The organism is Dysgonomonas sp. 37-18, assembly GCF_001899125.1.
Taxonomy (GTDB): Bacteria; Bacteroidota; Bacteroidia; order Bacteroidales; family Dysgonomonadaceae; genus Dysgonomonas.
Genome location: NZ_MKVC01000041.1, coordinates 230,686 through 288,356, shown reverse-complemented (window position 1 = coordinate 288,356; position 57,671 = coordinate 230,686). Strand labels below are relative to the sequence as shown.

Annotated in this window: 51 protein-coding genes (2 of these 51 only partly in view); 21 read left to right on the top strand and 30 right to left on the bottom strand. The window is 38.3% G+C overall.

Annotation, left to right across the window (positions count from 1 at the left end):
- From BGO84_RS16625 to BGO84_RS16610, 4 genes are all read right to left on the bottom strand, one after another.
- On the bottom strand, positions 1-742 hold the 5' portion of the coding sequence (locus BGO84_RS16625) for a bifunctional UDP-3-O-[3-hydroxymyristoyl] N-acetylglucosamine deacetylase/3-hydroxyacyl-ACP dehydratase (RefSeq protein WP_135106873.1). Its footprint begins 644 nt before the window's first position; 742 of the gene's 1,386 nt are visible here — the first part of the coding sequence; its start codon is at positions 740-742; its stop codon lies off the left edge, out of view.
- A gap of 14 nt (positions 743-756) precedes the next feature.
- Positions 757-1,797, bottom strand: a complete 1,041-nt coding sequence (gene lpxD / locus BGO84_RS16620) for a UDP-3-O-(3-hydroxymyristoyl)glucosamine N-acyltransferase (protein ID WP_185146751.1) — start codon at positions 1,795-1,797, stop codon at positions 757-759.
- Positions 1,798-1,920: 123 nt separating this feature from the next.
- Complete coding sequence (locus tag BGO84_RS16615; protein ID WP_291030878.1) at positions 1,921-2,391, bottom strand: DUF4251 domain-containing protein; 471 nt, start codon at positions 2,389-2,391, stop codon at positions 1,921-1,923.
- A gap of 95 nt (positions 2,392-2,486) precedes the next feature.
- Positions 2,487-4,310, bottom strand: coding sequence for an alkaline phosphatase family protein (locus BGO84_RS16610; RefSeq protein ID WP_291030876.1), 1,824 nt, complete (start codon positions 4,308-4,310; stop codon positions 2,487-2,489).
- 133 nt (positions 4,311-4,443) lie between these two features.
- Between BGO84_RS16610 and BGO84_RS16605 the strand changes: the two genes are divergently transcribed.
- Both BGO84_RS16605 and BGO84_RS16600 read left to right on the top strand, forming a co-directional pair.
- Positions 4,444-5,076 carry a biopolymer transporter ExbD gene (locus BGO84_RS16605; protein ID WP_291030874.1) on the top strand — a complete coding sequence of 211 codons (633 nt, stop codon included), beginning with the start codon at positions 4,444-4,446 and terminating at the stop codon, positions 5,074-5,076.
- A 220-nt stretch (positions 5,077-5,296) separates the two neighbouring features.
- Entirely contained in the window at positions 5,297-6,112 is an 816-nt protein-coding gene (locus BGO84_RS16600) for a hypothetical protein (RefSeq protein WP_291030872.1), read from the top strand.
- Between the two features lies 1 nt (position 6,113).
- Here BGO84_RS16600 and BGO84_RS16595 read toward each other — a convergent pair whose 3' ends face one another.
- The 21 genes from BGO84_RS16595 to mutY all read right to left on the bottom strand — a co-directional run bounded on the left by BGO84_RS16595 (position 6,114) and on the right by mutY (position 25,988).
- Positions 6,114-7,604 carry a glycosyltransferase family 39 protein gene (locus tag BGO84_RS16595; RefSeq protein WP_291030870.1) on the bottom strand — a complete coding sequence of 497 codons (1,491 nt, stop codon included), beginning with the start codon at positions 7,602-7,604 and terminating at the stop codon, positions 6,114-6,116.
- 7 nt (positions 7,605-7,611) lie between these two features.
- Positions 7,612-8,175 (bottom strand): hypothetical protein, encoded by a 564-nt coding sequence (locus BGO84_RS16590; protein ID WP_291030868.1) that lies wholly within the window; start codon positions 8,173-8,175, stop codon positions 7,612-7,614.
- Positions 8,176-8,299: 124 nt separating this feature from the next.
- Positions 8,300-8,764: a single-stranded DNA-binding protein gene (locus tag BGO84_RS16585; RefSeq protein WP_291030866.1), complete on the bottom strand. Its 465-nt coding sequence runs from the start codon at positions 8,762-8,764 to the stop codon at positions 8,300-8,302.
- Between the two features lie 64 nt (positions 8,765-8,828).
- On the bottom strand, positions 8,829-9,344 hold the full coding sequence (locus BGO84_RS16580) for a mechanosensitive ion channel domain-containing protein (protein WP_135106856.1): 516 nt from the start codon (positions 9,342-9,344) through the stop codon (positions 8,829-8,831).
- 102 nt (positions 9,345-9,446) lie between these two features.
- Positions 9,447-10,268 carry a hypothetical protein gene (locus BGO84_RS16575; protein WP_291030864.1) on the bottom strand — a complete coding sequence of 274 codons (822 nt, stop codon included), beginning with the start codon at positions 10,266-10,268 and terminating at the stop codon, positions 9,447-9,449.
- Positions 10,269-10,293: 25 nt separating this feature from the next.
- A complete protein-coding gene (locus BGO84_RS16570) occupies positions 10,294-11,556 on the bottom strand; it encodes a hypothetical protein (RefSeq protein ID WP_291030862.1) in 1,263 nt (420 codons plus the stop codon).
- Positions 11,557-11,558: 2 nt separating this feature from the next.
- Positions 11,559-12,107 (bottom strand): sigma-70 family RNA polymerase sigma factor, encoded by a 549-nt coding sequence (locus tag BGO84_RS16565; protein ID WP_006841397.1) that lies wholly within the window; start codon positions 12,105-12,107, stop codon positions 11,559-11,561.
- Positions 12,108-12,225: 118 nt separating this feature from the next.
- Positions 12,226-12,645 (bottom strand): biopolymer transporter ExbD, encoded by a 420-nt coding sequence (locus BGO84_RS16560; protein WP_291030860.1) that lies wholly within the window; start codon positions 12,643-12,645, stop codon positions 12,226-12,228.
- Positions 12,646-12,676: 31 nt separating this feature from the next.
- On the bottom strand, positions 12,677-13,384 hold the full coding sequence (locus BGO84_RS16555; RefSeq protein ID WP_135106848.1) for a MotA/TolQ/ExbB proton channel family protein: 708 nt from the start codon (positions 13,382-13,384) through the stop codon (positions 12,677-12,679).
- 89 nt (positions 13,385-13,473) lie between these two features.
- Positions 13,474-14,898, bottom strand: a complete 1,425-nt coding sequence (locus BGO84_RS16550) for an NADH-quinone oxidoreductase subunit N (RefSeq protein ID WP_135106847.1) — start codon at positions 14,896-14,898, stop codon at positions 13,474-13,476.
- Between the two features lie 41 nt (positions 14,899-14,939).
- Positions 14,940-16,418, bottom strand: coding sequence for an NADH-quinone oxidoreductase subunit M (locus BGO84_RS16545; protein ID WP_291030858.1), 1,479 nt, complete (start codon positions 16,416-16,418; stop codon positions 14,940-14,942).
- Positions 16,419-16,441: 23 nt separating this feature from the next.
- The gene (gene nuoL, locus BGO84_RS16540; RefSeq protein ID WP_291030856.1) at positions 16,442-18,379 is read right to left on the bottom strand and encodes an NADH-quinone oxidoreductase subunit L; all 1,938 of its coding nucleotides are present in this window, start codon (positions 18,377-18,379) and stop codon (positions 16,442-16,444) included.
- A 21-nt stretch (positions 18,380-18,400) separates the two neighbouring features.
- Entirely contained in the window at positions 18,401-18,745 is a 345-nt protein-coding gene (gene nuoK / locus BGO84_RS16535; RefSeq protein WP_006841403.1) for an NADH-quinone oxidoreductase subunit NuoK, read from the bottom strand.
- A gap of 20 nt (positions 18,746-18,765) precedes the next feature.
- Entirely contained in the window at positions 18,766-19,269 is a 504-nt protein-coding gene (locus tag BGO84_RS16530) for an NADH-quinone oxidoreductase subunit J (RefSeq protein ID WP_135106841.1), read from the bottom strand.
- A gap of 24 nt (positions 19,270-19,293) precedes the next feature.
- Positions 19,294-19,875: a 4Fe-4S binding protein gene (locus tag BGO84_RS16525; protein ID WP_291030854.1), complete on the bottom strand. Its 582-nt coding sequence runs from the start codon at positions 19,873-19,875 to the stop codon at positions 19,294-19,296.
- A gap of 19 nt (positions 19,876-19,894) precedes the next feature.
- The gene (nuoH, locus tag BGO84_RS16520) at positions 19,895-21,001 is read right to left on the bottom strand and encodes an NADH-quinone oxidoreductase subunit NuoH (RefSeq protein WP_252637258.1); all 1,107 of its coding nucleotides are present in this window, start codon (positions 20,999-21,001) and stop codon (positions 19,895-19,897) included.
- A 111-nt stretch (positions 21,002-21,112) separates the two neighbouring features.
- Complete coding sequence (locus BGO84_RS16515; protein WP_291030851.1) at positions 21,113-22,744, bottom strand: NADH-quinone oxidoreductase subunit D; 1,632 nt, start codon at positions 22,742-22,744, stop codon at positions 21,113-21,115.
- 59 nt (positions 22,745-22,803) lie between these two features.
- On the bottom strand, positions 22,804-23,388 hold the full coding sequence (locus BGO84_RS16510; protein ID WP_135106833.1) for an NADH-quinone oxidoreductase subunit B: 585 nt from the start codon (positions 23,386-23,388) through the stop codon (positions 22,804-22,806).
- A complete protein-coding gene (locus BGO84_RS16505) occupies positions 23,379-23,732 on the bottom strand; it encodes an NADH-quinone oxidoreductase subunit A (protein ID WP_291030849.1) in 354 nt (117 codons plus the stop codon). The genes BGO84_RS16510 and BGO84_RS16505 overlap by 10 nt, the downstream gene beginning before the upstream one ends.
- A 203-nt stretch (positions 23,733-23,935) precedes the next feature.
- Positions 23,936-24,862 (bottom strand): glycosyltransferase family 2 protein, encoded by a 927-nt coding sequence (locus BGO84_RS16500; protein ID WP_291030847.1) that lies wholly within the window; start codon positions 24,860-24,862, stop codon positions 23,936-23,938.
- A 67-nt stretch (positions 24,863-24,929) separates the two neighbouring features.
- Positions 24,930-25,988, bottom strand: a complete 1,059-nt coding sequence (gene mutY, locus BGO84_RS16495) for an A/G-specific adenine glycosylase (protein ID WP_291030845.1) — start codon at positions 25,986-25,988, stop codon at positions 24,930-24,932.
- A gap of 158 nt (positions 25,989-26,146) precedes the next feature.
- On the opposite strand from mutY, the gene BGO84_RS16490 reads away from it, so the two are divergent.
- The 7 genes from BGO84_RS16490 to BGO84_RS16460 all read left to right on the top strand — a co-directional run bounded on the left by BGO84_RS16490 (position 26,147) and on the right by BGO84_RS16460 (position 33,534).
- A complete protein-coding gene (locus tag BGO84_RS16490) occupies positions 26,147-26,422 on the top strand; it encodes an HU family DNA-binding protein (RefSeq protein WP_006841412.1) in 276 nt (91 codons plus the stop codon).
- Between the two features lie 307 nt (positions 26,423-26,729).
- On the top strand, positions 26,730-28,304 hold the full coding sequence (locus tag BGO84_RS16485; RefSeq protein ID WP_006841413.1) for an Rne/Rng family ribonuclease: 1,575 nt from the start codon (positions 26,730-26,732) through the stop codon (positions 28,302-28,304).
- 150 nt (positions 28,305-28,454) lie between these two features.
- On the top strand, positions 28,455-29,279 hold the full coding sequence (locus BGO84_RS16480) for a patatin-like phospholipase family protein (RefSeq protein WP_283685742.1): 825 nt from the start codon (positions 28,455-28,457) through the stop codon (positions 29,277-29,279).
- Between the two features lie 14 nt (positions 29,280-29,293).
- On the top strand, positions 29,294-30,985 hold the full coding sequence (locus tag BGO84_RS16475) for an alpha-amylase family glycosyl hydrolase (protein WP_291030842.1): 1,692 nt from the start codon (positions 29,294-29,296) through the stop codon (positions 30,983-30,985).
- A gap of 81 nt (positions 30,986-31,066) precedes the next feature.
- The gene (locus BGO84_RS16470) at positions 31,067-32,005 is read left to right on the top strand and encodes a ribose-phosphate pyrophosphokinase (RefSeq protein WP_135106823.1); all 939 of its coding nucleotides are present in this window, start codon (positions 31,067-31,069) and stop codon (positions 32,003-32,005) included.
- A 148-nt stretch (positions 32,006-32,153) separates the two neighbouring features.
- Complete coding sequence (locus tag BGO84_RS16465; protein ID WP_135106821.1) at positions 32,154-32,819, top strand: phosphatidylserine decarboxylase family protein; 666 nt, start codon at positions 32,154-32,156, stop codon at positions 32,817-32,819.
- 4 nt (positions 32,820-32,823) lie between these two features.
- Positions 32,824-33,534 (top strand): CDP-alcohol phosphatidyltransferase family protein, encoded by a 711-nt coding sequence (locus tag BGO84_RS16460; RefSeq protein ID WP_135106819.1) that lies wholly within the window; start codon positions 32,824-32,826, stop codon positions 33,532-33,534.
- 236 nt (positions 33,535-33,770) lie between these two features.
- Here the strand turns inward: BGO84_RS16460 and BGO84_RS16455 are convergent, their stop codons facing one another.
- The 4 genes from BGO84_RS16455 to BGO84_RS16440 are packed head-to-tail and all read right to left on the bottom strand — an operon-like array spanning position 33,771 to position 39,093.
- Positions 33,771-34,490 carry a hypothetical protein gene (locus BGO84_RS16455; RefSeq protein ID WP_291030840.1) on the bottom strand — a complete coding sequence of 240 codons (720 nt, stop codon included), beginning with the start codon at positions 34,488-34,490 and terminating at the stop codon, positions 33,771-33,773.
- A 53-nt stretch (positions 34,491-34,543) separates the two neighbouring features.
- Positions 34,544-35,194 carry a M15 family metallopeptidase gene (locus BGO84_RS16450; RefSeq protein ID WP_291030838.1) on the bottom strand — a complete coding sequence of 217 codons (651 nt, stop codon included), beginning with the start codon at positions 35,192-35,194 and terminating at the stop codon, positions 34,544-34,546.
- A gap of 34 nt (positions 35,195-35,228) precedes the next feature.
- Positions 35,229-36,074, bottom strand: coding sequence for a hypothetical protein (locus BGO84_RS16445; RefSeq protein WP_291030836.1), 846 nt, complete (start codon positions 36,072-36,074; stop codon positions 35,229-35,231).
- Positions 36,046-39,093, bottom strand: coding sequence for a glycoside hydrolase family 3 N-terminal domain-containing protein (locus tag BGO84_RS16440; RefSeq protein WP_291030834.1), 3,048 nt, complete (start codon positions 39,091-39,093; stop codon positions 36,046-36,048). Before BGO84_RS16440 ends, BGO84_RS16445 begins: the two co-directional genes overlap by 29 nt.
- Before the next feature lie 224 nt (positions 39,094-39,317).
- Here BGO84_RS16440 and BGO84_RS16435 point away from each other — a divergent pair, with 224 nt between their 5' ends.
- The 11 genes from BGO84_RS16435 to BGO84_RS16385 all read left to right on the top strand — a co-directional run bounded on the left by BGO84_RS16435 (position 39,318) and on the right by BGO84_RS16385 (position 55,621).
- Positions 39,318-40,226, top strand: coding sequence for a phosphatase PAP2 family protein (locus BGO84_RS16435; protein WP_291030832.1), 909 nt, complete (start codon positions 39,318-39,320; stop codon positions 40,224-40,226).
- Positions 40,227-40,369: 143 nt separating this feature from the next.
- Complete coding sequence (rplS, locus tag BGO84_RS16430; protein WP_135106807.1) at positions 40,370-40,732, top strand: 50S ribosomal protein L19; 363 nt, start codon at positions 40,370-40,372, stop codon at positions 40,730-40,732.
- A gap of 148 nt (positions 40,733-40,880) precedes the next feature.
- A complete protein-coding gene (locus tag BGO84_RS16425) occupies positions 40,881-42,920 on the top strand; it encodes a glycoside hydrolase domain-containing protein (RefSeq protein WP_291030830.1) in 2,040 nt (679 codons plus the stop codon).
- A gap of 31 nt (positions 42,921-42,951) precedes the next feature.
- Positions 42,952-44,172, top strand: a complete 1,221-nt coding sequence (gene hflX / locus BGO84_RS16420) for a GTPase HflX (RefSeq protein WP_291030828.1) — start codon at positions 42,952-42,954, stop codon at positions 44,170-44,172.
- A gap of 26 nt (positions 44,173-44,198) precedes the next feature.
- Positions 44,199-45,038, top strand: coding sequence for a peptide chain release factor N(5)-glutamine methyltransferase (gene prmC / locus BGO84_RS16415; protein WP_291030826.1), 840 nt, complete (start codon positions 44,199-44,201; stop codon positions 45,036-45,038).
- 89 nt (positions 45,039-45,127) lie between these two features.
- The gene (locus tag BGO84_RS16410; protein ID WP_291030824.1) at positions 45,128-45,613 is read left to right on the top strand and encodes a regulatory protein RecX; all 486 of its coding nucleotides are present in this window, start codon (positions 45,128-45,130) and stop codon (positions 45,611-45,613) included.
- Positions 45,594-46,283, top strand: a complete 690-nt coding sequence (locus BGO84_RS16405; protein WP_291030822.1) for a ComF family protein — start codon at positions 45,594-45,596, stop codon at positions 46,281-46,283. The genes BGO84_RS16410 and BGO84_RS16405 overlap by 20 nt, the downstream gene beginning before the upstream one ends.
- A gap of 143 nt (positions 46,284-46,426) precedes the next feature.
- Positions 46,427-48,814 (top strand): TonB-dependent receptor, encoded by a 2,388-nt coding sequence (locus tag BGO84_RS16400; protein WP_291030820.1) that lies wholly within the window; start codon positions 46,427-46,429, stop codon positions 48,812-48,814.
- 188 nt (positions 48,815-49,002) lie between these two features.
- Entirely contained in the window at positions 49,003-50,121 is a 1,119-nt protein-coding gene (locus BGO84_RS16395; RefSeq protein WP_291030818.1) for a PepSY-associated TM helix domain-containing protein, read from the top strand.
- Between the two features lie 264 nt (positions 50,122-50,385).
- The gene (locus BGO84_RS16390; protein WP_291030816.1) at positions 50,386-53,241 is read left to right on the top strand and encodes a sugar-binding domain-containing protein; all 2,856 of its coding nucleotides are present in this window, start codon (positions 50,386-50,388) and stop codon (positions 53,239-53,241) included.
- A gap of 127 nt (positions 53,242-53,368) precedes the next feature.
- Positions 53,369-55,621, top strand: coding sequence for a GH92 family glycosyl hydrolase (locus BGO84_RS16385; RefSeq protein WP_291030814.1), 2,253 nt, complete (start codon positions 53,369-53,371; stop codon positions 55,619-55,621).
- A gap of 64 nt (positions 55,622-55,685) precedes the next feature.
- Here BGO84_RS16385 and BGO84_RS16380 read toward each other — a convergent pair whose 3' ends face one another.
- Entirely contained in the window at positions 55,686-56,891 is a 1,206-nt protein-coding gene (locus tag BGO84_RS16380; RefSeq protein ID WP_291030812.1) for an FAD-dependent oxidoreductase, read from the bottom strand.
- A gap of 284 nt (positions 56,892-57,175) precedes the next feature.
- On the opposite strand from BGO84_RS16380, the gene BGO84_RS16375 reads away from it, so the two are divergent.
- Positions 57,176-57,671: the beginning of a CTP synthase gene (locus BGO84_RS16375; protein ID WP_283685725.1), read on the top strand. It continues 1,118 nt past the right edge of the window; 496 of the gene's 1,614 nt are visible here — the first part of the coding sequence; the start codon lies at positions 57,176-57,178; its stop codon lies beyond the right edge, outside the window.

The following is a 57,671-nucleotide window of genomic DNA, read 5'->3' as shown; positions in this document are numbered from 1 at the left end:
TATTCAGATATCCAAGCTCTGTAGCATCTTTATATGGTACACCAAGCAAATCAGCTAAACTGTCAAGGTCTTGCTGAGATATCTGACGCTCATAGATAACGATTGCATTATCGAGGTCTCCACCTTTTATCAATCCGGCTTCAAGCAACTTTTGTATTTCACGTACAAAAACAAAAGTTCTCGCGTTGGCTATTTCTTTAGGAAAATCAGCAAGATTTTCGAGAGTAGCCGATTGATTCGGAATATATTTGGATTCGAATTCAATAAACGAATTGATGCAAAAACGATCATCAGGCAATAGAGTTAGTTTAGACCCGGTTTCCTCATCCACGACTTCCATCTTGCTGCGAACAACAAAATAGTCTCTTTCCTCTGTTTGCTCTTCGGTTCCTACTGCAAATATTCCCTGTACATATTGTATCGAACTCCCATCCAATATCGGAAACTCAGGAGCATTCACTTCAATAAGACAGTTATCTATCTTAAGAGCATACAAAGCAGCCATAGCATGCTCTATAGTACTCACCTGCACATTATCCTTTATAAGAACAGTACCACGCTGCGTATTTCCTACATTTTCGGCAACTGCATCAATTATAGGCTGACCTTCCAGGTCTACTCTTTTTATTTTATATCCGTGATTGTCCGGGGCAGGATTAAATGTTATGGTTATAGGTAATCCTGTATGCAGCCCTTTTCCTTGCAATGTAAAACTGCCTTTCAGAGTGTGCTGTTTGCTCATTTTTTTAAAATATATTATTCATGTTTATTTGCTTTCAATGCATCAATCTCCTTTTGCAACTGTGCTAACTGCCTGTACATTTCAGGCAATTTAGGAAATATGATACTTGATCTGAAGAAATCTTTCACTGGTACTGCCGGGGACCCAAGTATTTTTGCATCGGGTTCGATATTGCTTATTATACCAGACTGAGCACCTATATTCGCATTATCACCAATGGTAATATGTCCGCCCAATCCGACCTGTCCGCCAAACATACAGTGTTTGCCGACTTTAGTAGAGCCGGATATGCCGACCTGAGCCGCCATTACTGTATTTTCTCCGACTTCAACATTATGTGCAATCTGAATCAAGTTATCTAACTTAACCCCTTTATGTATAACAGTCGCATCCATCACGGCGCGATCAATTGTTGTATTTGCTCCTATTTCCACATCATCCTCAATGCGTACAATACCCATCTGAGGAATCTTTTTATATATCTCACCTTCGGGTGCAAAACCAAAGCCATCGCTTCCGATAACCGCACCACTGTGTATGATACAATTATTACCGATAATACATCCTTGATATATTTTCACTCCGGGATAGATGATTGTATTATCCCCGATTGTAACATTGTCTCCAATATAAGATTGTGGATATATCTTCGAATTATTGCCCACTACTGCACCTTCTGCAATATATGAGAATGCTCCCACATATACATTTTCACCCAGCTTAGCAGTATCTGCAACAAAAGACATTGCTTCTATTCCTTTCTTCTGAGGTTTCATTTTCTCTACCATATCCAATAATATGGCAAGAGCTGCATAGGCATTAAAACAACGCACCAGCGTTGCCTTTATCGGACGTTCTGCTACAAAATCATTATTCACCAATACGATACTGGCGTCTGTTGTATATATGTAATGGGTATATTTGGGATTTGCTAAAAATGTCAATGTCCCGGGTTTACCGTCTTCTATACGTGAAAAATTATTCACTTCAACTGAAGAATCCCCTTCAATAGTTCCATTTAAGACTGTAGCAATCTGCTTTGCAGTGAAGGATATTTGCATAAAAATAGACTAAAAAATATTTGGCACCCCTTATTAAGGGTGCGAAATAACTAATAATTTTCCAAATATATTACTTTTATGCTAAAAAAACGGCTGATCAAAGCGAAATATTATTAATTATTCTATCTTTCCGTAAAAAGAGATTGGTTGTCTATTATTTTCATTCACTACTAAAGTAGCATATCCGGTGTCTCCGATAGAAAGGCTGAGAGAGTATTTGCGTGGAGTATCTTTTGTGGTTATAGAAACATCCCACATCCCTTTTTTATTCTTTGTAACAGAATATTCAAAATCTTTACTTGTAAATTTTATTCCTCCATCTGTTGGAGAAATGGGAGCAGTATATGCTCTACCGAAATATGGCAAATAAGAATTTATAGTATCCTTTGATACTTTGAGTGAATAAGAATAATCCAGACTTATTGATTTCCCACTCATCGGTAAAGCCGTTTGAGGGACAAAAGTATAATTTGCTGATTCTATTTTTTCTGTCAGTTTAGTAATAACCTCCTGCTTTGTCAGGCTGTCTCCCGCTTTACAACTAAATCCTAGAATAACGATAGCGGTCAGTACAAGTATTGTTCTCATGTTAAAGCCCTCCATTTTATTTTATAATAAATAACGCTTGGATATAAAATATTGTTTAAATATTTCAGTATAAACAAACTAAGAAACAAGAACTCTTATCTATTACCCAAATCAAGATACATCATCTGAAAGAATGATTTGGCTTTTTTCTCCAAATCAGTCACATCGCCTTTATGATGAATAATGCTTTGCTTATCATTATCGTAAGTTACCATTCCGGTAGAGTCTGTCATGCTAAAGCCATTGACATAAGAATAGAATGCAAATTTATTACCTTCGGGGCTTAGGATATTTTTACTGAACTTAAAGTCATGATGCTTTAAGTTTAGCTGAGACAGCAAAGTTGCAGCTATGTCATTTTGCGAAGCATAAGATGAAACTGTTACCGGCTGTTTTATAGCGCCTCCTATCCATATAAGAGGAATACGAAAACGCTCCGGATCACTATTGCTCAAACCTTTGGGATACGACTGCATTGCATGATCGGCGACGAAGAGAATCAAGGTGTTATCCCACTGTTTTGTTTTTTTCAATTGTTCTACGAAATTGCCCAGACATTCATCGGCATAATGTACTGCATCAAGAAATGGTTCTTTGAATCCAGCTCGGGGAACATCGAATGGCTCATGGCTACTAAGAGTAAGCACAACTTTAACGTAAGGTTCACTTTGCTCTTTAGAGAGTAGATCTTCGTGCAGTCTGTTAATCAAAAACTTATCAGGAACACCCCATTTAGTAAGACGCTCGCTCAAAGGGAATTTTTTATCAGAGACAATATCTTTTATCCCACATGCACCCACAAAATAAGAACGCATATTGGCGAAATCAGCATCACCACCATAATAAAAAGAGAGATTATTATAGCCCGCATCTTTCAATGCTTTGGGAATAGTAGCTAACGTTCCTGTCTTTTGCGGATATTTCATTATAGCCACAGTAGGGTGTGCAGGATAACCGCTCAGAATAGAAACAAGTCCCCGGTCGGTACGGAAGCTGTTTGCATAAAAGTTTTTGAAAAACACGCCTTCCTTCGCATAGCGACTCATATTAGGTGCCACCACAGAATCTAAAGCCACATTAGCAGAAAAACTCTCGAGAATAAATAATATGATATTAGGTCTATCTGTTTTCAATAAATTAGGAACACTATCACTTTTAGGCTGAAAATTTAGTTGAGCAAACACCTTTTCAGCCTCTTTTTTATCATAAAATTGATATTGTGAAGCAAAATTATCAGACTTAAAGAACGACGACATCAGGTTGAATTCGGGGTTGATAGCCGCATGATTAAAGAACATATTGTCGCTATAGTACACCTGACCAATATTCATAGTAGATACTGTAACCCCGCCCCTGATAGGAAGAAAGAGTGCTGCCAACAGAACGACGAGCACAATACAAGACTTAGCGATACTTTTGGGAACCGTAAAATTAAGTACTTGCTTTCTTATAATATACATATATCCTAGGTAAGATACTACAAAATATATAGCCATACCCAGTATACCAAATACGAAGTCGAGAATAGAGGCACTTGCAAAAGTTTCTTTTGGCTTTTTTAGATAAAGAAAAACTGTAGAGTCGAAGTGAAATCCCCAATATGGATATACAACCAAGTCTACAACCGTAATTATTGCTATCAACAATAATATAATCCCAAAGTAAATATTGTATGTTCGCGCTATAATTTGAGGTTTGATCCAAATAGAAGCAATAAGGATAAGAACAGGAAGTACTGTGAGGTATCCGCTCATCGACAAATCGAGAGGCAAACCATTATACAGTATATCAAGTATATCTTTTGCCGAAACGCCTCCTCCCAAAGAGGCATGAATAAAAGCAAACAGAATTTTGCCGATAAGGAATAAAAGAACGAAATAGAAAAATACAGTCAAATAGAGGATTATTCTTTGCTTCATTTGGATCTAAAAGATTGGATGAGGCACAAAGATAATTTATCTAAAAAAAAAGTCATAGTAATTTATGGAAATTCAACATCTGTTATCTCTATTAAGTAAAAATAGATGTTTAACCTCTTAAAGAATAAATATTATGGCTAACATAGATACTACAGGTAAGAGCGAAACTAAAAAAGGCAGACCTGAACGCAAGATATTAAGAGTAGACTTTACTCCGATGGTAGACATGAATCTTTTACTGATTACATTCTTCATGTTTTGCACAACATTAAGCATTCCTCAAATAATGGATGTAGCTATGCCAACAGATAAGGGAGAGCAAGCTGTGCCCGACTCAAAATCTGTAACAGTGATATTGGGTGAAAATGATAAGGTTTACTATTATGAAGGCTTAGCAAATTATGAAAATTATACATCATTGAAAGAAACAAACACTCTTGGTTTACGCAATATGTTGCTAACCCGAAACAACGCAAACATGTCTAAGATAAAAGAATTGAGACAAAAACGTTATAAAAAACAAATCACTGAAAAAGAATTTAAAGAGATGTCTAGCAATGTAAAAAAATCAAAGGACGGGCTTATTGTTTTGATAAAGCCAACAGAAAAATCCAATTATAAAAATCTAGTAGACGCTCTCGATGAAATGCAAATATGCGGAGTTGGGAAATACACAATTGTAGATCTTGAAGATGGCGATAAAGTACTGATGGAAAACCTGAAAACAAAGGGTAAATTAACCGCCATGGCCGACAGACCTGAATAATTCTTCCTTACACATATATATATAATATTAGTATGGGGTTGCAGCTATTTACTGCAACCTCTTTTTTAGAAAATAGAGCTTAGAAAAAGAAAAAAGTCCCTGCTAATATTTTTTCAAACTTATTGTTTGTGTTAATATCTTTTGTACCTTTATCTCAAAGAGAGCAACCATTCTCTAATAGCCTTTTGATACCAATAATGAATACAAAAAATAGACTTAGATGAAATATTTGTTTTTTACATTATCTATTATTTTAATCTTCTCATCATGTAGTTCTACATTTTTCTACTCTACCCTAAATACGCCTAACGAGTATGTCGAAAAAGTAGATAATGGAGATTTTCTTTTAGAAACGGATAGTCTGTGGATTGCTTATTGTTTTAAGGGACAGGATGGTCCGGTACAAATCACGGTATTCAATAAATCTGACAAGCCACTATATGTAGACTGGGGCAAATCTGCACTTATCATAGATAATATAGCGACAACATATTCGGGAAAAGAAATTAATTACTCAGGAGATTGGGATAGTACTATCAACAGCAACTCATCTTCATGGGGCAGCTTTAGTGGAGCTGCATCGCTCCCTAAGAATGTAAGTTTTGTTCCTCCACAAACTATGGTAAGTGAAATACCTTTGATCTTAAGCCCAAAGTTTGATCATATAAATAAGAAAAGTTATAAAAATGCAACAATGGGAGGGCAAGGTGATGTAGCTTTAAAAGTTAGAAGGAAAGACTTTGACCAAAGCAATACTCCATTAGCTTTTAAAAGTTATTTGACCATTTATTCGCAACCCGATAAACCGATGGTTTTTGAGCAAGACTTCTATTTGTCGAGCCTGATAAGAACAGAAGCAAAACCATCTGAAATGTTTAATCAATTACTAGACCGTGGAGATCTATTCTATGTAGAAAAACCAGCCAATAATGATGCCTTGTATGCAACATTGGGAATTATAGGCGGAGCCGGACTAATAGTGGTTGGTGTCATGTATGGCGAACCAGAGAAAACAACATACTATGATGACTATTAATCTATCTCAATTTTAGCTTATAAAGATAAGAATCCAGAGCCTGTATGCTATCTGAAAAAATATAGCGTACTGATAGCTGATGTTGATATTTCCTAAAGTCTGCACTAATTTTTTTAGGCTCATGGTGAACCAATATAAAATCGCAAAGAGGTATAGAGTCTATTTTTTGAAAAACAAAAGGGCTGAAATCATTATCAACTGCTGTTTTTAAAATACAAAAATATTGATCGGGAACAATCAATTGTAACCGTGGCATTACGGAGTAAGATGAATCGGATGCGACAAGAATTTGCTTTTCTCCATCATTGGTAGTAAACAGACGAATCTTATGATATAAGGATTCTGTTTCATTGTAATATTTCACTCCTGAATATACCCGAACGCCTCCTACAAAAATCAATAACACAAAAAACACATTCGTCAACCGCCTATAAATCGGATACTCGCATGCCTTGTCAAAAACAAAGGCCAAGTTTAAAACAAAAAGCCCGAAAGAGCATGTCATATAACGGCTCGCCAATATTGGCACATATAATATTGAAATCAGAGCCGCTATCAAAATAGGAAAAAGGAATACCAAAAAAGAAATGATCGCCAGATAAGTCTTTTCATCTCTGTTTTTAATCCCTGAGCGTAACACCTTAAGTGTTATTAGCAGTTGAATACCCATCACAATAATGAGCCCTATCATCATCTGTATTTTAGTAAAATCGGTAAATGGCCTCCAAACTTCTTTAGGAGAATAAAAATAATAGATGTGCAAGAACAGATCGTTTAATGTCAGCGGTTTTATCCAATACTCATTAGCTACATCCGAAAACTGCCATATCAGTTGTAAAAGCCAAGGAATATATAAAGCGGAGAATACTATTCCGCAGTATACCAAGCGTCTCCATTCCTTCTTTTTCTGTACTAAAAATACAAGCAGGAAAATATAAATGCCAACAACACTCAGCAGTCCATAGTTATGCAAATAAGCAGCGCAAAGTCCGGTTATCAGAAACAACCCCCAATTGCGGAAACACCCCTCCAAGTATACTTTATAGCCACAAATAGCACAAGCCAATACAAAAAACATAGTCCATGAGTACATCCGTATATCTGTTGCCAAGTATTGCGTAACGGGGAACATGATGAGAAGGGAGATAAACATAAGTGCTATTCTGTCTCCAAACTGCTTTCTTATAGGAAAGTACCCCAGCAAGAATGTAGCAAATATGCCCAACGCGGAAAAGAGCCTTAATGAAAAGATTGTGTCTCCGAAGATCGAACTGAATGCTTTGAGCCCCCAATAATAGAGGGGTGGATGAACATCTTTTGCGGTAATCTTTACGATATCGGAGTACGACGATTTCACCATAAAAACGGAGTATGCATCATCATAAGGTATAGCCAAGTCGGCAAAGTCTAGGTAAGTAAACAGGCTAATCCCTATCGCAAAAAGCAAGATATAAACAGAAGAAACTTTCCGGTTTTTATTTCTAATTCCCATTACCGTACTACCATTGCAGCGACTCCATGATGCGAACAATATCGTCACGCAAAAAAGCAACGACAGGAGCGATTGAGTCTGATTTTACAGCATCGTCAAAATATAGCGCACCTCTCATAAATTTTGAAGAATTATTGGTCACGTAAAATTGGACAGGAGATGCAACAGAGCCTTTTATATCATATATCAAACCTGATAAATGTTTTAGCGAATCAGAAAATTGAGTTTGTGATATGCTCTCCGCCCTCACCGCATGGCTATAAGCCAATTGATGACTATCGTCAAGCATCTTAGATAATTCTTTATTATTAGTGGGAATATAGGTACAATAAATTTTTGCTTTGTATGTCGGATAATAAATATTGAACCAAACCTCATTTTCAACTTCGGGATTCAAGTATTCTATTTTTGCGAGTGAGGAGTATAGAAAAGAGAAGCCGGAACCTTGTAACCTAACAGTGTCAGCCGCCACCTTTTCTATACGAGCATATCCAATAGGCTTAGGAGTATATTCGCTACAGGAACTTAAAGTAAATACACAAACAAAAAAAAGAATACTTAATATTTTCATCGTAATAATACAAAGAACAGATTAATCAAACAGTGGCTACTATTTTACTTAATCTGTTCAGTTTTATATTTTATTCTATACACTTCCTCTAAGGAAGCATTATACATATCTTTCAGTATCTAAATCAGAATGGCAGGTCATCCTCCTCTCCCATCATCGGAGGGGCTTGATATCCTGTATTCTCTGTCGGTATGTTATCCGAACCATACCCCGTAGGTGAACCATAGCCGGCAGGAGAGTCTCCGCCTTCACGTTTACGACTTCCCAATAGTTCAAGATTGTCTGCATATATCTCATTAACGTAACGCTTCACTCCATTGGCATCATCGTAAGTGCGCGAACGGATTTTCCCTTCAACATATACCTGAGTACCTTTTCTCACAAATTGTTCTGCGACTTTAGCCAAGCCACGCCAGCAAACAATATTATGCCACTCTGTACGGTCAGGTATCTGAGTTCCGTTTGCAGCTGTGTAGCCTCTTTCGGTAGTAGCCAACGTAAAGTTAGCAACAACGCTTCCGTTATCAAAATATTTTACATCGGGGTCTTTCCCTACATTTCCTACCAGTATTACTTTATTTATCGACATATCCTGAAATATTTTTTAACTATAATACACAAATATAGAAAAAAAATCGCTTGTTGTTATTTCATTATTCTTCTTTCGGTTTGCCAACCGATACTATTTTTTGAAGAAATAAAGAATTAGGTATTATAATCTGTTCTCCATCCATTGTTCTGAGGTATGTATGAAAAGTAAGCACATTCTCTATTGTAGCCTCTATCGGAGTATCCTTATCAAGAATATGTATTTTATCTCCTATCCTGAAGGGCATCGAAAAGAAAATTATAATGCCAGCCGTAATATTGCTAAGGATAGACCATTGCGCAAACAAAGCAACCCCAATAACAGCAAATATAGAAGAAACTGCAACCAACATATTCTGAGGTTGTACTCCCCATATAATTGCAAGCGCAACAACACAAACAAAATTAATCAGTATATTGATTACCTGTATTATTTGAAATATTCGGGCTTCAGCCTTTAAGGTTAGTTGCCCATATTTTATTATTATCTTTCTTGATACATATTTAGATAGTGGCGTTAGTAATATAATAAAAACTGACGCTATAATCTGAGGTAAATACTCTTCTACAACTTCAATCATTCCTTATTGTCCTTTTTAATATTAATATAAAACTTATTTATAACAAAAAAGCACAACTTTTGATTGTTGTGCCTTCTCATATATTTCATCATATACTATTTATCAAGATGCTGACTCAAAGTATAGGAGATATTTGGCCGATGAGTCGGTGTTCCAATTTCCATCTAATGTTTCTTTTACAACATCCTTACCATTTTCTGTCAAGGTCTTGTTATAACGGAATTTTATAGGGATAGCAACACTTTTTTCATTATTGAAGCTGAATTTTCCACTCTGATATTGGAAATACGATCTTAATTGCGTCATTTTCGCTACATATAATACAGCTCTACTACCTAGAGCTCCATTAACTTCAAGTCTTTTTCCAAATCTAACATCGATAATTATCTTATTATTCCCTATTTCTTGAACTACACCATTGACTTCTTCTTTTTGATTAGAAGGGTCATAATAAAAATACATATCTGCAACAGTTCCTTCTTTCAATTGTGCCTGAGCTCCAAAAACCCATCCGTCTCCAAAAAAATCTTTTATCGGATAAGGAAATGGAGATGTGAATGTAGTTGGGTTAAAGTCATCTACTCTATCCGGAGCTTTAACGGCTACACTGGTTTGTTCTATTCTAACCAAAGGTTGGCCATAATCGGTTCCTTGATAAACCCCATTACCCAATGATTGAGAAGTATTTATAGAATAACCCATCGTATAATACTGTCCTTCTATAGTATTCGACGCATTTACCTGATCTGTTACAATCCATGTTCTGTAACTTGCTACAGCGGCTACTTTCATGCTGTTCTTGGTGGTTACAAAAACATAGTCATTGTTAATATTTATCTTATTATCACTGTCTCCAAGGCAAGAAGAAAATAAAAGCCCTACAGCGAATACCCCACAGATCAATTTTAGTATTGATGTTTTCATGTTTTAAATTAATTATTCGTAAATATTAAAAATCGAACTTAACACCCAGATTAAAATCCAATTGAATTTTTCGATCTGAGTATATTGTGGAGTACTTATTTCCGGCATCAAAATAATAAGCACCTCCAATCGTTCCGTAAAGATACAATTTTTTATAAATAGGATATGCACCTCCTATCCCTACATTTGCAGAAAATTGAGGATTAGCCTGTTTTATTGATTCTTTCATATAGTATGGCTCTGAATAATAAAGATCTCGAGGGAGCCCCATAACAATAAGGGTAGATTCTGTATACGCTATCTTACTTTCGTATTGCCCCTTAATATCTTTTTGCACCATCCCTCCGGCAGAGAAATAAAATTTAGCCTTACCCAATTCATAGAATTTATAATTCAACGTTAATGGTACCCCCAAATAATGGAAGTATTGATTTTCTCGAATATTAAAGGCACTATTTGAGGTTATCTTAGAAGAAAGATAAGTGTAAACAATACCTGTTTCTAAAGATAAATTAGGAGTAATGCTTTTAGAAACCTTCAATCCAAATGAAATCGGCAAGCTATGTTGCAACTTAAATTCTTTGTTTTCTTTAGCAAGGGCATCATTGAAAGATCTGCCTCTGGTAGGATAAGAGAATAATAAACGTCCACCACTTTGACTGATATCTTGCCCAAATAAAGCTGAATTAGCAGAAAACCCTACAGAAAGACCTGAACCCGATTTCTTTTTCGGCAAGAGTTGCACCGCCCTATGATCATCACTACTGCGTAAGGATTTCTCTTTTACTTCTTCTTTCTTTTCCGGTTTAATCGATTCTTTCTCCAGATCTTGTGAAGGAGTTGAAACCTGCACATCAACAACCGCTTTCTTCTCCTGCAGCTCGGCTCTTGCTATAATAGGTCTTATCGCAGTTCGTGAAGAAATCACGATCGTTGTATCATCAAGCTTGATTGTATCCTGAATAGCTTCTTCTATTGTAGCTACTTTTGGTTCTTCGGGTACAACCAAATTACTACCTTTCGGAATAAGTAGTACACCGGTAACAACTGCCGCAGCAACACCTACTGTTATCAATGCAGTCTTTATTAGAGAGACCTTAGAGGCTGTTGCAACAGAAGAACCCGAAGAAGAAGAGGTGGAGCTGGACGCAGAAGATGGGTCAGCAGGTGCTGCCTGCTGAGACAAAAGTTGATCTAACCCACCCCATAGGGATGCAGGCACTTCCGGCTCAAAGTCTTTCAACTTTGAGGAGAATAGATCCTTTATTTTGTCTTTATCTTCTATCATCTTTACACTCTCTCGTTTACATATTTTTTTACCCTATCCTGCAATATTTGCCTGGCCCTCACATACTGTGAGCGAGAAGTTCCTTCACTTATACCAAGCATATCAGCAATTTCTTTATGGGAGTAATCTTCTATAGCATACAAATTAAAAACAGTAGAGTAACCTTTCGGTAATTCTTGTACCATTTTCAATAGTTCCGTTTCCGATATCCTGTACATCTGATCGTCTTCTGTTGATTCATCAACGACCTCCGGGAGATTTTGGATATCCTCAGAAGAATGAAATATTGACTTTTTCTTTCTTAAGTTTTCTAAAGCAAGGTTTATAAATACGCGTTTCATCCATCCTTCAAAAGAACCTCTTTCCTGATATGAACCGATATTTGAAAAAACTTTCATGAAGCCATCCTGTAAAAGATCCTGCGCAGCATCCTGATCCGAACTATAACGGAGACATATGCTATACATCTTACGAGCGTAAGTTTCGTAGAGCATTTTTTGTGCGTCCCGCTTTTGTTCTTTACAGCCTGCTATCATTTGCAGTTCATTCATATTGGCTAAGCCTCACTTTAAAGATGCATTTTTTGTGGAAGTGTTGCATCTGTCAGTGATAAAAAAATTATATCACCTCTTTTTAAAACTTTATAATATAAAGATTATTGAGTATAAATCATTCAGGTTTTTGAGTGAAAAGAACCATCTTCACCTGAAGTTTATTTCCTATATCTATAACATCTACAACATCCTGTAAGCTCAACGACTTATCGGCTTGTAGCAAAACGTTCATTTCTACATTTGGGTTATCAGCCTTCTCCTTTGCCAGGACAGCACCCAATGCAGACTCTAATTCACTTTTTTGTAGTTCTTTGTCATCAATGAAATATCGTAAATCTTTTGTTATGATTACGTTTATATTTTTCTTTGTCACTACCTTTTCCGAGGTTGCGGCATTGGGAAGTAGCACTCTGATAGCAGCTGGTGTCACCATCGTGGATATAATAAGAAAGAATAATAATAAAAAGAACATTATATCATTCAATGATGCAGTATATACCTCGGCTGTTCTTGTTTTTCTTCGTTCTATCTTCATTTTAATTCAATGTCTTTACTCAAAACAAATATTATGCTACTATTGTTCCCTTCTTAGATGCACGTATAGCTTTAAGCACTTCGTTCGAGTCTTTGTCTATGTTTACAACCACTTTATCAATACGTCCATTGAGTATGTAGTAACCTGAATATGCAACAATACCTACCAACAAACCGGCTGCCGAACATATCATTTTCTGATACAATCCGGTAGAAATAGTATCGATAGCGAGATCATTTGTACGTGCAATATCATAAAATATCTTTATAACTCCAAATATTGTTCCTAAAAATCCAAGCATAGGTGCAATAGAAGCGGTAATTCCCAACCAGTTCATTTGGTTTTCAAGGATATTTACCTGTTGGCGTGCTTCAACCTCCATTGCTTCTTCTATCTCTTTTTCACTCAATTCAAATTCTTTCAATCCGGCGGCAATAACTTTCGCCGAAGCATAAGGACGTTCTATACAAAATTTCAAAGCCTTATCAATTTTCCCTTCATTCACCAACTCGATAACGCGAGACAGCCAAATAGAGTCTTTCTTTCCCAGACGACTTATTACAAGCCACTTGTTTATAATAACATAAATGGAGAGTAACGACAGAAGAAATATAGGTAAAAGTACCCATCCCCCTTTCAGTACAAGACTAAAATATGTTTCTTCAGGTGCAGTCTGTGCAGCTTGATCTGCCATTTCGATCACCGGGTTTGCTGCTTGTAGTAAAATGAATAAATTCATATATATTGATTCCTTATTATTACATAAAATTCGACAGAAGTCCCAAAGATAAGGCCTTCTGTCGAATTATTTTTATTCTTTAATATTCTTTAATATATACCAAAGCTAACGTGTGCTATATACTCATAGAAGTAACTTACTACACCTACGGCAAAAATACCGATCATTGATATTACTAAAGAAGCTTTCATATACTTATCTGTATCTAGCGATTCGATAGGAGAATCTGCCTTTTTTATAAACATTGCCTTCACTACCAACAGATAATAGAAGAGTGATATAACAGTGTTGAGGAACGCTAAGAAAACCAACAAAGTGTGTCCTTGTTCCATAGCTGCCATAAAAACAAACAGCTTACTGAAAAATCCTGCGGCAAATGGAATTCCTCCAAGAGAGAACATGGCGATCATCATTGCCAACGCTAATTTCGGATTTGAATAATACAATCCGTTGTAGTCATCCATATTCACTTTACCTGTTTTATCTTCCACTGCTGAGATAACACCAAAGGCTGCAAGATTAGAAAAGATATAAACAAATACATAAAATATAGTTGCTGCCATACCTGCCGATGTTCCGGTAAATACACTCAGCATAATATATCCTGCCTGCGAAATAGATGAGAAGGCAAGGAAGCGTTTCATATTTTTCTGACGAAGAGCAAACAAGTTACCAACAGTAATAGTAACAAGGATTACAATCCAGATTATATTTTGCCATACATCTTGCAATGCAGGGAATACCTTAAACAAGATAGTCATAAGAGCAAACACAGCCGCTCCTTTCGATATGGTAGATAAATACAAAGTCACATTAGTAGGTGCTCCCTGATATGTGTCCGGTGCCCAAAGATGGAAAGGAACCAAAGATATCTTGAAGAACAATCCACTCATAACAAACACCATTGCCATAACCACAAGTGGTGTAGAATAGATATTTGCAGCTATATCTGTATAGTAAAGAGTTCCGCAAGCTCCGTATAGGAAAGACAACCCGAATGTCATGATTGCTGAAGAGAATATAGCATTAAATATATATTTTGCTCCGGCTTCGGCCGATTCTTTTTTGTATTTATTAAAAGCAACTAAAGCTGCGATAGGTAAAGATGCTGTTTCGAGCCCGATATAGAATAACAAGAAGTTTCCTGAAGATATCATCAAGTACATCCCAATCAGAGTAAGGGTTGTGAGCATAAAAAACTCTCCCCGTTTCAATATCGAATCAGGCTTTTTAAGCCATGAGTTTGCTTGCAAGAAAATAAGGAAGACGCCTATATTAAGAATATTCTTTATCGTAAGATAAGCAGGGCCTGTAACATACATTCCGGCAAAAGAGCTTCCGTCGTCTTTGATAAAGAAACAAAAAACTGTATGTATAAGGAATATGCCACAAGCTACCGGAAAATAATATTTCTTAGCGTTGTCTGAAGCAAACAAATCATAACAAATAAGTAAGAGAAATACCACAATCAGTGATAGCTCATGCTTCATCAACAAATAATTACTTAAATCCATCTTTATATCTTAAAATTACAATGTTTACTATTTATCCTTACTTATTTTATATATGCCAAACTCGCACTGATAAGATCGGAAATCCAACTCGGAAACAATCCCATTCCGGCAACACAAACAATCAATCCCACTGTAGCTACTTTTTCATGCCATACTGCATCTGTCAGCTCCAAGTGGTGCGGATCTTGTACCGGTCCATATAAAATTTTGCCAACTACTTTCAATATATAAACTGCTGTCGCAACAATTGAAGATACGGCAACAATCGTGAATATACGGTGGAAAAGATCGCTATGTTGGAATGAACCTACAAAGATTGTCATCTCTGCTACGAATCCACTCAATCCCGGAAGCCCCAAAGAAGCCATACCGGCAATAACATAACACACGCTAAGGAATGGCATAATTTTCATGAGCCCTCCCATCTGCCGAATATCACGAGTATGAGTACGACCATATATCATTCCTATCAGAGCAAAGAATAGGGCTGTCATCAATCCGTGTGAAAGCATCTGCATCACAGCTCCTGTCATTGCAGTCTGATTCATCATCAATATTGCAAACAATACCAGTCCGCAGTGACTCACCGAAGAGTATGCATTGATATATTTCAAGTCTGTTTGAGAAATAGCTCCCAATGCTCCGTAGATAACGCTTATACCTGTTAGGATAATGAATATCCATGAAAGTTCGTGAGCAGCTTCCGGCATCAGGCGCATTGCTATACGGAAACATCCGTATCCCCCCAGTTTCATCAATACTCCGGCATGAAGCATAGACACAGCCGTAGGCGCAGATGCGTGACCATCAGGCGACCATGTATGGAATGGGAAAAGAGCTCCCAACACACCAAAACCTAAGAACGTAAGTGGAAATATCCAATATTGAGCAGCTACAGGTATTGCATTGTTTGCAGCTACCTCCAGCATATTAAATGTATAATCTCCCGTTGTTGAAGAGTTGAAATAGATACCGAATATACCAACTGCAAGGAAAGCAGAGCCTCCCATCAGCATCAGGGTAAGTTTCATCGCCGAATATTCTTTTCGTCCTGTTCCCCATAGTCCGATAAGCAGATACATCGGAATCAAAGCAATCTCATAGAAGAAGAACATCGTGAACATATCCAATGAGATAAAGAATCCATATACCCCCACCGAAAGTAAGGTCAGCCACATAAAGAAATCTTTAGGCAGCGGATTCATATTCCATGATGCAAAAGTTCCGGTGAATATAATAACAGAGGTAAGCAAAAGCATCAAGACCGAAATACCATCAACACCGATAGCGTAATGGATATTCAACGCCGCAAACCAAACCTTATCATAAGTAAACAACATTTCGGCTGTGTTGCCGGCACTGCGTTCTGCATAGAACATAAAGAGTAAAGCAACAGCCAATACTATTTCAATGGCTGCACCGATTACCGCTACGGTACGGATTTGTTTAATGTTGCGGCATGGTATAAATGCTAACAACATCAAGACAGGTACAAGAACAAATAATGAAAGAATATTCATTGTTTTATATTTTAATCTATATCTTACTTACAAATAAAACATATCAGCCATCCGGCAAAACCCACAACCAAAATCAATGCTCCCAACAAGTATGCCAATGCGTACTGCTGAATATAGCCTGATTGTAGTCCTTTGATAGAGCGGGCAGCAGCCTGAGTCACGTATGCCAAAGAGTCCATAAAGGCATCTACAACATTACGGTCAAACCATGCAATAGGCTTAGATATACGCTTGAATATAATGCTACGGGTTACAAACAACCATAGTTCGTCGAAATAGAACTTATGCAAAGCCCATGTATACAACGTACTGATATTTGTTGCAATTTTATCCGGTATTTCATTTTTCTTATAGTATAGTTTAAATGCAATACCCATTCCTATCAGTGAAATCACAACACTTGTTATAGCCACCTGCATATTAATATGCGCATCGTATGGCATTCTGTCTGAAGTCACAAAATGGCTGAAAGGTACATATCCGGCTCCGAACGCAAATATAGCTAGTATGATCAACGGGATAGCCATTGCAGGACCAGCTTCGTGCGGCTCGTGATGATAGTGTTTCTTTTCGTAGAAGAATATACGAAGGAACAAACGAGTCATATAAAATGCTGTAAGACCGGCAGCGAAAGATAGTATAAAGTATATAACTTTATTGTGTTCGTATGCCGCAGCTAATATTTCATCTTTACTATAAAATCCGGAGAAGAAAGGAATACCTGCTATCGCAAATAAAGCTACAGCAAAGGCAACACCTGTAATTGGTAATTTTTTCCACAATCCTCCCATGTCGTCCATCTCGTTGCTATGAACAGCATGTATAATAGCACCCGCACACAAGAACAATAATGCTTTGAAGAATGCGTGAGTAAATAAATGGAACATACCGGCCATATACCCCAAACCTTCGTGTCCTCCATATTCGGAAACCCCAAGAGAGGTTAACATAAATGCGATTTGAGATATGGTAGAAAATGCCAATACACGTTTTATATCGGTCTGAGTACAAGCTACAATCGCTGCAAACAATGCGGTTATCGCACCTACATAACCAATAAAATGCAATATATCAGGTGCTCCGAAGGCATACACAGGGAACAAACGTGCAACAAGGAACACTCCGGCTACAACCATCGTTGCGGCGTGGATCAACGCCGAAGCAGGTGTAGGACCTTCCATGGCATCCGGCAACCAGATATGGAATGGCATCATTGCTGATTTTCCGGCTCCACCCATAAATATAAGTAGCATCGCCCACGATATAATCGACAAGCCTAAGAACGATGAACCTTGCATGGTAGCAATAAACGGTGCACCCTGAGCTGTTATATCTGTAAAATCGAATGAGCCTGAAAAATATGATAGCAATAAAATTCCTACAAGAAAAAAGAAGTCGGCAAAACGAGTCACAATGAAAGCCTTCTTCGAAGCTGCTACTGCAGACGGTTTGATATAATAGAAACTGATAAGCAAGAAGGATGATACCCCCACAAGTTCCCAGAAAATATACATTTGGAAAATATTGGTTGCAACAACCAGTCCCAACATGGCAAAACTAAACAATGAAAGGAAGGCATAATAACGTTGAAAGCCTTTTTCTCCTTTCATATACCCTAAACTGTAAACATGCACCATCAATGATACTGTAGTGATTACAACAAGCATCATTACCGAAATAGGGTCAAGATAAACACCCAAATCAATATGCAGTTTGTCGGTAAATGTAAGCCATCTCACCGCTGTATGAATCGCCTGATAGGCTCCGTCTACCTTACCCACAACAAAGAAATATTGATATGCCGTCAAGTAGGATAGTATTGTCATTACACTCAGAGAAGTTGTCCCCAGTATTCCGGCAACAACAGGTTTCATATATTTTCCACCCAGTCCGAGTATAAGAAACATAATAGCCGGCAAAGCAACTATCAGTATCGAATATGTAAAATCAAAATGTTCCATATTTTATTACTATTTCCCTGCTTAGTTTTTCATTTTAGTTATATTCTCATCCACATATATACTTTTCACATTACGGTATATATTGATGATAATAGCTATAGCAATAGCTGTTTCTGCCGCAGCAATACCTATTGCAAACAATGTGAAGAAGAATCCCTCAAGCTGTCCCGGATATAAATAGCGGTTAAACACCACAAAGTTTAGATCGGTAGCATTCAGCATCAACTCAACGGATATCAGTACCATCAACATATTTTTACGAGACAGGAAGCCATATACTCCTGCAAAAAACATGATGGTGCTCACAACCAGATATGCTTCGATTGGCACCGGCCCGGACAGAAAATTTGTTATAAACTCACCCATAACTTATATCTTTCTTTTTCTTATCTTTTTCTAGCAATCATGATTCCTCCAATGATACAAGCAAGGAGCAATATACTTATTGCTTCAAATGGTAGCAGATATTGATATTTGTCTGTTCCCATCATTCCCATACCTATATCCTGCATGTTCAATTCTTTCTGCGTGATGTAGGTATAAAACTTGTTGACATTGTAAAATATAATGTGTCCGCAAATAGCCAAACCTGCCAACGCAGCTAAAGCAGAAATAAATATCCTGCCCGGCTTCTCGAACTTAACATCTACTCCCGGCTCGTGAGTGAGCAAAATAGCGAATATAAACAGTACCATTACCCCTCCGCCATATACAGCAATCTGCACAGCCATCAGAAAATGATAATCCAACAATAAGTACAAGCCTGCAGTACCAAGAAGTACAAACAACAGGAATGTAGCTGAGCGAATAATCTTTTGTGTTGTTACTGCCATAATAGTAGAAAACACAATGATTGTTGCTAAAATGTAAAATATAATTTGTTCTGCCATAATCTATTGATTATCGTATATTGTTTATTCTTTGTCTTCTTTTACCTCTTGAACAGGTGCTGATGGAGCAGGAGCAGCACTGTCAACAGCAACTTCCACTTTAGCCACAGGCTTATCCACTACCGGTTTTGGCTCTTTCTTCTTTTCGCGAAGTTTAGATCCATCCCTATTCAATTGTTCTATCAGCTTGCTACGAGTAAACAGTGAGTTTTCGAACGTATTCGCAAACTTAATAGCATCAGACGGACAAGTAATCACACACAGGTTACAAAATGTACATAATCCTAGGTCGTATATATACTTGTCAAGAACTTTCTTTTTCTTGCCATCCTCTGTTTCTATCGATCTCGATATTACCTGTATTGTTCCATTGGGACAATTCATCTGGCAAATACCACAAGCAGTACAAGCATGCTCATTGTTTTCATCGTGAGGCATAGTCAACTCTCCACGAAAGCGATCGGGAATAACAAGGGTTGCCCTATTCTCAGGGTACTGCTCTGTGATCTTCTTAGTCCACAGCTCGCCCCATGTAATTCTCATCCCTGAGAGAAGAGATTTAATACCTCCAAATAATCCTGAAAAATATTCTGAAACTGAACTCATTTTCTTATACTATAATTTATTATTTCAGAGTCAAACCAAATACGACAAGAACTACCATCAATAAAATATTGAAGAGATTGATAGGTAGCAAATATTTCCATTCCAGATTCAACAACTGGTCGATACGCAAACGAGGGAATGTCCATCTTACCCACAAACTAAGGAAGATAAGAAATCCGGCTTTTCCGAAGAACCACAAGAATGATGGTATGTAATTCATAACCTCATTGAAGGCATCCCATCCTTGGATCTGAATAGGCATCCATCCGCCCAAAAATACAGTAGTGGCAATACCGGCTACGATAAACATATTCAGATATTCTGCCAAATAGAAGAAACCAAACTGCAGTCCCGAATATTCGGTGTGATATCCGGCTGTCAATTCCGATTCTGCTTCGGGCAAGTCGAATGGTCCACGGTTTGTTTCAGCATGTCCCGAAATCAGATAGATGATGAATGCTATAAGTGCCGGAACGTGCCCTGCAATTATATTCCATTGATGAAGATATGTTTGTCCTTCTATTATTTTAGAAAAGCTCATTGTTCCCGACAACACTACCATGGTCATCAAAGCAAAACCTGCCGACAATTCATAACTTATAAATTGCGCACCGCTTCGCATAGCACCGATCATCGAGTACTTGTTGTTACTAGACCATCCGGCCAGCAAAACCCCAATAATACCAAGTGAAGATACAGCCACAACATAAAACACTCCAATATTAAAATCTACAGCTTGTAATCCTTTACCGAAAGGCAATGCTCCGAATGTAAGCATAGATGCTATGATCATGAAGAAAGGTGCTGTAAAAAACAGGAATCTGTCCGACTGTCTTACATGGATAATTTCCTTGATAAGGATTTTTACCATATCGGCAACACTCTGAACTAGTCCATATTTACCGACACGATTAGGGCCCAAACGAGCCTGAAAGAAAGCTGTGATTTTACGTTCTACATATATCAGAATCAAGGCTAATACTGCGTATAAAGTCAGCAATGCAACAGCAACCAATACAAACTCTATAGCCAAGACCGCCCATGTAGGTAAATTCTTAGTCAGAAATACATCGAACTGGCTAAGCCAATATGATACTTCTACTACTTGAGAATCAAATAACAACATATATCTTCTTATATTGATGAAATAAATATTCAATTAATTAGTCGTCGGGTGTGACGAGGCAAAAGCAGTATAAACTGTGCCTTTCCTATCGCTACCCTAAAACACTCTTGATCAACGGTCAATATCCGGAATCACATAGTCCATAGATCCACCGATACCGATAAAGTCTGATATCTTCTCATCCGCACAGATCAATGGCATAGCCGAAACAGCAGCCATAGAAGGGGAACGGAACTTGAGGCGATAAGGAGTTTTATCTCCACGGCTTTCTATATATACTCCAAACTCTCCTCGTCCGGCTTCTACTCGCTGATAATACTCACCTTCAGGTAGTTTTATTATCGCTTTTGTTTTTGCCAGATAGTCTCCGTCAGGTATATTATCGATCAGTTGTTCTATGATTTTTAAAGATTCTTCTATTTCCTCAAGGCGATTCAAATATCGGTCGAAAGAGTCTCCATTTTCGCGGATAACTTCATTAAATTCAACCTTATCATACAACGCATAAGGTATATGCTTACGTATATCGCAAGAGAATCCCGAAGCACGTCCTGCAGGTCCTGTAACAGCATACGAAATGGCCTCTTCTTTCGACAGAAGTCCCAATCCTTTCATACGGCCTACTGCGATCACGTTTCCGGTGAATAGTTTATCATATTCAACCAAAGCCTTACGCATTACTGGTATAAATGCTTTTACATCCGACTGGAAATCAGGCTGTATATCAAACATCACACCACCAAGTACATTGTAGTTAATAATCAGACGACCCCCTGTGTTTTTCTCAAATATTTTAAGGATATCTTCCCTCTCGCGCATACCATATATAAAGGCTGTGGTAGAACCTAAGTCCATACACATCGTACCCCATGCAACCAAGTGAGAATCAATACGATTCAACTCATCCATGATAGTACGTATATATTGAGCTCTTCCGGGAACTTCTATCTGAGCAGCCTTTTCTACACACATACACAATCCATGACGGTTTATGTTGGCAGAAAGATAATCAAGGCGGTCTGTAAAGTGTAGTATTTGCGGGTAAGTGAGTTTCTCACTCAGCTTCTCTATTCCGCGATGAATGTAACCACTGTGCACGTCAATCTTTTTCACGATCTCACCTTCCAATGCTACACGAAAATGCATTACTCCGTGTGTGGACGGGTGCTGTGGTCCTATATTTATTATATAATCGTCTTTTTCGAAAATATCTACCCGCTCCTCTTTCAACTTACCATCGGGCATTTCTACAATACGTGGAGCAGTATCTATAATATCCTTACTTTCTATCGATACGGGATTCTTTACGGGACTCGCATCATAATCTTTTCTCAAAGGAAAACCAACCCAGTCTGAGTTGAGAAAGAAACGGCGCATATCAGGGTTGTTGATAAAGCGAATACCCAGCATGGCAAAAACTTCACGCTCATTATAGTGTGCAGTTTCCCAGATATCGGTAACTGTATACAATAATGGATTTACGCGATCTGCTGTTCCTGTTTTTACTGCTATTTCTTTCGACAAATCTGTTGAAGGACACAGCAAATAAGTTACCATCAGCATCTCTCCTTCATCAGTCCCTGTTAACATTGCCAAGTAATCGAAAGGCATTTCAGCATAGTTGCGAAGTGCTTTTACTAAATGACGTAGTTTATTAGGTTCTACAGTTACAGTTAAAGGTGTTTTATCTTCAATAACCGCTTCAGGTACAGCCTCGAGTATTACCTTCTTGATATTTTCCATTGTCTCTTTGTTTCTTAATCTTTTGAGGAAAAGTAAGGGATCTCAGTTCTATATTATTCTTATTTATCCCGTTTGATGTTCTTGTGTCCTTTACGGAACATAAAACGCTCTACTTTTATCTTACGTTGCAATTGCATCAAACCATAAAATAAAGCTTCCGGACGCGGAGGGCATCCCGGAACATATACATCTACAGGAATTATTTCATCAATACCCTTCACAACATGGTATGAATCTACAAATGGACCTCCCGAAATAGCGCAACTACCCATCGCAACTACATATTTTGGTTCTGCCATCTGATCATATACACGTTTCAAAAGCGGAGCCATCTTGTGCACAATCGTACCGGCCACCACCATTGTATCGGCCTGACGCGGACTGTTGCGAGTTACCTCCATCCCAAAGCGTGCCAAATCGTAACGAGCTGCTGCCGAAGCCATAAACTCAATACCGCAACAACTTGTAGCAAAAGCTAATGGCCACACTGAATTTGAGCGTCCCCAGTTGATCAGGTCATCAAGCTTACCTACTACAACAGGAACCCCGCCTTCGTTGAGCTCTTTGACATAATCCTCAAGGTATTCATTGTCCTTAAACTCCTCGTTAGGAATACCTTTTATATATATTTTCTTTATTTCCATTTTAATGCTCCTTTCTTCCAGGTATAAGCTAAGCCCAGACCCAATATTATTACGAAAAACAATATACTAATCAGACCAGGTATTTCCAATTGCCTTACGACTGTAGCCCAAGGAAAAAGGAATATAGCCTCAACGTCGAACATTAAGTAAAGAATTGCATACAGGTAATAACCTACCTTAAACTGCATCCAGGAAGTTCCATGGGTAGGGATACCACATTCGTATGGTTCTCCTTTCTGAGGATTGAAAGATTTTGGTGATAACAGTAAGGCCATGCCTAATCCGGCACAAACGAGTGTGATTCCAGTTAAGAAAACTACTAAAAAAAGAGCGGAAGAACTCATATTTTTATATTAAAATTAAGACTTTTCTATCGATTGTCTTTAGTTTTTGATAATATTCATAGCGTTTTGCTACAGGCATGAGACACAGACTCGGTTAGAGCCCTCCTGACAATCGGCGCAAAATTAATCTTTTATTTCAGAAACGCAAAAAATAAAACGCCAAATTATGTAAATTTGGCAACTATAGATTGCAAAATAGCGAATTAAGCCCGCTCTCTTACGATATAAATAGGTCGTTTTTTTGCTTCCATATATGTTTTTGATAAATATTGCCCCAAAATACCAAGACAAAACAACTGGATTCCTCCTATAAAGAAAATGATACACAAAGTAGATGCATAACCTTGCACCGGATCTCCGAACAATATCTTTTTGAAGATAATAAAGCATATCATAATGAATGCTATTATACAAAAAAGGATACCAAAAACGGATGCAATAATCAACGGGCGGGTAGAGAATGCAATTATCCCCTCCAGAGAATACAAAAACAATCCGATAAATGACCACTTTGTTTCTCCGGCCACACGTTCCACATTCTCAAAGGCAATCCATTTTGTTTTGAATCCGACCCAACCGAAAATACCTTTCGAAAAACGGTTGTATTCGCCCATTTCCAATATAGAATCAACCATCTGCCGCGTCATAAGACGAAAATCACGAGCCCCGTCTACAACTTCAGTATCTGATATCTTATTTATTAGCTTATAGAACTGCTTGGCAAAAAACGAACGGATAGGCGGTTCCCCTTTTCGGTCTACCCGGCGGGTAGCCACACAGTCGTAGTCTTCTGCTTTTAAGGTTTCATACATTTCCTTTATCAAGGACGGTGGATCTTGTAAGTCTGCATCAATTAACGATACATAATTTCCGGTAGCTGCTTGTAAGCCGGCATATATACCGGCTTCTTTACCGAAATTGCGGGAAAAAGACACAAAATGTACTCTTTCGTCCAACTCTCTTAGTTCTTTAATTACTGTTAAGGTTTTGTCCCTTGAGCCATCATTTATAAAAATAAATTCGAATTCCTGATCAGGCATTTCTTCCGCAAGTTTCACTACTTCTTTATACAAATACGGAAGGGCTTGTTCTTCATTGTAGCAAGGGACAATCAATGATATTTTATCCATATCGCTCTATTATTTGATTACAAAGTTAATTTTTTTTCGATCTTACACAAGCCCTAGAATATATAAGTCATAACTGTTCCAGATATTTATGCACCAATCGCGAAACCGGGTAATCGTCGATATCGGCTGCAGCGATCTTGAGATAATCTTTATCCAATCGAATTTCCGACACTTCTACTTTATAAAATATTGCATAAATAATTTGATGCGACAGAACATGTTTTATTTGCCTGATGTGTTGAATCTTAACATTAGAAGCAGCCTCAAACAACGCTTTAAATTTTTCATCTTTTTGCAATTCCTCAATCGCCAGTTCTTTTTCCGTCTCCAGAAGAGGCAATTCGTATAAATTTTGCCAGATATCTTTATCGCTTCGTTTGCGCAAGTACATAGATTCGCCGTGTCGGACATCAAAATAATTAAAATAACGGTTTCGCACTTTTTGCTTACCCGCCTTTTTAGGATATTGTGCTACTTTGTTTTGATCATACGCCAAACACATTGACGAAGCAGGACAAATATCACAACGAGGAGAAACAGGGACGCACTGCAATGCCCCAAATTCCATTATTGCCTGATTATGCAAGCCTGCATTAGCATCATCGAGCAACTCTTGAGCCAATTCTGCAAATACTTTTTTACCTTTGCCACTATCGATGGGTTCGTCAATAGCAAAAATACGTGACAACACTCTATACACATTACCATCTACCACTGCATAAGGCTGGTTATAAGAAATGGAAACTATAGCTGCCGCAGTATAATCGCCTACCCCCTTCAACTGCAACACATCTTTATGTTCGCGGGGGAAAACACCATTATAATCCTTCTCTATCGACTTCGCTGCCGCCTGAAGGTTTCGCGCCCTGCTATAATAACCAAGCCCCTGCCAAAGCTTCAATACTTCATCTTCGTCAGCCATTGCCAACATACCCACTTTCGGATATTTTTGTATAAACTTATTATAATAGGAGTAACCTTGATCTACACGTGTCTGCTGCAAGATAACCTCTGAAAGCCATATTGCATAGGGATCGGACGTATTACGCCATGGCAAATCCCTCTTATTTGCATCATACCACCTTATTAATATAGAGCTTAATCTTAAATCTTTTTCCATATTCATTTTAGAACACATTAATATCCGCTCAAAACAAGCTATAGTTGAACGTTAATTTCTTTATCTAGGAGAAAAAATGATAATTATTTGTTTCAAAGGTAAATAAAAAGCTATATATTTGCAGTCCAAAAAATTAATTGTTTCGAATTTAAAAAGATAAGAAAATGACAAAAGCTGACATCGTTAACGAAATTGCGAAAAATACAGGAATAGACAAAGCCACTGTATTAAAAACAGTTGAATCATTCATGGATGTTGTAAAAGACTCATTAAGCAAGAATGAAAACGTTTATTTAAGAGGTTTCGGTAGTTTCATAGTGAAGACAAGAGCTCAAAAAACAGCTCGTAACATCTCTAAAAATACGACTATCATCATACCTGCTCACTCAATTCCGGCATTCAAACCTGCCAAGACATTCATAACTCAAGTGAGAAAGTAATTTCGCCTTTTTATTAAATTAATTTCTAAATATAAATAACATGCCAAGCGGAAAGAAAAGAAAAAGACATAAAATGTCTACGCACAAGCGCAAAAAAAGATTAAGAAAGAACAGACACAAAAAGAAAAAATAATCTGTAATTCTTTTATTTAATGAAATATACGAGAACAAACTTACAAATTGTTGAATTTCTAAGTTTGTTCTTTGTGTATTTAATGAAAAAGCTTCTTGATACATAAAGAAGTAAACTCTACTATCAGATTTAAATAGGGAATTTAAATCTTATTTTTAATTCTAAAACATAGTTATGAATAGCGAACTAATAGTCGATGTTCAGCCCAATGAAGTCTCAATAGCAGTCTTGGAAGACAAGAAACTTGTCGAACTGCAAAAAGAAGGAAGAGACGCTTCATACGCGGTAGGAAACATCTATGCCGGCAAAGTTAAAAAACTGATGCCCGGATTAAATGCTGCTTTTGTAGACATAGGATACAAAAAGGACGCTTTTCTTCACTATTTAGATCTAGGTGCTCAATTCAAATCCGTTGATAAGTTTTACAAACAGGCTTTAGCTGATAAGAAAAAGTTTCCTAACATCTCGAAGATGAAAATGGAAGCAGACATAGACAAAAATGGGTCTATCAGCGACGTTCTAAAACCAGGACAAGAAATACTGGTACAAATAGCCAAAGAACCTATATCAACAAAAGGCCCCCGCCTCACAGCCGAGCTTTCACTGGCCGGCCGTTTTTTAGTTGTCATTCCATTCAACGACAAAGTATCTGTCTCTCAAAAAATTAAATCGAAAGAGGAGCGTGCTCGTCTAAGACAACTTATACAAAGCATAAAACCAAAAAACTTCGGAGTAATAGTAAGAACCGTAGCTGAAGGAAAAAAGGTAGCCGATCTGGATACAGAACTAAAAACATTGGTAAAACGTTGGGAGGACAATCTTCCTAAGATTCAGAAAAATAAACTTCCAACCCTCGTTTTTGAAGAAACAGGCCGTATTGTGGCCTTACTGAGAGACATCTTCAATCCTACCTTTCAGGAAATCCATGTCAATGATTTAGATACCTGCAACCAGATTAAGGACTATATATCATTTATAGCACCCGACAAAAAAAACATTGTAAAAAGTTATGACGGCGGGTTACCTATCTTTGATAATTTCAATGTAACGAAACAGGTAAAAGCCTTGTTTGGAAAAACAGTTACATTCCGCAATGGCGCATACCTCATCTTGGAACATACCGAAGCCCTTCACGTTGTAGATGTGAACAGCGGCAACAGGTCGAAGAATCCTGAAGCAGGACAAGAGAATAATGCATGGGAAGTGAATTCCGCAGCAGCAGAAGAAATAGCACGTCAATTGAGATTACGAGACATGGGGGGAATCATCGTAATCGACTTCATAGATATGACGGAAGGTGAGCACAAAGCACAACTAATGGCCAAAATGCAGGAGCTGATGGCGAATGATCGAGCAAAGCATAATATACTCCCACTGAGCAAATTCGGGCTAATGCAGATCACACGTCAGCGTGTACGTCCAGAGATGGAGATATCAACCACCGAAGCATGTCCTACATGTTTTGGAAAAGGAGAAATAAGACCATCCATACTGTTTACAGATACCCTGCGCATGAAAATAAGCTATCTGGTAAAAGATCTAAAAGTAAAGAATTTCAAACTCTATATACATCCGTATGTAGCAGCATTTATCAATAAAGGTTTTCCTTCATTAAAGTGGCAATGGAAATGGCGTTATGGCATGGGAGTAAAGATAATCCCAAACCAGAATCTGGCATTCCTGGAATATCACTTTATGGATGAAAATGGAGAAGAAATTGATATGAAACAAGATTTTGAAGTAAAGTAATAATTACTCAGAATATAAAAAAAGAGCTGTTTTTAATAATTAAAAACAGCTCTTTTTTTATTATTCACATACACCCTCGTAACTATTATTATACCTACAAATTAGCAAATAAGAAGAATATCCTTAAATTTGTATATTGATACAAAACGCATGAGTCCGGAAAAAAACATTTATCAACTAGGTCTCTCCCTTAGCGGAGGTGGCGCCAAAGGTTTTGCTCATTTAGGCGTATTGCAAGCACTAAATGAAATTGGTCTTTATCCTCAAATTATATCCGGAACCAGCGCAGGAGCTTTTGCCGGAGTATTATATGCGGATGGGTATACCCCTGAGGAAATACTATCATTCTTCAAAAAGAAGGTATTCAGAGAGTTTGCTGAATTTACGATACCACATGGTGGCTTTTTCAAAAGCGATGGATTTCGTTCATTTCTAAAAAAACATCTTAGGGCTAAAACCTTTGAGGATTTGAAAATACCCCTGCGGACTGTCGCTACGGATATAGAATATGGAGAAACAAAGGTATTTTCTACTGGAGCTTTAATACCGGCCGTTATAGCATCATGTTCGGTACCTATCATTTTCCGCCCTGTGGAAATCAACCAACATTATTATGTTGACGGAGGTTTATTTAAGAACTTCCCTGTTTCTACGATACGCAAAGATTGCGTTAAAATTATAGGAGTCAATGTTAGCCCCATTATAAAAGCAGAATTCAGGAGCTCCATTAAATATATCGCAGAAAGGTCTTTCCACTATATGTCCGGCTCCAACACCCTATTAGACCGAAACTTATGCGACTACCTGATCGAGTCGACATCTTTGTCTCAGTATTCAATGTTTGATCTGGAACATGTTGAAGAAATATATCGGGCAGGATATAACCTAACGACAAAATTTTTTGAAGATAAAAAAGAAGCCTTAACAAAAGATTTTCCACATATCAACCTTACATGCATAACACATGCACAATAATAAAATTAGCAGCTATGGCAGAAAAGATTTTTATATACCAAGTACTTCCCCGATTATTCGGCAACGACAACAATACGAATAAGGAAAGCGGAACCATAGAGGAAAATGGAGTAGGCAAGTTCTCTGCCTTCGACAATAAGGCGTTGAAAGAGATAAAAAAAATGGGATTTACCCATATTTGGTATACCGGAATACTTGAGCATGCCTCTACGACCGACTACACAGCAAATGGAATACCAAAAGATCATCCCGATGTAATAAAAGGAAAAGCAGGCTCGCCTTATGCGATCCGCGATTATTATGACGTTTCTCCCGATCTGGCTGAAGATGTAGACAATAGAATGCAGGAATTTGAAGACCTGATAGAACGTACGCTCAAAAATGGGATGAAAGTAATTATTGATTTTGTACCCAATCATGTTGCACGACAATATCACTCTGATGCAAAACCGAAGAAAATAAAAGACTTGGGAGCAGATGATAATAAAGATGTAGCGTTCGACCCGGATAATAATTTCTATTATATACCTAATCAGAAACTAGAACTGCAATTTCCTACTCAACAAGGAGAAAACGCATACATAGAATATCCGGCCAAAGCAACCGGCAACGATTGCTTCAGTAATAAGCCATCGGTAACAGATTGGTACGAAACGGTTAAGCTAAATTATGGAATAGACTATAGCAATAACAGGACAAGCTGCTTTATACCAACACCAGACACATGGCTCAAGATGAAAGACATCCTTCTTTTCTGGGCTGCCAAAGGGGTAGACGGATTTAGATGTGATATGGCGGAAATGGTTCCTGTTGAATTTTGGAACTGGGTAATACCAAGGGTAAAAGCAAAAAACAAAACACTCATCTTCATTGCAGAGGTATATAACCCCGACTTATATCACAAATATGTAGATTGGGGACTGTTCGATTATCTGTACGACAAAGTTGGTCTGTATGACACACTACGCAATGTAATCAATCACCAACAACCTTCGTCGGACATTACCTTTTCTTGGCAAAGCATTGACGGACTACAAACCAAAATGCTAAACTTTCTGGAAAACCATGACGAACAGCGAATTGCATCAGATTTCTTTGCAGGCAATCCATTCAAAGCTATTCCGGGAATGATTGTAGCCGCAACAATGAATACCAATCCTGTAATGATCTACTTCGGACAAGAACTGGGAGAACGAGGAATGGATAAAGAAGGTTTTAGCGGACTAGATGGACGTACAACCATCTTTGATTATTGGTCGGTCGACTCTATAAGAAGCTGGAGGAATAAAGGGACATTCACAGAAAGCGGACTAAATGAGGAACAGATGAAACTTCGGAAATTTTATATTCAGCTTCTAAAAATAGCAAAAGAAGAAGAGTCAATCAGAACAGGTAAGTTCTTTGATCTGATGTATGCTAATTATAGCAACATGGACTTCGATTCTACAAAGCAATACGCTTTCTTGAGGTCTGGCAAAGATGAGTTCTTGATTGTAGTTGCTAATTTTGATTCAAAACCTGTAAATATTTCTGTTCACATTCCTTTTCATGCTTTCGAATACATGGAAATAAAACCGCACGAAATAAAAAAAGCGAAAGAACTGCTTTCGAAAAAGAATTTCACATTAAGCCCACAATGGGATCGGAACCTGTTTTTAAACATAGAAGAATATTCTGGGAAAATAATTAAATTTTCTATGAGCTAATTGTGTTGTTTTTCCTAATTTTACAGTCTCATATAAATCTATTAAAAAACTTTCCATAAAGATTAAAAAATTAAAGAAGAGATGGACAATAATCTACCTTTCAAAATTTTCTCGGGAACTAATTCTCGTTACTTAGCTGAAAAAATATGTACTAGCCTTGGATGCCCTTTGGGTAAAATGAAAATTGAACGCTTTGCCGATGGAGAATTCTCTGTTTCATACGAAGAGTCAATCAGGGGGTGTCAGGTTTTTTTAATACAGTCCACATTCCCTTCTTCAGATAATCTTATGGAACTTCTATTGATGATCGACGCTGCAAAAAGAGCGTCTGCCTCATCTATAATAGCTGTAATACCATACTTCGGTTGGGCTCGCCAAGACCGCAAAGATAAGCCTCGTGTTTCTATCGGTGCTAAACTTATTGCGGACATGCTTAGTGCAGCAGGCATCAACCGACTAATAACTATGGACTTGCATGCCGACCAGATACAAGGATTCTTCAATGTTCCGGTAGACCACTTATATGCATCTGCAATATTTGTAGACTATATTAAGACATTAGATACCGATAACCTAGTAATAGCAACACCGGATGTGGGTGGTACAAAACGTGCAAGCTCGTACGCCAAATACTTTGGTTTGCCAATGGTTATATGCTATAAACTTCGCAAGAAAGCAAACGAAATATCCGAAATGCAAATCATCGGGGACGTTACAGGAATGGACGTACTGTTGGTAGATGACATTGTGGATACAGCAGGCACAATAACAAAAGCTGCCGACATAATGAAAGCCAGTGGAGCCAGATCGGTGAGAGCCATAGCCAGTCATGCGGTGATGTCTGACCCGGCATCGGAAAGAGTAACCCAATCGGGACTTACTGAAATGGTATTTACAGACAGTATCCCTTACTCTAAGAAGTGCGAAAAGGTAGTTATCTTGTCTGTAGCTGATGTGTTTGCAAATGCTATCCGCAGGGTATTAAGCAACGAATCTATCAGTTCACTATATATCCTATAAATACAAAACAGATATAAAATAAATACATCAGAGAGGTGATTCGTTCATCTCTCTTTTCTTTTGTACTAAAATTCAGATTCCAAATTTGTATATATCGCCAAATAAAGATACTTTTGCACCTTACATTAAATATGTTTATCACAAAATAATGAAGGTTCATCACGAAGGACGAGGCGTTTTAACAACATATTTTATAATCCTGTTTGTATTAAACGGGGTACTTTGGTATTTCTTCCGTCACACATTTCTATCCTATCTTGCAGGTGGAGCATCACTTGTCTTTTTCGGAATAGTGCTCAACTTTTATCGGAGCCCCTATAGGCAATTCAAAGGCGATAGCAACGGTGTTGTGGTAGCGTCTGCCGATGGAAAGATAGTAGCAATAGAAGAAGTGTACGAAGGCGAATACTTTAAAGATAAACGCATTATCGTATCTATATTCATGTCTCCATTCAATGTTCATGCAAACTGGTATCCTATCAACGGAAAAGTGCTAATGTCTAAGCATCATGATGGACGTTTCATGGCGGCGTATCTGCCGAAATCGAGCACAGAGAATGAGAGATCAACTGTAGTCATGGAAACAGAAGACGGTAAAAACCAAATATTGCTGCGTCAGGTAGCAGGAGCTATGGCCCGACGGATTGTAACCTATGCGCAAGTTGGAGAAACAGGCAGCATAGACGAACACCTCGGCTTCATCAAACTTGGATCAAGGGTTGATGTATATCTACCGTTAGGCACTGAGATACTTGTAGAAATGGATCAAAAGGTAACAGGAAACCAGACTGTAATAGCAAAGTTCCGAGCATAAAGAGATGAAAAAGCATATCCCAAACACACTCACTTCTCTCAATCTGTTTTCAGGATCGATAGCCACCGTTATGGCATTTCAGGGAGAATATACATGGGTAGTAGTATGGGTTATCATCGCAGCCCTGTTCGATTTCTCTGATGGGTTTGCCGCTCGCTTGCTGAAGGCCTATTCTCCAATAGGTAAAGAGCTCGACTCTTTGGCTGACATGGTTAGTTTCGGGTTGGCCCCCAGCATTGCCGCCTTCCGCTTCCTGTCAGACAACACAATACGCATATCACAGAATCCGATCATAGTAGAATATCTGCCATATATAGCATTCTTACTCGCTATATTCTCAGCTTTACGGTTAGCAAAGTTCAATGTAGACGAAAGACAGAGCGAGTCTTTTATCGGGCTAAACACTCCGGCTAATGCTATGTTTTGGGTTAGCTTCTGTTATGGTCTTGCATACAAAGTTCCGATGATTACTCCATCATTGATATATACTTTTCTGGTTGCCATTGTAGTATTCTCATTACTCATGGTGTCGGAAATTCCAATGTTCTCGTTGAAGATAAAAAATATCAAGTTTAAAGGAAACGAGTATCGTTATTTTCTTGCAGCATTCATTATCGTAGCCACAATAACAATCGGAGTGCTAGGAATAGCAGCAGGAATATTGCTATATATCACCTTATCTATCTTTCAACAAACAGGAATATTAAAGAAGTAAATGCCTTCTCAATCAGCACCCTCAATCCAATTACCCTTTTGTTTAATTGTTAAAAAGTAACAAAAGTAACAGGTTTCGCACTCTTTTGCTGTGTCACTTTTTGCTGCACACTACAAAATCGACATACAATCATTTCAAAGACCTTTTGTTATAAGATAAATTCTTAAAAAAGAAATTATCTGTATACTCAAATCTTTCAAATTGGAGAGAAGGATAAAAAGACTATCAATCTGCTCTTACCTATTCATAGATGGATAAAATATATACGGACTTAGAGCTCCCCGAATCGAAACAGTAAGTAATGCGGTATAAGAAGCCGATGTGCCACCATTGTTGACTTGCATATAAACGATTTGTTTGCGAGGATTATAATACACAACCATATCTTCAATATCGGGTTCGAGCAAATGCTCGAATATCTTCTGAGGAACAGGAATATTCCGCCCTTTTATAGATACCGTAATAGATTTATAATGCAACTGAGGAGACGACCACTTTGAGACACCGTAAGCCTTTTTACCGTTTACCATGTACGTACCGTCAGCGCCTTTTTTCACTGATGTATCTTTGGGACTAATCGGCGCAACGGAAACAACGACTCGTACATCTGCATTCTTGAAAGATATGCTACCATGAGCCGACAGACGCTCTACTTCTACTATATCATAATCATCCACCCGCATCAGTTTCCTTCCATGTATATATCCGCCACTCACGCTTCTATCAGGCATATAACGATAGACCTGACGCCACGGATCTGTACTCTGATCTATAGGCAGCATATAAAAAACAGAATCGTTAGGAATCTCTACAGCGTTATGCAAATCTCCAAGACGAGGACAAAAGTCAATTCGTCCGCGAACAGTGTCTTGCGCTACCACAAATTGTGCGTTAACGTTCTGTGCGCACATACTCAAAACAAATAATACAAGTAAAACTGTGTAAATCCTTTTCATGTGCTTATTATTTTAGAGTTACAAAATATCCTTCGAAAGAAAAAGAAAAGTAGTTATTCAATAACCTTATACAACTTGCGGGCTTCTATAAGGTGTAGTGCATTGAAGTGCCACCATTCGCCACGTATAGTCAAAAAACCGGCATGCCTCATCACTTTGCGCAATAATTCACGATTTGCGACTTGCTGTTTTGAAAGAACCCCTCGTTGCACCAATTCAGCCTCCTTATTGATACCGGCAGCACCACCAAAAAAATCGAAGGGAGTACCCATATCCAAAGGTACACCTTTTTTGTTACATATAGTAAGATCTACTGCCATTCCATAATTATGAAGACCTGTGCGTGAAGGCTTTGCGACATAAGCCGCATATTTGGTATTCTGCACCACCCGATACATCTTACGCTGCACACTTAAAGGACGTACGGCATCATAAACCAATAAACTATAATCAGGGTGGAGAGTCTTCAAATATTTTTGTGCTGCTACCAACTTTTTTGCAGCAAAAGGATGCAGATATATATTTGTCAACGAATCGTAAAGAATTGTTTTTGTAAAGTTATCTGTTGTTGCATACTTCAAATCTACACGAATACTGCTATCCAGAGCATTGACATTTACCAGCTTCTGCGTTTGCAGATATTCTTCGAGACTAATAAATGCTGTCTTTTGCTGCTGAGCAAATAAAACACAAGGCAACGACAAAAGACAGCAATATAGAAATATATATATTTTAATTTTAATCTTCCTCATCCTCTTCATCGAAGTCATACTCAACATATTCTCTGCTCAATATTTCGTCGATAATTTCACATGTTTGTACAAACTCCGCTGTATTCTTTAATCTGTCGATAGACTGATATGCTTCTTTAAGAGATTGCAGCATGATCACATCATCTTCGCTAGCTCCCATCTCAGGACTTTCAACAAACCAATGCAGTTCATTTTTCAGGTTCTCACGGGCAGCATTATAAAAAACAAGAGCGGCTTCAGTCTCGCCCACCCGTTCCTTTATTTTAGCAGCTTCTATCATATCATGCCCCACTATATTTTTATAGTTACTCATGATAGACAGCGTAAGCTTGGTTCTCATAACCGTAGCGAAATGTAGTCCTTCAACATCTTCCTTTTCGCGAAAATAATAAGCCAATGTATTCAATGACATGCGAATCGATGAAGCTTCTTTGATTACAACTTCGGAAACAGGCCTCATAGGATATCCTTGAGTCTCCTTTTGCAACTGCTCAATCATATCGGGTGTAAAATCGAAAATCTTATTCAAGATCGATTCTTTTATTTCATCATAATTTCCATTGATATCTGATGCAAAAATGAAACGAACCAAATCTCTGAATAAACTGCTATTAGGCTCTTTGATCGTTACAAAATCGTATACATCTAGTGTATCGCTCTTACCCTCTGTAAAAAGTTCGGCAAGTATTTTATTTATAAACTCATCTTCTTCCGATAATACCGGTTGCAATTCTTCGGTTTTGTTTTCTATTATCAAATCCCATATTAGTTGGTTTTCGGTACTAAAAAATGGTTTCAATTCGTCATTCAGCGTCAGTCTTTTGTTTGTCATTGGTATTAGTATTAGTTATATTTGTTTCTTGTGATACAGTTCCTTTTTTCATCGCCGAATATATCTCCTCCTGAATACGTGTACGTATATTTAAAGTAGATATCGCATTATGAGTTCGCTTATCGTTCACTCTGTTCGACAAAAATATATAAATTAAATTATTATCGGGATCGACCCAAAAGCAAGTTCCTGTAAAACCTGTATGTCCGTATGTGCCGGCAGGGGCGCTTAATGCTGTCGGACTCGATTTGCCGGTGGTTGTTTCCGGCTTATCAAATCCGAGCCCACGGCGTGAAATTCCGCTCTTTGCTTGAAGAAACAGTTGACAAGTTTTTGGCGACAAATACTCCTCACCGCCATACGTACCCATATTCAGCCACATTTGATACAGTTTGGCAATATCATTCGCATCCGAAAATAAGCCTGCATTACCCGATATTCCACCCATAAAAGCTGCACCTTCGTCATGTACATAGCCTTGCAAGAGTTGTTTGCGTAGAAAGTCATCTTTCTCGGTAGGAACAATCCTTTGCTTATCGAATTTTGTCAACGGATTGTAAGTCGTTGTTGTAGCACCCAGCTTGCTGAAAAAGTTTTCCTCTACAAATGTATTCAAATCCTCTTTCGATATTTTTTCTACAACTTCTTTCAGTAGCATGAAATTGAGACAACTATACACATATTGTTTCCTTTTAGACAATTTCGACTTCGCTATTTCAGAGATAATAGTATCTGAATAAGTTTCGTTGATGTAAAGTCCCTCAGCTAAAGGCAAGAAACCCGCTTTAGGGGTTTGAGACACCATCGAAGGTTTAAATTTATAATCTGTACGAGCCCATGTATTCGCATCAAACTGAGCAGAATAAAGAGAAGTCTGTGTACGATTGAACAATTTACCTTCATAACTATCCTCGTCTATCGCATTCATATAGTAAGGGATAAAGGCCGGAAGTCGGCTTTCGTGCAAGAGAGCATCCCTAACTGTTATATCCGATTTGTCCGTACCTTTCAGTGCAGATACGTAGTTGCTAATAGGTGTATTGAGTTTCAATTTGGCATCGTCATACAACTTCATCACAGCAGGAACGGTAGCTGTAGCCTTCGTCATTGAGGCAAGATCGTACAAGTCGGTATTCGTTACCTTCTGCTTGCCATCATATTCGAATGAGCCGAATGACTTATTATAAATAACTTCTCCATCTTTAGCTATCAATATCTGACATCCGGGAAAAGCCTGTGCTTTTATGCCTTCCTGTACAATAGTCTCTATACCATCCAGTCGGCTTGTTGCTATGCCTACATCTTCGGGCACATTATAACTTAGTCTTATCTTTTTAGTATTAATGCCTTTTCCTTCCTTAAACACTCCTTTTACTGTCACAGGAGCTTTTCCTGTAATAGCATTGCCTCCAAATATAGCTTGAGCCGCATAATTCTGAGACAGATCAGTATCTTCATAAGCCAGCAAAACCCCATCGGCATTTTTGACAGCTGATGCATAAGCCGCTACCCGATAAGGATTAAGGAAAAAGACTAGTACAGTTTCTTTTCCTTGCATCACATTTTGTATAGCGGTACTAAAATTTGTTCTTGTAGTGTGCACCGATACTATTATTGTATTATATGGCTCAAGTACTTTTTTGAGTTGTAAAAGGGCATCACTATCAGAGACATTGAAGCAGGTAACATCTCCATACATTTTCAAAATACTATGAAATGTATTGTCCACTGAGGCACCTATCGATATCGCTGCAATTTTTCTCTTATCAAGCTCCTTTAGCGGGACAATTTTATCATCATCTTTTATCAATGTCATCGCATCCCTATGCAGGTTTCGGTTTATCCACTCGGCATTCGCATTATTCAGGCTTTGAATAAGACCTGAAGCTTCTATAGTCGTGACATGATTCAAACCCAGGATATATTTATATGCCAATACCTTCTTACACTTAACCTCTATTTGCGATTCCGTGAGTAAGGTATCTGCTATCGCTTTCTTTACCGCATTGAATTCTTTTGCTGTATTAACCGGTCCGAGAAGAACATCATTGCCCGCTAACAAAGCCCTCACACAATAGTTATCTTCTCCCGAAACCCCTTTCATCTGTAAACCATCTGTAAAGATCAATCCCGAAAAGCCAAGATCGTTTTGCAACAGCTTCGTAGTGATAGGTTCAGACAGAGAGCTGGGTTGTCTTTTAGGATCGAGAGCAGGAATATTTAAATGCCCGATCATCATTCCCGACAAACCTGCATCAATGTATTTTCTGAAAGGTTTTATCTCAAAATCATCAAGCCTCTCTTTGTCATGCGTAATGGTAGGCAAAGTTTTATGAGAGTCAGTGGATGTATCGCCATGTCCCGGAAAATGTTTCGCTACGGCCATCACACCGCCTGCTTCCAAGCCTTTCGAATACATAATACCAAGTTGGGCCACACGGTCGGGGTCTTCACCGAACGAACGGTTACCTATCACAGGGTTATTTGGATTACTATTAACATCAAGTGCCGGAGCAAAATTAACCTGCACACCTATCTGTCGGCACTGTCGGGCAACTTCGAGACCATAATAATATAACAGGGAATCATTTTGAATTGCACCCAACATCATATTGCGAGGAAACTGTGTCGTATTATCCAACCTCATCGATAAGCCCCACTCGCCATCGAGCGAGATCATCAAAGGAGTTTTAGCCACCTGTTGCGCATAATTGGTGAGTTCTGCTTGATTTTGAGGAGAGCCTTTAGAGAACAAAAGCCCGCCGACATACTGGCTCGTTATCAGGTTTTTTATTGTATTTTTATTCGACTCTGTATTATCTCCGCTGACAATAGGCATAAAAAGCTGACCAATACGCTCATCCAGCGACATTTGATTATAAACCGAGTCGACCCAATGTCCCATTTTTTCTTTATCGACCGTATCGTAGAGAGTCGTTGTTTTACTTCCCAAAGCAGCAACATTGAGGCATATCGTTGCAAAAAATGCAGTTGCAGCTGCTATATATTTTATTTTCATCTTATGCTTGATAATAAATTAAAAGTCTTTTTCTCCTGTATACATACAAAAGTATAACGAATAAGCCTTATAAAACCAATAAGAAGCTTTAATTAAACATAGATTAACAAAGATATAATACCTTGTGTTATGATTATTTAACCTTAAAATATATCCAATAAATAACGAAATAAAAACTTCTTCGTTATATATTTATCATCAATAAACTATCAAATTTGACATATATGAATGCGCTTAGAAAAGTAAGTCTTTTTATCATTATACTATTCACGCAGACAGGCATTATATATTTGTATGCCCAAGAATATAAGCCGTTAATTACATCCAAACCAAAATTATTACAAAGCAGCTCTTTGCCCGACAAGACATTATTTCCTAAAATAGATTTATCTGCATCACCTCAGGTTCCTTTAAATATCGACTCCGACAAATGGGAAAATAAAATCCCAGAATTAAATATTGAACAAATAAGCTTTAACTCAACGTATCCCAGATTAATAGCGCCTACTCTATTGATCGCTTACGGCATCATGGCACACGAGAATCATATGCTTAAAGATCTGGACAAAAGCACAAACAATGAGGTAGGCGAGCACTTTAAGAATAAGATGATATATGATGATTATCTACAGTTTGCTCCTGCCGTTTCTGTATATGCACTAAATCTTGCGGGAATTAAAGGGAATCACGATCTGAAAGATGTAACGATCATAATGGCTATGTCTCACCTTCTGATAGCGGGAACTGTGAACATTCTAAAAAACAGCACCGGAGTACTTAGGCCTGACGGGTCGACACGCAATTCATTTCCGTCGGGTCATACGGCTACAAGTTTTGTCGGTGCACACATACTGTTCCGTGAGTATATAGGCAAATCACCCTACATAGCTTTTAGCGGATATATAGCCTCTTCCGCAACAGGTGTATTGCGTGTACTTAACAAAAGGCATTGGGTAAGTGATGTTTTAATGGGAGCCGGTATAGGCATATTCAGTGTCGAAGCCAGTTATCTTTTATTGCCAACAATCAATAAAATTTTATACCCGAACCACTTAAATTCGAAACATACTCTGGCAATAGCTCCAAATATAGGAGATAACTGCTACGGAATAGGAATGGAATACACCTTCTGACACCCATCCTAATAGTTTCAAAAATAGAGGTTAAGGTATTGCAATTTTCGGAAATATCGTTATCTTTGCATCCGCTTTGCGTAATCTCTGACGGGAGGTGCTCGTGTATATTGCGTATATTAACAACAAAACCATATATAATCATGGACTTAATTAAAGTTGCAGAAGAAGCATTTGCTACAGGAAAAGAGTTTCCTAAATTCAAAAGTGGTGACACAGTGACAATTGCTTACCGTATCAAAGAAGGTAACAAGGAACGTGTTCAGCAGTACCGCGGTGTGGTTATTAAAATTGCAGGACACGGAACAAAAAAACGTTTCACTGTTCGTAAAATGTCTGACAACATCGGTGTAGAAAGAATTTTCCCTATCGAATCACCATTTATTGACAGTATCACTGTAAACAAAGTGGGTAAAGTTCGTCGTGCTAAATTGTATTACCTTCGTAGTCTTACAGGTAAGAAAGCTAGAATCAAAGAAAAAAGAGTTGTATCGAACAAAGCTTAATTCTTTATCCTACAACAAAGTACGAAAAAGATACAGAAGAGTCTGCCTACAATGCAGGCTCTTTTTTAATATCTATGCACTGCTACCTCTTGCAGATTATTCTTACCTTTAGCCCATTATACCAAATTCTGTGCGAAAAACTTTAATTATGAGATTCTATAAACCATCGCTCATTCTGATTATTCTATTCTGCTCGATACTAATAAATACAAATAATCTCTTTGCTCAACAAGGAAAGTCAAAGAACGAATATGTTTATCTCTTTATGGGTACAGCCGGAGATAACGGACAGGTAGATCCTGCCGCATGTGTTCCGTACGGTATGGCGAGAGTTTGTCCCGATTCTGATCCCAGAACTCATGTCGGATACGATTATGATGCAAGTAAGATTTCCGGGTTCTCGGTCAATCGTATATCTGGTATCGGATGTAGTGGCGCAGGAGGCAATTTAAGCATCAAACCTGTAGCGAAAGACGTTAGCATGAGTATGAATAAAGAACTAGAGTCGGCTACTCCGGGTTACTATACCACCACTCTTACCAATGGAATAAAAGCAGAATTGACAGCAACTCACAATGTAGCTATAGAACGTTATCACTACCCAAAAGGGGAAGCGCAAAAGATGTCGATAAACTTCGCTTCATCTTTCACCAGAGTACTGGACTGTGATTATGAGATTATTTCAGACAGGGAAATACAAGGATATATACATGCAGGCAATACATGCGATCATGGTGCTTACAAACTATACTTCAACATAAGTATAAGTAAATCCTTTACAGTAAATGTAAAGCATGAACAAGATATAGAGCTGGCGTTTGAGGGCACTGATAATCAACCGATAGAAGTAAGAGTTGCTCTTTCTCCGATTAGCACAGAAACAGCTCGCTTAGAAAATGAAGGGATAAAAAACCTTACTTTTGAACAAATAAAATCACAAGCCGCTGATACATGGGAAAACATCCTATCGCGAATAGAAATAAAAGGAGCTGGCGAAGACGAAAAGAAACTATTCTACACCTCTCTGTACAGAGTATTTCTTAGTCCGGCAAATACGACCTCGATCGATGGAAAGTATTTGGCTACAAATGGAGAAGTACAGCAAAAAAAGGATTATACATACTACAGTTGCTGGTCTATGTGGGATACATATCGCACCAAGTTTCCGTTAATCACCCTACTCGATTCGAAATCGATGAGAGATATTGCAAACTCTTTGTGTAATCTGTATATATACGGCAAAAAAGATTGGGCTACAGACTTCGAATCAACCCCAACAGTGCGTACCGAGCATTCACAAGTTGTGTTACTGGATGCGTATAAGAAAGGAATTACCAATATCAATTTAGCTGAAGCTTACGATGGAATAAAAAAGGAAATGGACAATCTCCCTACCAATCGTCCCGATCAGACACTGGAGAGCTGTATCGACTGGTGGGCTATGGCTCAGATAGCGGAGATATTAAACAAAGCGGATGACGCTAATTACTATAGCGACAAAGCAAAAAGCACATTTATAAAAACATGGAATACAGATTTTAATAACATTGACGATTCTTTTACAAAGATGCGAGGCAGCGGACTTTATCAAGGTACACGCTGGCAATATCGCTGGGCTTTGCCTCAATATCTGAACGAAATGGCTGACAGTGCAGGAGGACAAGACATCTTAGCGAAGCAGCTCTCCTATTTCTTTGACAACAATCTGTTTAATCAAGGAAACGAACCGGGAATACATGCTCCGTACATTTTCAATCGCTTGCAACAATACGATAAAGCTCAGGCGAATGTAAGACGCATCATAAAAGAAGATTTAAACCACTTGTATGGAGGGAATGCCGAATATCCGACACCTTATCATGGCAAGCCTTTTAAGACAGAACCGAAAGGATACATGCCTGAAATGGACGAAGACGATGGCACAATGAGTGCATGGTATGTATTCTCTACAATAGGACTATATCCTCTGGTAGTAGGCGAACCGTGGTACGAGATCGTTTCTCCGCTTTATGATAATATTACCATACAGTTGGATAACGGAAAAAAATTAAACATTACAACTAAGAACCGTAAATCACCCGATGCTATAATCAGACAGGTGAAGTATAACGGAAAAATTATCTCCGATTTCAGAATAAACCACAATGACATTCTCAAAGGTGGAACTTTGGAGTTAGAGTACAAATAGGATTTAAAATCTTTAGAGATTAAAAGATTATATGAAAGACTTTATTATATCAGAATCAAAAAACGAACAAGCAGTTCTAGTAGGGCTTATCACTCAATACCAAACAGAAGAACAAGTAAAAGAGTACCTCGATGAGCTTGCATTCCTTGCCGAAACGGCGAGTATCGTTCCTGTAAAAAAATTCACACAAAAGCTTGAAAAGGCAAATCCCGTTACCTTCGTAGGGACAGGGAAATTACAGGAAATAAAGCAATATATGGAAGATAATGAGATCGGTCTAGTCATTTTCGATGATGAACTTTCTCCCAAGCAGATAAGGAATATAGAGAAGGAATTGCAAGTGAAAATTCTTGACCGTACAAGCCTCATCCTCGATATATTTGCCATGCGTGCCCAAACTGCTTATGCCAAGACACAGGTAGAACTGGCACAATATCAATATCTGCTTCCACGTTTGACCCGTTTATGGACTCACTTAGACCGTCAGCGAGGGGGAGGTGTAATGATGCGTGGTGTGGGGGAAACTCAGTTGGAGACCGACCGCCGTATCATTCTTACCAAGATAGCATTCCTAAAAGAAGAGCTGAAAGGTATTGACAAACAAATGGCTTCTCAGAGAAAAAACAGAGGAAAAATGGTACGTGCTGCCTTAGTAGGATATACCAATGTGGGAAAATCAACCCTTATGACGCAGCTAAGCAAATCGGAAGTTTTTGCGGAAAACAAACTTTTTGCAACACTGGATACGACAGTAAGAAAGGTTATCATCGACAACCTCCCATTCTTGTTATCCGATACTGTAGGTTTTATCCGCAAATTGCCTACTCATCTGGTCGAATCATTTAAGTCTACATTAGACGAAGTAAGAGAGGCCGACCTGTTATTACATGTAGTGGATATCTCTCATCCGAACTTCGAAGAACAAATAGAGGTAGTAAATAAAACATTACTAGAGATAGACAAAGAGGAAAAACCAACTATATTGATTTTTAATAAAGTGGACTCTTTTTCTTATAAACCCAAAGATGAAGATGACTTGACTCCTAAAACAAAGGAAAACATTTCTTTGGAGGAACTCAAAAACTCGTGGATGAACAAAATGCACAACGATTGTATTTTTATTTCGGCTACAGAGAAATTGAATATAGAGGAGTTGAAACAGAAGTTGTATGAGAGAATAAAAGCAATCCATATAGAACGCTACCCTTACAACGATTTCCTCTTTCAGAAGTACGACGAAGAAATGGAATAAGGAAGAAAAGAAAATAGTACAGCCTGATGCAAAAAACAATTTCTTATATAAAAGAATATCTAAAAGCGTATTATCCCGAAAGTGAAATTTCGGGATTTATACGTATTATAATAGAACATATAACCAAGCGTTCGTATCCTCAGGCTGTGATATCAGACACAAAGTTGACGGAAGAACAAACCTACTTACTGCATTCTATACTATATCGTTTAAAAAACTCGGAACCAATACAGTATATTATTGGTGAAACCGAATTTTTCGGACTTCCATTCCATGTAACAAAGGATGTATTGATACCCCGCCCCGAAACGGAAGAGCTTGTGGAAATGATTTTGAACGAAAACAAAAAGTCAGGACTAAAAGTACTCGATATTGGCACCGGTAGCGGAGCTATTGCAATAGCATTAGCAAAACATTTAGAAGAGGCATATATCGAAGGGTGGGATATTTCAGAAGAGGCATTAAAGATCGCTACTCTAAACGCAGAATCAAATGCTGTGGATATAACTTTCAGAAATGTGGATGTTTTAAAAAGTTATCCTACAGACACTAAATTTGATATCGTAGTCAGCAATCCTCCTTATATCTTGGAAAAAGAAAAATCCGGAATGGATCAGAATGTCCTCGATTATGAACCACATACTGCATTGTTCGTACCCGACAATAACGGACTTTTGTTTTATGACCGGATTGCCGATATTGCCTTAGATCTACTCGAGCCAAATGGTAAATTATACTTCGAAATAAATCAAGCTAAAGGAGAGTCTACAGTAGAATTAGTCAAAAAAAAAGGCTTTATAAACGTTTCACTATTTCAGGATTTAAACAAAAACGATAGAATGGTAAGAGCAGAGATAGACAGATAATGTGCTAGATTTTACCAAAACAAAAGACTTTACTACATTCAGGATAATATTTTTCCTACTTTTGAGTGTTATTCTAAAAGTAAGAAAAATTGAAGTTATCCGAACCACAAGCACTCAACCGTGTCGCAGCCTATTGTTCCAGAGCCGAACGATCTGAATTTTCCGTACGCAAAAAACTACTTGCATGGGAATTACCTCCCGATGCTATAGAACGAATTATAGACAGGCTAAGGAAAGAGAAATACCTTGACAACACACGTTTTGCAAGAAGCTTTATCAACGATAAATTAAAGTTCAACAAATGGGGAAAGACCAAAATCATTTTCGAACTCAGAAAACTTAACATTCCAGAATCTATCTATAATCCGATTTTGGAAGACCTTGCAGGAGATGAATTCGAAAAACAACTGATACACATCCTCTCGATAAAAGAGAAATCAGTAAAGGCAAAGAATGACTATGATAAGAAAACCAAGCTAATACGCTTTGCTTTAGGGCGAGGCTTCTCAATGGATTTGTGTATTAAATGTGTAGATAAAATCTTAGGCGGTACTTATGAAGACAATTTTTCATAATTTTCTCGATCTTTTTTTCCCGAGCCTCTGTGTTGTCTGCAAAAAACGATTGAGCGAAGGAGAGCAGCACATCTGTACCGACTGCCTGCTGCTCATACCCAAAACGAATTTCCACCTGCAACCCGACAACCGTCTGGAACAGTTTTTCGCCGGACGCTTTCCCTTCCAACATATTGCCGCTTTTGCCTATTTTGTAAAAGGAGGCAGCATACAGCATATTATTCATGAATTGAAATACAATCGAAACCCTCACATCGGCACATTTATTGGTGAACTATGTGGAGAAAATATAAAAAACAGCGATTTCATTTCTTCTATCGACATGCTGGTGCCTGTTCCACTTCATCCAAAACGTCAAAAAGAAAGAGGATACAATCAGTCGCTTGAAATATGCAAAGGGATTTCACACATAACCGGAATACCTATTAATGGTGATACCCTGCTACGAAAAGTAAATAATCCTTCACAAACAAAGAATGCCCGCTTCGACCGCTGGAAGAATGTAGAAGACATCTTCCACGTGGTAACCCCGGAAACCTTCGCCAACAAACACATCCTATTAGTGGATGATATTATTACAACAGGCTCTACCCTAGAATCATGTGCTAAAGAGATCTTGAAATGCACAAATAGTAAAATAAGTATCTACAGCGTAGGCTCCGCTAACTAGCTCCGAAGCCTTCAATCCCTATTTATTGCTATATACAGGTTAAAATTTCATTATATATTGTGATTGTGCGAGAGTACAATTATAAAGACCTTTGCCGTCGAATAATTTTATCTATTAACGTATAAACTATATATATATCAACTATGAAGAAGATCATTACTCTATTTCTTTTTCTAATCATAGGCATTACAATTGCTAGTGCTCAAGTTATAAAAGGAAGGGTACTCGACGAAAATGGAGATCCTATAGCATCTGCTACTGTAGCGATCAAAGAATTACAAAAAGGCGTATCTACTGACGAATCAGGAAAATTTAGATTTACAAACCTCCCTAAAAGAGAACTTACTCTGGTAGTAAGCTTTGTAGGATACAATAACAATGAAAAGAAAGTAGACCTAAAAAATAATGAAGAATTTCATATCCAGTTTGATATGATTTCGAATGCAAACCTAAGCGAGATTGAAGTATTCGGCGAACGATACAAGCAACCCGAAAAGTTGGATGCTATCACACGTATGCCATTGCGCCCTAGCGAACAGATACAAAGTATATCTGTAATTTCCGATAAGGTAATTGCTGAACAAGGAGCCCTTACCATTACAGATGCAGTAAGAAATGTGCCGGGTGTAACACTATTTGGTTCTTATGGTGGTGTAAAAGAAAGTATGTCACTTCGCGGGTTTCGCGGAATTCCGGTTCTGAAGAACGGTGTAAGAACAGACTCTCAGTTCCAAACTGCTTCGATACAGACTGATATGATGGGTGTGGAGAGCATACAAGTGATAAAAGGGTCTGCGGCTATCACTCAAGGTGTTATAACTGACTTAGGTAATGCCGGAGGTGTAATAAACGTAGTTACTAAAACGCCTAAATTTGTAAATGGAGGTGAAGTTGGAGTACGTGTAGGCAGCTGGGGACAGGTTCGTCCTACATTCGATGTACAAACTGTTCTAGATAGTAAAAACACAATCGCTTTCCGTCTGAACGGAGCTTATGAGCGTGCTGATAATTACAGAGCAATAGTATCTTCAAATAAAGTATATATTAATCCATCGTTAGAATGGAGGCCGGATGACAAAACAACTGTAACATTGGAACTGGATTATATGAATGAAAACAGAACTCCGGTAACAAGTACAGTAAATCTCGCAGGAGCCGACAAAGAAGCTCTGTATGACATGCCTTACAGTAAGTTTTTAGGATTTAGAGAAGATAACACCAACAGCAAAACTTTAAGTTATGCTGCGCGTATCAATCGTCAACTAGCTGATAAAATCAGTTTAAGAGCTGCTTATTTCAATTCGTCTTATAATGTGGATAACACATCCACCGGATTAAGCGCCCTTAAAAGCCGCCCTACAGATTACAATATCAAACAACGCGCTATTTCACGTAATTTGCGTGATGATAAAAACTCAACATTCCAATTAGATTTTGTTGGAAAGGATGTATACACAGGTTCGATAAAACATACATTCCAGGTCGGCTTCGACTACAGAATTGCGGATGCCACTACAACAAATCTGGGCTCAATGGTCGTAGATACGATTGACGTATTGGCTAATAAAATTCTAAATGATGTTCCTTCAAAATTGGCATTGAAAGGAGCCGGTGATCCCGTACAGGCTAAATATACAACGTACGGAATCATGGCGCAGGAGGTGATGACAATAAATGAATACCTCAAAGTTATACTTGGTCTTCGTTACAGTTCTATCTCTACGATCAACGCTACTGCAGGAACAACAACAGGCGACGCATGGAATCCGATGTTAGGTTTGATGGTTACCCCTATCAAGAATGTAAATATATTCGGATCTTATACCACCAGCACCAGCCTGAGATCTGCAGCGCAAATCCTAACCGACAGCGTAACGCAGGCCGGTCCATCGACAACAAAACAATGGGAAGTAGGATTCAAATCGGATTGGCTAGACAACAGGCTGCGCTTCAATTTTACATATTTCAACATCAAAACAGAAAACCTGACCAATGCTGCATATATAGAAGGTACGAATACCCCAACCAACTATTACTATAAAGCAGGGACATTGAAAAGAGACGGTATAGAAGTGGAACTAAACGGACGAATATTAAACAACCTGCAAATAATGCTAGGATATGCTTACCTGAATGCCAGATATACAGACAGCCCTTCATATGTAAACGGGTCAGCTCCGATGAATGCACCAAAGCATACAGCTAACGGATGGATATACTATACAGTTGACAGAGGAGCAGTTAAAGGTTTATCCATCGGAGTAGGTACATACTATGTAGGAAAACGCCCTGTTAATGAATACAGTCTTGCTCCTGATGGACATGGCTCTCCGATTGGTGTAAAACCATTTGATATGCCTGCCTATACAACAGTAAATGCACAGGTAGCATATACATACAAGAAAGTGACGGCACGTGTGTTCTTCAATAATATATTTGACGAGCTTGGATACAATTCATATTTCCGTGGAGGCTACATCAACCAGATCGACCCTCGCAATTTTGCCGGAGTAGTATCTTATCGCTTTTAATCACTATTTATTGTGATTGAACGACACAAATATCATCATTTATTGTGATTGTAAGATAGTATTAAAACACCGACCTTTGTAATGATGATAGTTTAAAGAATTACTTAACTTTGATGATAGTTTGATTCCGGTGTCTTAGCAGTGCTAACTCACCGGAATTTTTCTTTATAAACGCTTAATAATAGTATATGAGACCATTCTTAAAAAAACTCCATAAATGGCTTTCCCTTCCTGTAGGAATTATAATTACAATTGTTTGCCTTACAGGAGCGATTCTTGTTTTTCAGGACGAGATATTAGAGCTATCCAATCCCTCTCACTACTTTGTAGATGAGGTAAAGGAAAAGCCTATGCCGTTGGAAGAGCTCATCCCAAAAGTAAACGCTCAATTAGATAGTAATTCTGTAGCAAGTGTACAGATATCTGACGACCCCAAGCGCACTTATCGCATGACCTTAGCCGAAGGATTCAGGATCACCGCATTTGTCAACCAGTATACCGGAGAAGTGACGGGAATGTATAAATTTCAGGAAAGCCCCTTCTATACCATCATGGTACTACATCGCTGGCTGATGGATGGCAGCCGCACATGGGGTAAATATACGGTAGGAATCTCTACGCTTATTTTCGTATTCATTCTTATTTCGGGGGTTATTGTCTGGATGCCGAAAAGATGGAATAGAAGCCGCTTCAAAATTCAATTCAGAAAAGGGCGCAAACGCCTCTTCTACGATATGCACAATGTACTCGGAGTATATGCTTGTTTAGTATTACTTATCTGCGCACTTACAGGCATGGTTTGGTCGTTCGAATGGTATCGAAATGGATTGTTCAGGCTCTTTGGTGTCGAAGTCGCCGAATCCGGAGGACATGGAGGCGGAAGAGGTGGTCGTGGCGGACAACAGGAAGAAAAGAAAGAATTGAATGTAGCTAATTGGCAAACGGTATTCAATTCTTTACAGACATCAAATCCTGATTATGAGTATATACGGGTGCAAGACGGTTCTGCCGCCGTTCACCTGAAATCATCTGTTACATCACGAGCTACAGACCAATACAAGTTTGACAAAAAAACAGGAGAGATCACAGCTACAACCTTATTTAAGGATCAGGAAGGCACTACCAAAATATGGGCTTGGGTGTATTCACTCCATGTAGGAAACTATTGGGGCATATGGTCAAAAATATTCACCTGCATATTCGCCCTCATCGGGGCAAGCCTTCCACTCACAGGTTACTACATCTTTTTTGTGAAAAGAAAAAACAAAAAAACGGTACGGAAACAAAAAGAAATAAAAATCGCTTAATTGCATAATTTCGACAAGGGAGTAATATGAATTACTCCCTTTTTTGTTTCACTCACCATCCATTTTACCATTATTATATAAATGACTGATCTACACATCACCAAAAAATATTACCTTTGTCCACTAGGGCAAGAGCACTTCTAATTGTTATTATTTAGAATAGCATTATTCCGACACACTAGAAATATTGCATTGCTTTATTGGGGGATCTTATCCTCTAAAATAATGATGAAATATAATTTATAACCTATTAATACCTTACTTATGTTCAATAAAAGACATTCGAAATTCTATGTAAGTTTGATGATATTAATGCTAATGTCATTGGTACAAATCAACGCTCAAGATTTTATTCCGGGGCAACTCTGGACAGGCTTGAAGCAACCACAACCCCAATCTGAATTACCTAAAGGAAAAGCTCCCTTTCAAACATCGGAAAGAGTCGCAAAAAGGAATATACCAACAGCCCTTATCCCTCTACAAAGCGGAGAATGGATTATCTCGGACGGATGGGAAATGACAGACGGAAAAACAGCAATGGCGTCGAATAAATCTATTTTCGACCCTCAATATAACACTTCTGGATGGTATAATGCAACTGTTCCGGGTACAGTGCTTACCACTCTTGTCAATCAAGGAGTGTACCCCGACCCTTACTTCGGGCTGAATAATATGAATATACCTGAATCGCTAAGTCGCACCGACTGGTGGTACAGATGTAAGTTTACAGTACCAAAAGATATTGACGGCAACCAACTGCGCTTACTTTTCAATGGCATCAACTACAAAGCGGATATATACCTCAACGGAAAAAGCCTGGGAGATATGAAAGGTGCTTTTATCCGGGGTGAGTTTAATATAACAGATCTTGTAAATAAAAATGGAGAAAACATACTTGCTGTTCATGTTTTTCCTCCACACAATCCGGGTATCCCTCACGAACAATCTATGATTGCCGGACAGGGACTAAACGGAGGAGTACTCAGTACAGACGGACCTACATTTATCTCTTCGATAGGATGGGACTGGATTCCCGGAATACGTGACCGTAACACGGGCATCTGGCAAGATGTAAGACTAAAAGTGGGGGGCGATATCATTATCGGTGATCCTCTTGTAACCACAGATATTTTACTTCCTGATACGACACAAGCCAAAATATCAATAAAAAATATTGTAAAAAATATTACCTCTAAAACTGTCAATGGTACGCTAACTGCAAAAATTGAAAATATAAACATATCGCTACCTTTTACATTGGCTGCAAACGAAGAAAAAGAGATAACATTTACTCCGGAGCAGTTTAAAGAACTGAATATAAAAAATCCACGTCTGTGGTGGCCAAACGGTTACGGAAGACCCGAATTATATAATCTGGAATTAACTGTACAATCAAATAATAAAGTGTCGGACACAAAATCTCTGAAATTTGGGATAAGAGAAATGTCGTACGAACTGATGGTAAACGATAACAGCCAAAACAAACGTGTTCTTTATACTCCAAATGAAACAGTAAACAAAGGAAAACCCGTATTCGACTATATTAATCGTGTTTCATTCACCAAAGACAACAATCTGCCTACTATTGCTAAAGATGCAGACACCTCCGGGTTACAACCTCTATCGAGCGATGATCCTGTAGGACCATTTTTTGCGATAAGAGTAAACGGAGTAAGAATTTTCTGCCGTGGTGGCAACTGGGGTATGGACGATGGCATGAAACGTGTATCAAGAGAACGTCTTGAGCCATATATCAGACTGCACAAAGATGCAAACTTCAACATTATTCGCAACTGGACAGGAGAAACAACCGAAGAGGATTTCTACGCATTGTGCGACGAATACGGCATGCTTGTATGGAATGACTTCTGGATTACAACGGACGATACGGTAGAACCTAGCGACTTCCCTCTCTTTGTAAAAAATGCGACAGATGCAGTTCGCCGTTTCCGCAACCACCCATCTATAGCAGTGTGGTGTCCTCGTAACGAAGGGTTTGCTCCTAAACAATTAGAAGAGAGCATCTCTGTAATGATGGCTAAAGAAGACCCTACCCGCCACTATCATGGACAATCTCGCTTCTTGAATATGGGGACCAGTGGCCCTTGGGGATACTTCAAAGACCCATCTAAATATTATACAGAGAATGCGAAAGGATTCAATACCGAGATGGGTAGCTATGCAATCCCTACGGCAAATACAATCCGTAAATTTATCGCACCGGAAGACCAGTGGCCTATCAATGACGTATGGGCTTATCATGATCTGCACCATACAACTCAGAATTTCGGAGACTTTATCAATGCAGTAGACCGCTATGGAAAAGCAGAAAGCATGGAAGATTTTTCACGCAAATCGCAATTTGTAACTTACGATGCATGGCGCAATATGCTCGAAGCATGGAACAGCAAAATGTGGAACAATACCACAGGACTTATCCTTTGGATGAGCCATCCGGCATGGCCAAGTATGATATGGCAAACATATACTTACGATTACGAAACACCGGGATCTTATTTCGGTGCAAAAAAAGCATGCGAGCCTATTCACATACAAATGAATTTGCCAGAAAATGATGTTATGATTATTAATACAACATTGAATGATTACAAGTCTGTAACTGCCGGTCTGCGCTTCATCGATCTTCAAGGAAAAGAATTATATAAGAAGAATATAAAATTAGACGCAAAAGCAAACTCAGCAACGAAATGTTTTGTTCCCGAAAAAGGAAATAACTTACCTCAGTTGTATCTGGCACGCCTTGAGCTAAAAGATGCAAAAGGGAAAGTGCTATCAATCAATGATTACTGGATGACAAATGGAGACAAAAAATCATACGAGGCCATAAATACGTTACCGTCAACAACAGTAATTATCAAAACGATCAGCAGCAAAGGTAAAACATGGGTAGAGGTATCAAATCCATCGAAAACATTAGCAGTTGCGGTAAAACTAAATGTAGTGGACAAAAACTCCAAAGAGATATTACTCCCTGCTTACTTCTCTGATGGATATATTAACTTGCTTGGCGGAGAAAAAAGATTAGTAGAATTGGATATACCTAAAAGTATCGCCAACTACAACATAGTAGCTGAAGGTTACAATACAAAAAGTAAATAGTAATTTATCTAGTATCAGATAATAAATGTAACACAAAAGGTGACAAATAAGAATGAGTGAAAACCTGTTACTTTTGTCACCTTTTTTAGATAATACCCTGTCACCCAGTGTGACAAAAAATAAACAAATGAAAAGAATACTATTAACAATAAGCATAGCACTAGCAACAGCCAGCCTGTCTGCTCAAACAGATCCTGTCGACTATGTAAATCCATTTATAGGAACAACAAACTACGGAACAACGAACCCCGGAGCGATGTGTCCTCAAGGATTTATGTCAGTAACACCATTCAACGTAATGGGTTCTCCCGAAAACAAAAGGGACAAAGACACCGGATGGTGGTCTACTCCCTATTCGTACGACAATAGCGTATTTACCGGTTATGCTCATGTCAACCTCAGTGGTGTGGGATGCCCCGATATGAGTAGTCTACTATTGATGCCGATAAGCGGCGAACTGGAAGTAGATTATAAAAAATACGGGAGTAAGTACAAAGATGAAAAAGCAACTCCGGGATATTATACTAATTTCCTGACCAAGTACAATATCAAAACCGAAGTTAGTACAACACCTCGAGTAGGTATAGCCCGTTTCACATTTCCCAAAGGACAGAATCATATCCTACTAAATCTAGGTGAAGGGCTCACAAACGAAACAGGTGCGATGGTTCGCAAAGTAAGCGACACGGAAATAGAAGGGACGAAACTACTTGGAACATTCTGTTATACTCAGAATCAGGCTGTATTCCCTATTTACTTTGTGATGCGTGTAAGCAAAGCTCCACAAAAATCAGGTTACTGGAAATTCCAACGCCCCGGAGGAAACTGGGAAAAAGACTGGAACAAAGATGCAGGAACATATAAGATTTATACAAAATACGAAAAAGAAATAGCCGGCGATGATGTAGGAGCTTATTTCACTTTCGACTGCGCAGAAGGAGAAACAGTAGAAGTGCAAATGGGAGTTTCTTTTGTTAGCATGGAGAATGCACGCCAGAATCTAGAGAAGGAACAACCAAAACCCGACTTCGATGCGATCCGTCTTGCTGCACGCAAAATGTGGAACGACGACCTGTCACGCATTCTTGTAGAAGGAGGCTCGGAAGACCAAAAGGTAGTATTCTACACAGGGCTTTACCACATGCTTATCCACCCGAATATCTTACAAGATGTAAACGGACAATATCCGGCAATGGAAAGCTCGGAGATAAAAACAACGAAAGAAAACCGCTATACCGTATATTCTTTGTGGGATACATACCGCAATCTCCACCAGATGATGACTCTCTTGTATCCCGATCGTCAGTTGCAGATGGTACGCACCATGATAGATATGTATAAAGAGTCGGGCTGGATGCCAAAGTGGGAATTGTACTCTCGCGAATCGCTAACGATGGAAGGCGACCCTGCCATCCCTGTAATTACAGACACATGGATGAAAGGATTAAGAGATTTTGATATCAATACAGCATACGAAGCTTTTATAAAGTCTGCAACAACTCCGGGACCTCAAAACTTACTCCGTCCCGATAATGATGATTATATGAAACTGGGTTATGTACCATTAAGAGAAAAATATGACAACTCTGTTTCTCATGCCTTAGAATATTATATGGCAGACTGGACTTTAGCCGAATTGGCAAACTCTTTGGGCAAAAAAGAAGATGCAGAGAAGTTTTATAAACGTTCGCTAGGCTATAAGCATTACTACAGCAAAGAATATGGTACATTCAGACCAATATTGCCTAACGGAGAATTCTTAACTCCTTTCAGCCCGTTACAAGGTGCGAATTTTGAGCCTAATCCAGGTTTTCATGAAGGGAATGCGTGGAATTATACATTTGCTGTTCCGCACGACATACCAGGACTTATCAAGTTGATGGGGGGCAAGAAAAGCTTTGTAGATAAGCTACAAGCTGTATTCGATAACGGTTATTTCGATGTAACAAATGAGCCTGACATACACTATCCGTACCTGTTTAGCCAGATAAAAGGAGAAGAATGGCGCACACAAAAACTTGTGACAGAGATACTAGCCAAGCATTTCACGAATACGCCGGGAGGACTTCCGGGCAATGATGACACAGGTACTATATCGGGTTGGGCTGTATTCAGCATGATGGGCATGTATCCCGAATGTCCGGGAAAACCAGACTATACACTGACGACTCCTACATTCAGTAAAATAACAATCAAACTCGATCCTAAGTATTATAAGTCAGATAAGGTTGTTATCAATGTGATTAAACCTCAGGATGTAGCGGCAAATTATATAAAAGAAGTGAGAGTTGACGGCAAAACACTGAATGGATATGCTCTATCTCATGATGCGTTGACAGGAGCTAAAGAAATTACCTATATACTGAAACCAAGTAAATAAGATACAATATCATTCTAAGGGAGTGAAGAAGGATATTCTTCACTCCCTTTAGATTTATAAAGAATTACAAGTTGCTCTTAAATCTCTCGAATTCATTCTTAGACCTGTTCACACAATCTTCCAAAGACAAGCCGTAGTAATAATTGCCCAACAGATAAACACGATCGTTCTTTCGCATAGCCTGTACTTTCTCATCCATATGCAAATGCTCCAATCGCATTACAGGCAAACTATGCTCTATGAATGAAGTCTCTATTATATCGGATTGTTGAATATTCAATACATTGCATATTAGCTCCAGCTTTTCTTTCTCTGATTTTTTGCCTTTCTCAAAGTGAAAAGTAAAGCTTCTATACTCGCCATTCTCTATCAGATCTCTGGATACTGCCGAAAGGAAGTCGTCTGACAAAGGAATAATACCTGCTATTTCTTTCAGCTCTATTTTATCTTTCTTTATGGTAATGTTCAAAGATTCGGAAGCAAATATCGGGATGGAGGATAACAATCCGGCTAACTCCGGTTCTATATCCTTCAGCAGACTAGAGCTCACTTTCGGATTTGCCGCCATAGCAATATTTCGTGCATAAAAGATTTGCCCGTTTGCTGTTGAAACTAAAAAGACATCGCCTTCTTTCTTTATATCAATCACTTCACTTAAAGTATTGACTTCAAGATCTCCGCTCTCTACTACTGCATTGATAAACGACGATAAGCCACCTTTGAATGTAAAACGTCGTGAAATATCCTTTTCTCTTTTGTCTCTCTTTTTAAGAAATATTTCCGCAGGATAATCATCCGCCGGTTGACAGATCACAGCTTTGAATGCATTCGTAAACAATCGGTCATAATTAGAAGCCCCTACTATAGGACGAAAATATTCGCGGGTAGTTTTCCCGGCTTTGCCTGAAAAGAAATACTTCGGAAAGTGAAGTAGACATGATAGCTTGGATACTTCAGACATAATACTTTTTATCTTACCCGAAGCATAGAGCACATAACTGAATTTTCCGAGAGGTACTATTATATCTGTTCTTTGTATTTCTTTCACAATAGACAACAGGCTGGTATATGAATTGTAGCAGGTATGAGACCCAAGCTCGTACCAGAAGTCGGGTTGAGCAGAAAGATGCCCTGTCTGCAATTGCCCTCCGGTATTCTTATTTTTCTCCAAGACCAATACGGCTTTATCTTCTTTTTTCAGATAGTGTGCAAAAGTAACCCCACTTATGCCCCCTCCTACAACAATGCAATCATATACTTTTTGGCTCATGCTCTTCATTTTTTTACTCTATACAAATATACAAGGAATGTATGGAATAATGATATTTTACATTCCAACCATACCCTCAAAAAAGCTATTCAATATTACCTGTTTATACTTTAGGCATTTTTCACCTCTCCTAATAGACTGCAAGTCAAAACCAAAGAGATAAATTCTTTAATAATTATTTTCATTTTAAGGATTCGACTACTCTTATTTTGCAATGAGTATCCAAATATTTTTCTTACTTTTGTCCTTTCTTTTTAGAGTCTAAAAAAATAAAACGTAAAGTCGTGGCTAATACGAAGTATATATTTGTTACAGGAGGAGTCATATCTTCCTTAGGTAAAGGTATTATAGCATCCTCACTAGGTAAACTACTACAAGCCAGAGGTTATAAAGTAACTATCCAGAAATTAGACCCCTACATCAACATCGACCCCGGTACACTAAACCCTTACGAGCATGGCGAATGCTATGTAACCGTTGACGGACATGAAGCCGATCTCGATTTGGGACACTATGAAAGATTTCTGAATCAGCCTACACATAAAGATAACAACATCACCACAGGACGCATCTATCAGAATGTGATCAACAAAGAAAGAAAAGGTGATTATCTGGGTAAAACTGTTCAGATCGTACCTCATATCACAGATGAGATTAAGCGCAACATCAAAATGTTGGGCACAAAATACAACTATGATTTTGTTATCACCGAAATTGGAGGTACAGTAGGTGACATAGAGTCACTTCCTTTTATAGAGAGCGTACGCCAGTTGCGTTGGG

What these genes read in the sequence shown, in the direction of transcription:
- BGO84_RS16615 (WP_291030878.1), bottom strand. Translation starts at nt 2,391, where the DNA reads ATGAGAACAATACTTGTACTGACCGCTATCGTTATTCTAGGATTTAGT.
- BGO84_RS16610 (WP_291030876.1), bottom strand. Translation starts at nt 4,310, where the DNA reads ATGAAGCAAAGAATAATCCTCTATTTGACTGTATTTTTCTATTTCGTT.
- BGO84_RS16605 (WP_291030874.1), top strand. Translation starts at nt 4,444, where the DNA reads ATGGCTAACATAGATACTACAGGTAAGAGCGAAACTAAAAAAGGCAGA.
- BGO84_RS16600 (WP_291030872.1), top strand. Translation starts at nt 5,297, where the DNA reads ATGAAATATTTGTTTTTTACATTATCTATTATTTTAATCTTCTCATCA.
- BGO84_RS16595 (WP_291030870.1), bottom strand. Translation starts at nt 7,604, where the DNA reads ATGGGAATTAGAAATAAAAACCGGAAAGTTTCTTCTGTTTATATCTTG.
- BGO84_RS16590 (WP_291030868.1), bottom strand. Translation starts at nt 8,175, where the DNA reads ATGAAAATATTAAGTATTCTTTTTTTTGTTTGTGTATTTACTTTAAGT.
- BGO84_RS16585 (WP_291030866.1), bottom strand. Translation starts at nt 8,764, where the DNA reads ATGTCGATAAATAAAGTAATACTGGTAGGAAATGTAGGGAAAGACCCC.
- BGO84_RS16580 (WP_135106856.1), bottom strand. Translation starts at nt 9,344, where the DNA reads ATGATTGAAGTTGTAGAAGAGTATTTACCTCAGATTATAGCGTCAGTT.
- BGO84_RS16575 (WP_291030864.1), bottom strand. Translation starts at nt 10,268, where the DNA reads ATGAAAACATCAATACTAAAATTGATCTGTGGGGTATTCGCTGTAGGG.
- BGO84_RS16570 (WP_291030862.1), bottom strand. Translation starts at nt 11,556, where the DNA reads ATGATAGAAGATAAAGACAAAATAAAGGATCTATTCTCCTCAAAGTTG.
- BGO84_RS16565 (WP_006841397.1), bottom strand. Translation starts at nt 12,107, where the DNA reads ATGAATGAACTGCAAATGATAGCAGGCTGTAAAGAACAAAAGCGGGAC.
- BGO84_RS16560 (WP_291030860.1), bottom strand. Translation starts at nt 12,645, where the DNA reads ATGAAGATAGAACGAAGAAAAACAAGAACAGCCGAGGTATATACTGCA.
- BGO84_RS16555 (WP_135106848.1), bottom strand. Translation starts at nt 13,384, where the DNA reads ATGAATTTATTCATTTTACTACAAGCAGCAAACCCGGTGATCGAAATG.
- BGO84_RS16550 (WP_135106847.1), bottom strand. Translation starts at nt 14,898, where the DNA reads ATGGATTTAAGTAATTATTTGTTGATGAAGCATGAGCTATCACTGATT.
- BGO84_RS16545 (WP_291030858.1), bottom strand. Translation starts at nt 16,418, where the DNA reads ATGAATATTCTTTCATTATTTGTTCTTGTACCTGTCTTGATGTTGTTA.
- nuoL (WP_291030856.1), bottom strand. Translation starts at nt 18,379, where the DNA reads ATGGAACATTTTGATTTTACATATTCGATACTGATAGTTGCTTTGCCG.
- nuoK (WP_006841403.1), bottom strand. Translation starts at nt 18,745, where the DNA reads ATGGGTGAGTTTATAACAAATTTTCTGTCCGGGCCGGTGCCAATCGAA.
- BGO84_RS16530 (WP_135106841.1), bottom strand. Translation starts at nt 19,269, where the DNA reads ATGGCAGAACAAATTATATTTTACATTTTAGCAACAATCATTGTGTTT.
- BGO84_RS16525 (WP_291030854.1), bottom strand. Translation starts at nt 19,875, where the DNA reads ATGAGTTCAGTTTCAGAATATTTTTCAGGATTATTTGGAGGTATTAAA.
- nuoH (WP_252637258.1), bottom strand. Translation starts at nt 21,001, where the DNA reads ATGTTGTTATTTGATTCTCAAGTAGTAGAAGTATCATATTGGCTTAGC.
- BGO84_RS16515 (WP_291030851.1), bottom strand. Translation starts at nt 22,744, where the DNA reads ATGGAAAATATCAAGAAGGTAATACTCGAGGCTGTACCTGAAGCGGTT.
- BGO84_RS16510 (WP_135106833.1), bottom strand. Translation starts at nt 23,388, where the DNA reads ATGGAAATAAAGAAAATATATATAAAAGGTATTCCTAACGAGGAGTTT.
- BGO84_RS16505 (WP_291030849.1), bottom strand. Translation starts at nt 23,732, where the DNA reads ATGAGTTCTTCCGCTCTTTTTTTAGTAGTTTTCTTAACTGGAATCACA.
- BGO84_RS16500 (WP_291030847.1), bottom strand. Translation starts at nt 24,862, where the DNA reads ATGGATAAAATATCATTGATTGTCCCTTGCTACAATGAAGAACAAGCC.
- mutY (WP_291030845.1), bottom strand. Translation starts at nt 25,988, where the DNA reads ATGAATATGGAAAAAGATTTAAGATTAAGCTCTATATTAATAAGGTGG.
- BGO84_RS16490 (WP_006841412.1), top strand. Translation starts at nt 26,147, where the DNA reads ATGACAAAAGCTGACATCGTTAACGAAATTGCGAAAAATACAGGAATA.
- BGO84_RS16485 (WP_006841413.1), top strand. Translation starts at nt 26,730, where the DNA reads ATGAATAGCGAACTAATAGTCGATGTTCAGCCCAATGAAGTCTCAATA.
- BGO84_RS16480 (WP_283685742.1), top strand. Translation starts at nt 28,455, where the DNA reads ATGAGTCCGGAAAAAAACATTTATCAACTAGGTCTCTCCCTTAGCGGA.
- BGO84_RS16475 (WP_291030842.1), top strand. Translation starts at nt 29,294, where the DNA reads ATGGCAGAAAAGATTTTTATATACCAAGTACTTCCCCGATTATTCGGC.
- BGO84_RS16470 (WP_135106823.1), top strand. Translation starts at nt 31,067, where the DNA reads ATGGACAATAATCTACCTTTCAAAATTTTCTCGGGAACTAATTCTCGT.
- BGO84_RS16465 (WP_135106821.1), top strand. Translation starts at nt 32,154, where the DNA reads ATGAAGGTTCATCACGAAGGACGAGGCGTTTTAACAACATATTTTATA.
- BGO84_RS16460 (WP_135106819.1), top strand. Translation starts at nt 32,824, where the DNA reads ATGAAAAAGCATATCCCAAACACACTCACTTCTCTCAATCTGTTTTCA.
- BGO84_RS16455 (WP_291030840.1), bottom strand. Translation starts at nt 34,490, where the DNA reads ATGAAAAGGATTTACACAGTTTTACTTGTATTATTTGTTTTGAGTATG.
- BGO84_RS16445 (WP_291030836.1), bottom strand. Translation starts at nt 36,074, where the DNA reads ATGACAAACAAAAGACTGACGCTGAATGACGAATTGAAACCATTTTTT.
- BGO84_RS16440 (WP_291030834.1), bottom strand. Translation starts at nt 39,093, where the DNA reads ATGAAAATAAAATATATAGCAGCTGCAACTGCATTTTTTGCAACGATA.
- BGO84_RS16435 (WP_291030832.1), top strand. Translation starts at nt 39,318, where the DNA reads ATGAATGCGCTTAGAAAAGTAAGTCTTTTTATCATTATACTATTCACG.
- rplS (WP_135106807.1), top strand. Translation starts at nt 40,370, where the DNA reads ATGGACTTAATTAAAGTTGCAGAAGAAGCATTTGCTACAGGAAAAGAG.
- BGO84_RS16425 (WP_291030830.1), top strand. Translation starts at nt 40,881, where the DNA reads ATGAGATTCTATAAACCATCGCTCATTCTGATTATTCTATTCTGCTCG.
- hflX (WP_291030828.1), top strand. Translation starts at nt 42,952, where the DNA reads ATGAAAGACTTTATTATATCAGAATCAAAAAACGAACAAGCAGTTCTA.
- prmC (WP_291030826.1), top strand. Translation starts at nt 44,199, where the DNA reads ATGCAAAAAACAATTTCTTATATAAAAGAATATCTAAAAGCGTATTAT.
- BGO84_RS16405 (WP_291030822.1), top strand. Translation starts at nt 45,594, where the DNA reads ATGAAGACAATTTTTCATAATTTTCTCGATCTTTTTTTCCCGAGCCTC.
- BGO84_RS16400 (WP_291030820.1), top strand. Translation starts at nt 46,427, where the DNA reads ATGAAGAAGATCATTACTCTATTTCTTTTTCTAATCATAGGCATTACA.
- BGO84_RS16395 (WP_291030818.1), top strand. Translation starts at nt 49,003, where the DNA reads ATGAGACCATTCTTAAAAAAACTCCATAAATGGCTTTCCCTTCCTGTA.
- BGO84_RS16390 (WP_291030816.1), top strand. Translation starts at nt 50,386, where the DNA reads ATGTTCAATAAAAGACATTCGAAATTCTATGTAAGTTTGATGATATTA.
- BGO84_RS16385 (WP_291030814.1), top strand. Translation starts at nt 53,369, where the DNA reads ATGAAAAGAATACTATTAACAATAAGCATAGCACTAGCAACAGCCAGC.
- BGO84_RS16380 (WP_291030812.1), bottom strand. Translation starts at nt 56,891, where the DNA reads ATGAGCCAAAAAGTATATGATTGCATTGTTGTAGGAGGGGGCATAAGT.